Here is a 54,905-nt window from a genome sequence, read left to right as displayed (position 1 = left end):
ACGTTGTGCGCGCAACTTTCGATGCAATCAACTCATTGAAGAACGCTGAAGAAGTTGCTGAATTGCGTCAGGTCTCACTTGAGCACTTGGCAGATTAAGGAGGCAGAAAATGGCTGAACAAGTTAAGATTACTCTTGTAAAGAGTGCTGCCCACCGTTTGCCAAAGCAACGTGCGATTGTTAAGGCCCTTGGTTTGAACAAGGTGTCATCATCAGTCGTGTTGCCTGACAACGCAGCAACGCGTGGTGCAGTGTTTAAGATTGCTCACTTGGTTACTGTTGAAGTAGTTAAGTAAGCACATAAATAGATTGCTTTGAAGGAGGTACAACCTAATGAAGCTTAATGAACTCCAAGTTGCTGAAGGTTCACGCAAGGTCCGCAACCGTGTTGGACGTGGTGAGTCATCAGGAAACGGTAAGACTGCAGGACGTGGTCAAAAGGGTCAAAAGGCTCGTGGTAAGGTACGTTTGGGCTTTGAAGGTGGACAAATGCCTTTGTTCCGTCGTAAGCCAAAGCGTGGATTTACTAACATCAACCGCAAGGAATTCGCTGTTGTGAACCTTGATGTGTTGAACCAATTCGATAACGGAACTGAAGTTTCACCAGCATTGTTGGTCGAAGCTGGTATCGTTAAGAACGAATTGAGTGGCATTAAGATCTTGGCTAACGGTCAATTGGAAAAGTCATTGACTGTTAAGGCAAACAAGTTCTCAGCCGCTGCTGTTACGGCTATTGAAGCTGCCGGTGGTAAGACTGAGGTGATCTAATGCTGAAAACCGTGCTCAACTCACTTAAGGAAAAGGACATCCGTAAAAAGTTGTTCTTTACCTTAGGGATTCTGATTGTTTACCGATTGGGTGCCTACATTACTGTGCCGGGTATTAACACGGCAGCACTTACTGAGGTAGCAAATTCTGGGCTCGGCAGCATTTTGAATATGTTTAGCGGTGGTGGACTTACAAATTACTCATTGTTCGCAATGGGTGTTTCACCATACGTTACTGCTCAAATCGTGGTACAGCTCCTACAAATGGATATTGTGCCACGATTTGTTGAATGGTCGAAACAAGGTGAAGTTGGTCGACGTAAGTTGAACCAAGTGACCCGCTATTTGACTATTGTTCTAGCGTTTGTCCAATCAATTGGAATCACCGCTGGATTCAATCAACTGAGTCAAGTGAATTTGGTTAAGACACCAAATTTGGAGACGTACTTGTTGATCGGTTTCATCCTAACTGCAGGAACTATGTTTGCTGTTTGGTTGGGTGAGATGATCACTGAGCGCGGACTCGGTCAAGGTGTCTCAATGTTGATTTTTGCTGGTATCATTGCGCGTGTGCCAGCAGGTGTATACCAACTGTTCAAGGAACACGTCCTACAAGGTGACGACCCAGCGCGTGGGTGGGCATTCTTGGTTGGTATCTTGTTGATTTTCGTTTTGGTTATCGCGTTTGTTACGTGGTTCAACCAAGCGATTCGCAAGATTCCAATGCAATATACACGTCGTTCAACTGGTTCAGGTAACTCATCTTACCTACCGTTGAAGATTAATGTTGCGGGTGTTATTCCTGTTATCTTCGCTTCATCATTGTTGGTAACGCCACAAACGATCTTGCAAGCATTTGCAAGTAAGTTTGCGGACGCAGGTTGGTACAACACTTTGATGCAATACCTATCAATGCAGACAATGCAGGGTGGTATTGTTTACACATTGTTGATTATCTTGTTTACGTTCTTTTATGCATTCGTTCAGGTTAACCCTGAAAAGGTTGCGGAGAACTTGCAAAAGCAAGGTAGTTACATTGTGGGCGTCTGGCCAGGACGTGCCACTGAAAAGTGGTTGTCTGGTTTGCTGATGCGTTTGTCAGTTGTCGGCGCTTTGTTCCTAGGATTTGTCGCTTTGGCACCAATTCTAGCAACACACATCTTCGGGTTGGATAGTAACCTTGGAATGTCAGGAACATCAGTATTGATTGTCATTGGTGTGGCAATTGATCTGATTCGCCAACTTGAAGGATTGATGATGAAGCGGCAATATGTTGGATTTATTCAAGAAGGAGTCGAAGCAAAATGAGTTTGAATATCATGCTATTGGGCTTGCCAGGTGTTGGTAAGGGTACCCAAGCTGCGAAGATTGTTGAAGAGTACAACTTGCCGCACATCAGTACGGGCGACATGTTCCGTGCTGCCATGGCTAACGAGACTGAACTCGGTATGAAGGCAAAGTCATTCATGGATGCTGGTAACTTGGTCCCAGACGAAGTTACTAACGGTATCGTTGCTGAACGCTTGGCTGAAGAGGATACGAAGGTTGGATTCATCCTTGATGGATTCCCTCGTAACTTGGACCAAGCTAAGGCATTGGATGAGATGTTGGCAAAGGATGGTCGTTCATTGGACGGCGTTCTTTACTTCACTGCTGATGCTGATGTTTTGGTTGATCGTATGATGGCCCGTGGCCGTGCAGACGATACGCCTGAAGTGATTAAGAATCGCTTGGACGTTAACGGAAAGCTTACTGAGCCTATCGCTGAGTTTTATGCCGAAAAGGGCATTTTGCACAAGATCGATGGTGCTCGCGAGCTTGATGTAGTGTTCGCTGATGTAAAGACGTTACTTGATAATTTGAAGAACGCGTAATTATTCCGGGAAGCTTTCTTGTTAAATTGTAAGAGAGCATGTTATAATTACTTGTTACGTTCTCCAATGTCACAACTAAGGAGGCAGCAACGTGGCCAACGATGTTATTGAAATTTCTGGTGTGGTAAAGGAAACTTTGCCAAATGCCATGTTTACCGTTGAATTGGAAAACGGCGCCGCCATTCTAGCTCACGTGTCAGGGAAGATTCGTAAGAACTTTATCCGCATTTTGCCTGGTGATCGTGTGACGGTTGAAATGTCGCCATATGATTTGACTAAGGGACGTATTACGTACCGCTTTAAGTAGTCAACCATAAAAAATCCAAGGGAGGTAAATACCATGAAGGTTCGTCCATCTGTTAAGCCTATGTGCGATAACTGCAAGGTTATCAAGCGTAACGGTCGTGTGATGGTGATTTGCTCAGCAAACCCTAAGCACAAGCAACGCCAAGGTGCATAATTTGCATTTTGACACAAAAACTTTTTAAATCTTATATAGGAGGTAATCGTAATGGCTCGTATTGCTGGTGTTGATTTGCCTCGCGACAAGCGTGTCGTGATCGCATTGACATATGTATATGGAATCGGTAACGCAACTGCCAAGAAGGTGTTGGAAGAAGCTAAGGTTTCTGAAGACGTACGTGTTCGTGATTTGACGCCCGACCAAGAGGACGCCATCCGTGCCGTCGTAGACGGTATCAAGGTGGAAGGTGACTTGCGTCGCGAAATCTCATTGAACATTAAGGCATTGCAAGAAATTGCATCATACCGTGGTATCCGTCACCGTAAGGGCTTGCCTGTTCGTGGTCAAAACACGAAGAACAATGCCCGTACGCGTAAGGGCCCAGCTGTTGCAATTGCAGGTAAGAAGAAGTAATTCTTAATTTGTAAAGAAAGGAGATTACTTGATTATGGCAGGTCGTACTAATCGTAAGCGTCGTGTAAAGAAGAATATTGAGTCAGGTGTTGCACACATCCACGCAACGTTCAACAACACGATTGTGATGATCACGGACGTTCAAGGTAACGCCGTTGCTTGGTCATCAGCTGGTTCTCTTGGATTTAAGGGTAGCCGTAAGTCAACGCCATTTGCTGCGCAAATGGCTGCTGAGGCTGCTGCCAAGGGTGCTATGGAAAACGGCATGAAGACTGTTGAGGTCACTGTTAAGGGACCTGGTTCAGGTCGTGAAGCCGCTATCCGTGCGTTGGCCGCTGCTGGTTTGGAAGTTACGTCAATTAAGGACGTTACTCCTGTACCACACAACGGTTCACGTCCACCAAAGCGTCGTCGTGTCTAATTGCCAGTTGCAACTAGTTCACACAATGCTTTGAAAGGGGTAACAAACAGTATGCTTGAATTCGAAAACCCAAAGATTACGCTGGTTGAAGAGGATAGCAATTACGGTAAGTTTGTGGTTGAGCCGCTTGAACGTGGTTACGGAACTACTTTGGGTAACTCCCTACGCCGTGTATTGTTGTCTTCATTGCCTGGTGCGGCAATCAATTCAGTACAAATTGATGGCGTTTTGCATGAGTTTTCAACGGTCGAAGGTGTCGTTGAAGATGTAACGCAAATCATCTTGAACCTCAAGAAGGTTTCAATGCGCATCGATAGTGATGAAGCGAAGACGCTCGAAGTTAACGTAACCGGTCCCGCTACTGTGACGGCCGGCGACATCGCTGGAGATAGTGATGTAGAGATCTTGAACAAGGATCTTCACATTGCCACTGTTGCGGCTGGGGCTACGTTGCACATGACTTTGTCTGCAGAACGCGGACGTGGTTATGTGTCAGCGGACCAGAATAAGGAATTGCATGAAGAAATGCCAATTGGCGTTCTAGCAATTGATTCAATCTTTACCCCAATCGAACGCGTAAACTATCAAGTTGAGAACACTCGTGTGGGACAACGTGATGACTTTGACAAGTTGACTTTGGACATCTGGACTGATGGATCATTGACTGCTACTGAAGCTATTTCATTGGCAGCCCGTATCATGTCAGACCACTTGAACTCATTTGTTGAATTGTCAGAACGCGCGGTTAACACACAAGTGATGGTAGACAAGGAAGAAGTACCAACTAGCAAGCATGCCGACACTCCTATTGAAGAGTTGGACTTGTCAGTTCGTTCTTATAATTGTCTCAAAAGGGCCGGGATCAACTCTGTGCAAGAGTTGACGGAGCGTACAGAGACTCAAATGATGTCTGTACGAAACCTCGGTCGGAAATCACTTGACGAAATCCAGGAAAAGCTGGCAGTGCTCGGTTTAGGGTTCCGCAAGGAAGATTAGATTAAACGATAGAATTCCAAGTAAAGGAGGACATACTCATGGGATACCGCAAGTTGGGACGTACTAGCTCACAACGTAAGGCTATGTTGCGTGATTTGACGACTGCTTTGTTGATCAACGGTCGCATTCAAACGACAGAAGCCCGCGCTAAGGAAGTTCGTCGTACTGCAGAGAAGATGATTACGTTGGGTAAGCGTGGTGACTTGGCTTCACGCCGTAAGGCCGCTGCTTTCGTACGTAACGTTGTTGCAGACGTACAAACGACTGAAGATAACAAGGTTAAGGTAGAAACGGCTTTGCAACACTTGTTCAACGATGTTGCACCTCGCTTTGAGGGCCGTGCGGGTGGTTACACTCGTATCTTGAAGACGGTACAACGTCGTGGAGACGCTGCACCAATGGTTATCTTGGAATTGGTTGACTAATTTCATTGGTTAATTAATAAAACAATGAAATCTCTCATGTTACATGGTATAAACCGCTACGATGATGGCTTTAAGCCAAGTCTAGGTTGAATGGCACTTGTGTCGCACCAGTAATGTGTGAGGTTTTTTTGTATACTTTTGTCTTTAAGTCGGTCGGTCCGATTTAAAGGCTTTTTGTTTACCTTGGTGGTTGATGTGTCTATAATGTATGTAAACTTACTGATATTACAGGGGGATTATATTATGAACGCACACATGGATGATAGCATTTTAAATATGACGTTTCATTTGACGCCGGGGAGTCTAACGTCTGATAAAGTTTGGATCAAGGGACAGCGTTATCCATATCGTTGTTTTGATGGGTTGCAGATTGGGGATTCTGTGCGAGTTACCGGGGTTTCAGCGGGCACGGTGGCACTAGAGAAGTTGCAGCGTAACAACTAATATGGCTTATAATTTCGATGATCGTCTCAAGCAAGAAATCATTACCTTAACAGACGATAATTATACGGATGATATGCTAAAACTTAACGGTATTTATTATCAAGTTAACAATCCGTCTCAGTTTAAGATTGGTGATACTGTTATAATTGACGATGTAATAGGTAATAAGGTTATGTTGGTTGAAATGGGGGATAATGATGATCTTATTTAGTGTGTTAATTGTATTGTTGTTAATTATATTGGCGTTTGTTGTGTTTACTGGTATTCGCATCATTCCACAGAACATGGTGGGTATGGTTTCAGTGCTTGGTAAATATCAACGCCAAATTGCGCCTGGTTTGCACGTTGTGATGCCATTCATCACGCGTGTTGACCGTGTTGACTTGGCACAGGTACCCTTGCGCCTAAGCGAGCAAAGTGTCATCTCACGTGATAACGCTGAAGTTATTATTTCATTGTCATTGAACTATCACGTAACGGATCCATACAAGTTTACGTTTGAGAACGCGGACTCAGTAAAGTCGATGGTGCAACAATCACGTGCACATTTGCGAGGCATTATTGGTACGATGGATTTGAACGAAGTCTTGAATGGGACAGAGCGTATTAACGCAGCCCTAAGCAAGGAACTGGGTTCGATTACGGATGCTTATGGTGTAAATGTTGATCGTATTAATATTGATACCATTCAACCAACGCCTGAGATTCAAGAATCAATGAATAAGCAAATCAATGCCACGCGTGAACGTGAAGCTGCGATTGCGCGTGCCGAAGGTGAGGCACGTTCAATCGAGCTAACGACGAAGGCACAGAACGATGCCTTGGTTTCAACAGCTGAAGCTAATGCCAAGGCTGTACGTTTGGCGGCAGATGCTGAGGCATATCGTATCCAAAAGGCAAATGATATTTTGAGTACGGTTGATGCAAACTACTTGGTCGCTCAAAACATTGACGCCTTCAGAGACGTTGCTAAGAGCCCTGCTAACACGGTTATCGTACCGAATACAGCTATTGATGCCCTTGGTGAACTAAAGGTCGCTGGACAGCTTCTAAACACAAATCAAAAGTAAACGAAAAGGCAGCTCGGTTGAGCTGCCTTTTGTTATGCAATTTTCTTCTGGTAAACAACTCCGAGAATAATAAGTGCAATTGTTAAAATAAGAATGTTGGTAATACCACCCATGTTAAACAGGGCATGACCTGGTGCTAGGACTGAAAAGTCGTAGAAACCGTGTGCGAATGCGATGGGTAGTAGCGCCTTTGTCTTTAGATAGATGACCCCGAGGAAAATGCCTAATCCAAATGTAAATAGTACTTGGAATACTAGGGCAATTAAGTTGCCACCTGCAAGGCCATTTACCAAGTGGAATGCAGCGAAGATAAGAGCTGATACAACGATAAGTGCTGTATCACCAACCCCGGCTTTCTTGAAGGATGCAAACAAAGCGCCACGGAAGATGTATTCTTCGGTCAACCCAACCACCAAAGCGCCGATCAGATAAACTACGGCTGTGGTATTCCAGGTAATCCCTTGGGCGATCGTGCTGACAACCGCGTAGAGCAAGTATGGTAATAAGAGTAACCAAGCAAGTCCGGCTTTTGCACCCCACCAACCGATGGCGTAGTGGAAGAGGAGAATATTGAGTAGCGCTAGTGGCAGGAACCACCAGATATCGTTGATTTGTGTCCCAATCGTTGTGCCAAGGCTGCCAAATAAATTTGTCATGAGATTGCTTTTGTCGATGACAATGCCAATCACACCACTAATGAAGAAACCAATGACGAGCCAGATGAGCCACTTTAAAAATGCGATGAATTTCAAAATATGAGCCGCCTTTCTTTACGTATTTGACTTCACTTATTGTACATGGAGAATGGGGAATAACACACGAAAAAAGCCTGGCCTCAACGGATGAGACCAGGCTTAAATTAATTATCCGTGATGTGCACGCTTAGCGAAGAAGTCACCAACGAATTGGATCAACACGATAAGGAGCAAGATGATGATGGTTGCCAACCACATAACGTCGTTTTGGAAACGTTGGTAACCAGTCACGATAGCAGTTGTCCCAAGTCCACCGGCACCGATAGCACCAGCCATGGCTGTCAAACCAACCAAGCTAATCAACGTAACCGTTGAGACACGAATCAATTCTGAACGACCTTCGCGTAGGTAAACGTCAGTAATGATGTCCCAGTTTGTTGCACCAAATGAACGAGCGGCTTCAACCTTACCAGCATCAACCCCCAACAAAGCGACTTGCACTTGGCGAGCGTAGAATGGGAAGACACCCAATGACAATGGCACAAGGGCGGCCGTCGTACCGATTGTGGTACCAACGATTAATTGCGTCAAAGGTGAGAAGGCCACCACCATGATGATAAATGGAATGGCACGGCCGACAGAGACGACCTTATCCAAGATTTGGAATACGGTACGGTTCGGCGTAATACCGTTTTCAGTCGTTAGCACCAAACCAGTTCCGAAAGCAAGCCCAAGCAAGCCACCGAAGAAGGCTGAACCGATGGTCATGTAAATAGTTTGCCAGATGGCAATTCCCCAGCCGTAGTCACCACTCCAGCCAAGTTGATAAACATTTGGAAATGTCGTTTCAATCCAGTGAATCATTAGTTTTGTCCTCCCTTAGCAAGTTCGACAATCTTAACACCGTGATCAGCAAAGCTTGCCTTAGCTGTCGCACGTTGTGAATCAGTTCCCTTGAAGATAGCGATGGCCAAGCCAACCGGCGTCTTCGTCAAGATCTCCATGTTTGAGTACAACAAGTTTGTTGTGACACCGTAGTCGGCGTAAATCGTTGATAGCAATGGTTGTGCCGTATCAGCACCAACATAATCGATTTGCAAAAGCTCTTCATCAGCTGACAATGGTTGCTCAGCCAAAAGCTCATTAACCTTTTCAAGCGCTTCGTCACGGTTAGTGGCCGTGTTAATGAAGTCCTTCGTCAATTGCTTTTGTGGGTTCGTGAAGATTTCAAGCAATGAACCGCGTTCGATGATGGCACCATTTTCCATCACAGCAACCTTGTTAGCAGCTTCCTTAACGGCCTGCATTTCGTGCGTAATCAACACAATGGTCAAACCAAGTTCTTGGTTCAATTGCTTCAACAATGCCAAAATTTGGTTCGTTGTCTTAGGGTCCAAAGCTGATGTGGCCTCGTCAGAAATCAAAATTTCAGGGTCATTAGCCAAGGCACGCGCGATGGCAACACGTTGCTTTTGACCACCAGAAAGTTGAGAAGGGTAGTTCTCAGCGCGGTCAGCCAAGCCAACCAATTCAAGCAATTCATTAACCTTAGCAGCCTTCTCAGCCTTTGAAAGGTTAGAGTGCTTCAATGGTTGTGCAACGTTACCAAACACCGTCAATTCGCTCATCAAGTTGAAGTGTTGGAAGATCATGCCGATCTTCTTACGCTCATCACGTAATTGCGCAGGGCTCAACGTTGTCATTTCAGTACCGTTCACCAAAACAGAACCTGAAGTAGGGCGTTGCAACAAGTTAATCGTACGCACTAGCGTTGACTTACCGGCCCCAGAATAACCAACGATTCCGTAGATATCACCTTTTTCAATTGTGATAGATTCGTTTTGAACCGCCACAATTTCTCGATTCTTTTGCTTAAATGTCACGTTGACATCAGTTAGTTGAATAACAGCCATTAAAATCTCTCCTTATTAATATCGATATGTATCACCGCTCGTGAAAGCGGTGGGGGTGAAGTTGATTACTTCAATGTGATGTCCCAAGCTGGAATTTCAGCTTGTCCCCAAGTCTTCTTCAAGTAGTCCTTAGTAGCCTTTGTTTGGTAGGCCTTAACAACTTGCTTGTAAATCTTCTTGTTAGCGTTCTTCTTTGAAGCAGCGATGATGTTGATCCACTTCTTTGAGTCCTTGTTAACCGGCTCAACGTAGATTGCTGAGCTCAACTTCAACTTAGCTTGTTGTGCGTAGTTCGTGTTGATAACCGCACCATCAACTGACTTCAATGATGAAGGTGTTTGGTCAGCAGCCACTTCCTTGATGTCCAAGTCCAACTTGTTCGTCTTGATATCCTTGACCGTTGGCATATCAACGCCCTTCTTCAAGGTAATCAAACCAGCTGATTGCAACAACGTCAATGCACGCGCTTCGTTAGTTGCGTCGTTAGGAACGGCGATTGAATCACCCTTCTTGAACTTCTTCACTGACTTGTACTTTTCTGAGTACAAACGGATTGGCGTGATGAAAGTCTTACCAATTGCCTTAACTGAGTTCTTGTTTGACTTGTTCCAGTTTTCCAAGAAGTAGTAGTGTTGGAATGAGTTCAAGTCCAATGAACCATCAGCAACAGCCTTGTTAGGTTGGTTGTAGTCCGTGAAGACCTTTGTCTTAATCGTGATACCGTACTTCTTCTTAGCCGTCTTAGCAACTTCTTCCCAAACGCCCTTGTCAGACGTTCCGACGATACCAACCGTCACAGTCTTTGAATCAGCTGAAACAGCCGTAGCAGGCAAAACAACAGATGCAGTCAACGCTGCGGCAGCTACCGCAACACCAGTCTTAAATACCTTGTTCATAAATAAATCTCCCAAATAATTAAAGTTCATGTCCCATATCAATAATGTGTTAGTTCTAAACAGGTGAGTAGAAAAAGAAAAAACTCGTTTCCAAATGACCATTCAAATAAATTGATGATCAAATAGAAACGAGTCTTCGTGTTACCATTCTACTTCATCTGGAGCGTTGCCACTCCAGACCTTAACAACGAGCGGGCAGTGAGCGAGATGATGCTTTGCCGATTCGTGTGTCTTGTAACGTAGACCAATCCGTCGTTAGCTTACAGACTTGCTGCTCACCAACGCCAATCACAGGCCATTTTCAGATACAATCCACATAACAACTCACACCGAACGTTGTCTCTCTTTGATGCTTCAGGTAACTTACTTTCCTGCTCAACTTGTTTAAAACTTATAAAATGCTTGATTTGTATATTAACTGATTCTGAGAAACGTGTCAACAGGAAAAGTTACTTTGTTTCCAAACGGTCTTGGCGAACGAAGAACCAAACGAAGGCCAATAGGATTGGCGCACCGAATAGTGTGTAGTCACCAATCATCAAACCAAGGAAGTGGGCAATGATCGCTGCCCCTAAGAATGAGGCGATAACCAAACCAACGTTACGCGTCTTCACGAATTGTGACTTATCGTGATTCAAGAAGCCATTTGCCAATGTGGCACCGAACGTCTTCAAGTTACCAGTACTCAAAACCGTGGCGTAAGGCATACCACGCAACTTACTGAAGGTATCCGCTTGCATGGCCATGAAGATTGCCAAGACACTTAGCACAATCAATGAGTTCACGCGGGCTAGCTCAAGGAAGGCAACGAATAGAACGCCAAGCAACTCGATGAAGACTGAACGTTCTTCCCATTGCACTTCATTCTTGAATGAAGCCTTCTTGATGATTTGGTTCAAAACTGCGCCAACGAAGAAGGCGATGACTGGCCAGAAAAACAAACTAGCTGCATGCCACTTACCAGACGCAACGTTAATACCAAGTTGCAATAGGTTACCACTTTGGAAACTTGCAAAGCGGTTATCGTGAAAGGCGAAGGTATATGAGTCGATGTAACCGGCTGTACCGGCTAGCAACATACCTACACGGAGAGACTCCTTATAAGGAAACTTTTGTTCTGCCATGAACAAATTCACCAGCTTTCTACATATTAAAATTAAATAATTCCAAATAACAGTATACAACTTACTTTAGAGCAGTGCTAAAAAAGTGTGCTGGCGTTTAGGAAGCTGAATTGTGGTAAAATATAGGGCATATATACTTACGAAAGTTAGGGAGACGAACGTCATGACAATGGCATTTCCGGATGACAGTTTGGCATTGCACACAGATGCTTACCAACTATCAATGATGCAAACGTATTTTAAGAAGGGCATTCATGAACGCAAGGCCGTTTACGAAATGTACTTCCGCAAGATGCCTTTCAAAAATGGTTACGCGGTTTTCGCTGGACTAGAGCGTTTGGTTGAATACTTGAAGGGACTTCATTTTTCAGAAAGTGACATCGCGTACCTTCGTGAGACCGGTGAGTTCGACGAAGACTTCATGGACTACTTGAAGGATTGGCGTTTTAAGGCAACAGTTCGTGCACCGCGTGAAGGTGAAGTGGTCTTTAACAACGAGCCAATCTTGCAAGTTGAAGGAAGCGTTTTTGATGCACAATTGGTGGAAACGCCACTATTGAACATCGTTAACTACCAAACGTTGATTGCCACGAAGGCCTCACGTATCCGTTCAGTTGTCGGTGATCAAACGCTGATGGAATTCGGAACTCGTCGTGCCCAAGAAATGGATGCGGCCCTGTGGGGAACGCGTGCGGCTTATATCGGTGGGTTTAACGCAACGTCAAATGTGCGCGCCGGTAAGCTATTTGGTATTCCAATTTCTGGTACACACGCCCACAGTTTGGTGCAAGTTTACCGTAATGACTATGAAGCCTTTAAGGCATATGCCGAGACGCACAAGGATGTCGTATTCCTAGTTGATACGTACGATACATTGCGTTCTGGTGTGCCATCAGCAATCCGTGTTGCCAAGGAAATGGGCGACAAGATTAACTTTATCGGTGTCCGCATCGACTCAGGTGACTTGGCTTACGTTTCAAAGGGTGTCCGCAAGATGCTTGATGAAGCCGGTTTCCCAGATGCCAAGATTGTGGCATCAAATGATTTGGATGAAGAAACAATTACGAGTTTGAAGTTGCAAGGGGCTAAGATTGATACTTGGGGTATCGGTACGAAGTTGATTACGGCTTATGACCAACCAGCATTGGGTGGTGTTTATAAGGTTGTTTCAGTGGAGAATGAAAACGGTGAGATGGTGGATACCATTAAGATTTCAGGAACGGCTGAGAAGATTTCAAACCCTGGTAAGAAGCAAGTTTGGCGCATTACACGTAACTCTGACGGTAAGTCACAAGGTGATTATGTTGCCCTTTGGGATGAAGATCCACGTGAGTTGCCAGATGGTTTGTACATGTTCCATCCAAACTACCCATACTTGAATAAGACGGTTGTTGATTATACGGCCCGTCCAATCTTGCAAAATGTGTTTGTGGATGGTGAATTGGTCTATGATTTGCCAGCTTTGAATGATATTCGTGATTACACAGCTGAGCACATTGAATCACTATGGTCTGAGTACCGTCGTGATTTGAACCCACAAGAATACCCAGTCGACTTGTCACAAGCCGCTTGGGATCACAAGATGAATTTGATTAAGGAGCTCCGTGAATACGTCTCTGAAGTCGCAAAAGAATACGAAGAGAATTAGGAGCGTCATCATGCGTGATTTGCAAAAGAAGATTATTGATACGTTGGGTGTCCAAGCAACCATTGACCCTGAAACGGAATTCCGTCGTTCAGTGGACTTGTTGAAGGCTTACCTTAAGAAGACTGGGATGAAGACGTTGGTTTTGGGAATCTCAGGTGGTCAAGATTCAACGCTTGCTGGTAAGATGTCACAAACCGCAGCTGAAGAGTTGCGTGCTGAGACTGGGGATGCGGACTACAAGTTTGTGGCTATGCGTTTGCCATACAACGCCCAAGCTGATGAGCAAGATGCTTTGGATTCAATTGCTTGGCAACAAGCTGACCAAACGATTCGTGTAAACATCGAAGACTCTGTTCAAGGTGTGGTCAAGCAACTTGAAGCAGCCGGTGTGACGGTGTCAGACTTTAACAAGGGTAACATCAAGGCCCGTGAGCGTATGATTGCGCAATACGGTGTTGCTGGTGCGATGCACGGTGTTGTCGTAGGAACTGATCACGCTGCTGAAGCTTTGGCTGGTTTCTACACGAAGTTTGGTGACGGTGCGGCTGATATCACGCCATTGTACCGTTTGAACAAGCGCCAAGGCCGTCAAATCTTGGCTTACTTGGGTGCACCTGAACACTTGTACCAAAAGACGCCAACGGCTGATTTGGAAGAAGACCGTCCAGCGTTGCCTGACGAAGTGGCATTGGGTGTCACTTACGATGCAATTGATGACTATCTAGAAGGTAAGGATGTTGCCGAGAAGGATGCCATCCAAATCGAGAAGTTGTTTACGACAACTGAGCACAAGCGCCAATCACCAGTCACTGTTTTCGATGAGTGGTGGAAGTAAAACGTTATAAGAATTGAGACCTGTTTCCGGCTGGGAACAGGTCTTTTTTTGTAACGAAAATGTATTGTGTATATTTTGACAATCTCCAAAATGATAAAACCCTAATGTAACAGAACGTTAGGTTGTTGGTTACGAATGTATAGGAATAAAATTGCGTCTAAAAATGTGTATTTAAATTAATGAAACGGCGTCCTATAGTTATCTTTTAATCATTATTCACTATTAGTTAGGAATAAATATTCATTTGACGTTTGTATTTATTTTTCCGATAATAGACACAAGAAATAATGGGTAATGTTCGTATACTAACGAAATGTTACCAAAAAGGGGTATTGGAATGGGGTCTATTAAGTTATCAGACGCGTTTGTCGCCGAAACAATTGCGAACATTAAGCCACACTGGGGAACGTTGGGTTGGGTAACCTACAAGCGTACGTATGCACGTTGGAATGATGCGGCGGGCCGTACGGAAGAATGGCATGAGACAGTGAAGCGTGTAGTCGAAGGAAACATCAACTTGGATCCACGTTTGCAAGAAGGAACAGCATCAGTTGAGGATATTGATGCGCTACAAATCGAAGCCGAAGAATTGTTCCGTGCGATTTATTCATTGTCTGCAACACCATCTGGTCGTAACTTGTGGATTTCAGGTACGCCTTATCAAGAGGCGCACGGGGATGCGTTGAACAACTGCTGGTTTGTGGCAATGCGCCCACAAGCATACGGTGAGAGTCACATCGTGCCACCATATGCAGATAAGCAAGAAATCATGGCCTCAATGCCATTTGCTTTCTTGTTCGACCAATTGATGAAGGGTGGCGGTGTTGGTGTTTCTGTGACACAAAAGAACTTCGCGCAAATGCCGGCAGTTGCCCAAACAGTTGATGCAACTATCGTGATTAACCCTGAAGCTGATGCGTATGAAGAGGCTCGTATTGCTGGTGCTGATAACGCAACTGAAATTATGGTTGGGGATGCCGATGTTGTGACAGTGCCTGACACACGTGAAGGTTGGGTCTTGATGACGGCTGATTTGATTGATCGCCACTTCCGTCAAGATATGAAGCGCGCTGTGGTTTATGATATTTCAGCTATCCGTGCTAAGGGCGCTAAGATCAAGGGCTTCGGTGGTGTTGCTTCTGGTCCAGCACCATTGATTGAATTGATTCAAGATGTGAACGACTTGTTGAACGACACGTTGGGTGAGCACTTGTCATCGGTTGATTGCACGGACATCGCCAACTTGATTGGTAAGACAGTTGTTTCTGGTGGTGTGCGTCGTTCTGCAGAAATCGCGCTTGGGGATGCCGATGATGCAGCCTTCGTTGCGATGAAGCAAGACAAGGAAAAGCTCTACCACCACCGTTGGGCATCTAACAATTCTGTTTTCGTAACGGCTGATGACACAGCTCAATACGATGACATCGCCGCAGCCATTGCTGAAAATGGTGAGCCTGGGGTTGTAACTTGGACTTGTTGCGTAACTACGGCCGTTTGGCGGATGGTGAGTAACCAGGAATTGATGCCGATGTTGAAGGAACGAACCCATGTGGTGAAATTTCGTTGGCTAATGGTGAAGCCTGCAATTTGTTTGAGGTATTCCCGAACGTTGCGATGGAACAAGGATTTGATCCTGCTCGTATCGTTGCATTGGGAGCCCGCTTTGCAAAGCGTGTGACATTTAGCCCATATGATTGGGAGATTTCACGTCAAATCATTAACAAGAACCGTCGTATCGGGGTGTCTTTGTCAGGTATCCAAGATTGGGTTTTGACGTCATTCGGTGCCCCTGTTGTGACGGGCTGGGATGGTGATACACCAATCTACAACCAAGAGTTGATTAATGAAGTTGACCGTTTGTACCATGCGGTTAAGGAAGCTGATGCACAATACTCAGCAACGCTGCACTGCAACCCATCAGTGAAGTGCACAACGGTTAAGCCATCAGGTACGGTTTCAAAGTTGACGGGTGTTTCAGAAGGTATGCACTTTAACTACGCTGACCACTTGATTCAACGCATTCGTTTCCAAGATACGGATCCATTGTTGAAGGCGTTGCAAGCTGCTCGTTACCATATCGAGCCAGATGTATACTCAGAAAACACGATGGTTGTGGAGTTCCCAGTTAAGGCTGCTTCAGCTGATTATCCTGGCTTTAAGTCAGCAGGTGAAGTCAGTGTTGCCGAGCAATTGGCGAACCAAGCCTTCTTGCAAAAGTACTGGGCTGACAATTCAGTTAGCTGCACGATTACGTTCCAAGAGGATGAGAAGCCACTGTTGGCTAAGATGTTGCGCCAATACGCCCCACAAATTAAGTCAACGTCAATGTTGCCTTACTCAGGACACGGCTTTGCGCAAGCGCCAAAGGAGCCAATTTCAGCTGAAGATTATGCTGAACGTTCAGTATCAGTATTCGGTGATGTACAAGCGGTTTACGAAGCGCTACACAGTGAAGATAAGTTGATGGACTTGGTTGATTCAAGTGATTGTGAGACGGGTGCATGCCCAATTAAGTAACGCAGGAGCAGAGAGATGCGAGTGATTAATAAAGTTTTGATGTTGTTGATTGCGCTAGTTTTGATTATTGGTGCGACATTGTTCGGTATGCAGCATTGGCAAAGTCGAACAGATGCCCAAACAACGCAAGCAAAGACAGAACGTCATGTGACAATGGTTGTGAAGCATGATGATAAAGAGAAGACGTTCAAAGTGACGTTGAAAAAGGGTGAAACGCTTTTGGATTTGGCCCAAAACGAGAAGCGTGAGCCAAAGATGTCAGTGACGGCCGACGGGTTTATCACTGAAATTGATGGTCGTGCCCAAAATCAAGTGAAGAACCAATACTGGGTTTATACGGTAAATGGAAAGCAAACCAGTGAAGCGCCCGCTGATTTGAAGTTGCATTCCGGTGATCGTATTACCTTTGAGTTGAAGCAGTTCTAATGACAAAAACGCTACATTGGGTGGCGATGACAGGCGTGTTGACGGCCGTGATGGTTGTCGCGCGCCTGTTCGTGCATCCGTGGCCAAACGTGACCCCGTTCACTGCTTTGGTCATTCTTGTTGCTTGGTATTTTGGCTGGCGCATTGCCTTGCCAGCAACAAGTCTTGCCGTGATTTTAACGGGATTGTTGTTGGGGATGCACCCAGTCGTTGTGGTGCAAATAATTTTGTATGCCGGATTAGTCTTGATTACCAGCGGCAGTCGGCATATTGCTGATGAAAAAAGCATGGCGTTGATTGTTGGCTTAGTCTTTTGCTTAACTTACGGTTTTTGGACGACAATTTTGCAAGCACCATTCTTATTTGGTGGCTTTAATTGGCCGGCAATTTGGAGTTATTGGCTGGCCGGATTATCGTTTGATTTCGTTCATTGTGTGGCGACGTTTGTGTGCGTGATAGCGCTATTTCATCCGTTTTCTCGGATACTGATGATGTATCAAAAAATACCGCAAAAAACTTGACTTACTATGATAAAATAAGTGTGATGCATTAGGGGAATATGATAATTAAATTATTGCCTGTTCACCTAACTGTAAGCATATTGTTTAGGGATTTTTTGCCGTCATGTTACCATTGGCTTATACAAACTAAAAGGGGTAAATCACAATGATGAAGACGTTCAACACGATGAGCTTGCAAAAGGAAGATTTCAAGCCCATCAACGAGAAGACGATCAACATGTACGTTTGCGGACCTACTGTCTACAACTACATCCACATCGGTAACGCACGTTCTGCGATTGCGTTCGACACTATTCGTCGCTACTTCGAGTACCGCGGATACGAAGTTAACTATGTTTCTAACTTCACTGACGTTGATGACAAGATGATTGCTGCTGCTGCTGAACAAGGAATTACGGTTCCTGAATTGGCCGACAAGTACATCGATGCCTTCAACGAAGACACAGCACCATTGAACATCAAGCCTGCAACTGTTCGCCCTCGTGCAACTGAGCACATTCCTGAGATTATCGAGTTCGTTGAGGACTTGATCAAGAAGGGTTACGCTTACGAGTCTGAAGGTGACGTTTACTTCCGTGCTAAGAAGTTCAAGGGTTACGGTATTTTGGCTCACCAAGATTTGGCTGAGATGGAATCTAACGCTGCTGGTCGTTTGGATGACGGTGAATTGGCACGTAAGGAAGACCCAATGGACTTTGCTGTCTGGAAGGGTGAGAACGGCGATGGTGCCATTGCTTGGAACTCACCTTGGGGTAAGGGACGTCCTGGATGGCACATCGAGTGCTCAGTGATGTCAACGAAGTACTTGGGAAACCACTTGGACATCCACGGTGGTGGAATTGACTTGGCTTTCCCACACCACACGAACGAAATTGCACAAACTGAAGCTCACACTGGTGAGAAGTTCGTTGAGAAGTGGTTGCACAACGGATTCGTAACGGTTGGTGATGAAAACGAGAAGATGTCAAAGTCTTTGGGTAACTTCACGACTGTTCACGAATTGTTGCAACAAATCGATGATCCAATGGTTTTGCGTTTCTTCATGGCAACGACGCAATACCGTCGTCCAATTGCTTACTCACAAAAGAACATGGACTTGGCTGCCCGTAACTTGGAGCGTATCCGCACTGGTTACCGCAACTTGCAATTCCGTTTGGGATCAGCAGTTGACGGTTCAGATGCAGATATCGAAGCAAAGGCACAAGAAAAGGTTGATGCCTTTGTAGAGGCCATGGACGATGACTTCAACGCACAAAACGCTATGACGGCGGTTTATGAGTTGATTGAATTGGCAAACTTGTACTCACAAGCTGAAGAAGTTAAGGCTGACACGGTTAACTTTGTCTTGAAGCAAATCAAGGACTTGATGAACGTGTTTGGTGTTGACGGTTTGGAGCAAGCACCTTTGTTGGATGCAGATGTTGATGCATTGATCAAGGAACGTGATGCTGCCCGTGAGACGTCAAACTTTGCTCGTTCAGATGAAATTCGTGACGAGTTGGCTGCTCGTGGCATTATCCTAGAAGATACGCCACAAGGAACACGCTGGCGTCGTGCATAATTAATAGTTTTTGAAACAGTCACTTGGCTTATTGCTGGGTGGCTGTTTTTTGATGGTTGTTTTTCTAATCGATTTTTAATAAAACTATTGAACTTTTGCGTGGGTGGGGTTATTGTGTACGCATGCAGAGGGGGAATTTATTATGACGAAATTGGCGATTGTAACAGGTGCTGGTCAGGGAATTGGTGAAAGTATCGCCTTCCGATTGGCAAAAGATGGGTTTGCGATTGGTGTTGCAGACATCAATACCGTTACTGGAGAAGAAGTTGCCCACGCGCTGATTGAAGCTGGCTATCAGGCTAAGTTTTATCAGATTGATGTGGCGCACCGGGATGAGGTGTTCCAACTGGTTGACCAGGTAGTGTCTGACTTAGGTGAGTTGGCTGTGTATGTGAATAATGCCGGGATTGCAGTGATTGATTCGTTTGTTGATGCTGATCCGGTTGATGTTGAACGGATTCTTGATGTGAACCTAAAGGGCACTTACTGGGGGATTCAAACCGCGGCGACGCGCTTTAAGCAACAAGGACATGGTGGGCGTATTGTGAACGCTGCCTCGCTGGCTGGTGTGGAGGCATCAGCGTTACAAAGTGCCTATTCGGCATCAAAGTTTGGTATTCGTGGCTTAACGCAATCGGCTGCCAAGGAATTGGCGGCGGATCAAATTACAGTTAACGCCTACAACCCCGGCGTAGTACGCACACCGTTGCGGGATGCGATTGATGAGCGAACGGCGGCGATTAAGCAGGTGACGGTGCCTGAACAACAAGCAAACGTTTTAACTGAAATTGCCTTGGGGCGTGAAGCGACGCCGGCTGATGTTGCTGAAGTTGTCGCCTGGTTTGCGTCACCAGCAGCCGCTTATATTACAGGGCAATCTATCATGGTTGATGGCGGCATGGAGTTTCTCTAATTTATTTTTAATAAAACTATTGACGTTTTTTAATTTTAGTTTTAAGATACAAACATCGACTAGGAAGAGATAAGTACTTTTCAAGCGTCGCCCAGAGAGTTAATGGTTGGTGTGAATTAACGGACGCGCGAATTGGAAAATGGTCTTGGAGTCTTAATGACGTGAGCAAAGTGTTAGCGTCACTCGGGTGCGCCCGTTATCGCGCTTAGGTATCGTCGGCATACGACCGTACTGAAAGAGGATGGTTCCTATTTTTGAGGACCATTGAACCCGGGTGGTAACACGTGAAAAAGTCCCGTAGCTGTAGTGGCTACGGGACTTTTTTGTTTACGGATAGTTGAAGAAAGTGAGGAAGGAACGATGCAATATCTATGTGTCACCGCTCACCGATGTCTTTTTGTTGGTGAGGGGCTTGGTCAAAGTCGAATGTGATTTTTTGGAACTGGCAGTGGGCCAGACAAAATGACAGCTACGACAGATTAAGTTTTAAACAACAGGAGATTAGAAATTATGACAGTAGGAACTAAGGTACGTTATCACTTTGACCAGGTTGGATCATATCTACGTCCAGCAGCATTGAAGCAAGCTCGTGCAGATTACGCGGCCGGGACAATCGACCGTGAGACACTCATTCAAGTGCAACATGACGAAATTCATGATTTGGTGGTTCACCAACATGAAGTTGGATTGAAGGATGTCACGGATGGTGAATTTGCCCGTTCGTGGTGGCACCTCGACTTTTTGTGGGGACTCACCGGGGTTGACCGATACACGCAAGAAGATTCATACAAATTCCACGGTGAGAAAACGCGAACGGATAACGTGCAATTGACTGGCAAGATTGCCTTTAATCCAGACCATCCATTCTTTGCAGACTTCGCCTACCTGAAGTCAATTGCGCCAGAGGGGACTGAACCTAAGTCAACGATTCCAGCACCGACGCTTCTCTTCCGCGATGGTCGTTCAGACCGGGCCTTAGAGTTTTATGACACATGGGAAGATTACTTGGATGATTTGGCGCAAGCGTACCATGATACGTTGCAACGCTATTATGATTTGGGCAGTCGCTATGTCCAACTAGATGATACGACCTGGGCCTTCTTGATTAGTAAGTTGAACGAGTTCAAGAATGATCCGGCTGAGCGTGCTAAGTATGAAAAGATTGCGACGGACAGCGTTTATGTCATTAACAAGGCGTTGGATGGTTTGCCAGAAGATTTTAAAATCTCAACGCACATCTGCCGAGGTAACTTCAAGTCAACGTATCTCTTCGAAGGTGGTTATGCACCAGTAGCGAAGTACCTTGGGCAGTTGCACTATGACACCTACTTCTTGGAATATGATGATGCCCGCTCAGGTGACTTTGAGCCCTTGCCTGAAATTTGGCAAGGTCGTGAAGATGTCACGATTGTGTTGGGCTTGGTGACAAGCAAGTCACCTAAGCTTGAGTCAACCGAGGCGATTAAGAATCGCATTGCTGACGCAGCTAAACTAATTCCGCTTGAAAACTTAGCGCTATCGACGCAATGTGGCTTTGCTTCCACGGAAGAGGGAAATGCGTTGACGGAACAAGAAGAATGGACAAAGTTATCATTCATCAAGCACATTGCGGATGAAGTTTGGGGGTAGGCGAAATGGTTAAGAGATTGGGAATTGTGATTGCTGGGGTTGTCCTGACTGGGACGTTGTTAGCGACAACGACGTCAATTCAGGCGGCGACGGTTAAAAAGGTGACGGTTGGATCGGTCACTGGAGATGCTGAAATTTGGCGTCATATTGCCGACTCATCGGCAGCGAAAAAGGCGCATGTGCAAATTAAGGTGAAAGAATTTACAGATGGGGGAACCTTAAATAAGGCGACGGCTTCGGGTGAAGTCGATGTGAATGCCTTTCAGTCCTATGACTATTTCCATGCGTTCAATAAGCAGACCGATACGGAGAAGCTAGCTGCGCTCGGCACAACTTATATTGAGCCGATGGGTGTGTACTCAAAGGATTATCACAAAGTAAGCGACATTCCGGATGGTAGCACAATTGCGATTGCGCGTGATAACGCCAATGCAGCTCGTGGTCTGCGCTTGCTTGCTAACGCTGGTTTGATTAAGTTGAAGGCAAACTTCTCAGCCTTGTCAGGGGTGGCTGATATTGCTGACAATCCACATCATTTTAAGTTCAAGGAAATTGATGACACAACTGGGGTGTCACTGGTTAAGCAAGATGACTCAGTGGCAGCGGTGCTAATTTCAAATTCAGTTTCACAAGCCGGTGGTTTGAATGTTTTGAAGGATTCAATTTATCATGAGTCAATTAACTCAGGCACGATTGGTAACATCAACATTTTGGCAACGCGTGAATCACAAGCCAATAACAAGACGTACAAGAAGCTTGTGGCACTATATCGTGACCCAGCAGTACAAAAGTGGATTAAGAATCAATACCACGGCACAAAGGTTGAAGTAAAGAAGCCTGTATCTTATTTGGAGGGAAAATAACATGGCAGAAGTTGAAAGTTTTACACTTGATCACACAAAAGTTAAAGCACCATATGTGCGTTTAATTGAAGAGCAAGCTGGCCCAGCTGGTGGTGCGATTGCAAATTACGATTTGCGCTTGGTGCAACCGAATGAAACGTCGATTGAGACGGCCGGTATTCACACGTTGGAGCACCTATTTGCGAGCCTGGTTCGCGATGAATTGGATGGCATTATTGATATTTCACCATTCGGATGTCGTACGGGCTTTCATGTTATTAGTTGGCAAACGTATACGCCAACACAACTTGCGGAAACATTCACCCGCGTGTTGCGCAAGATTCGTGATGAGATTACTTGGGATGATGTGCCCGCAACAACGATTCGTGAGTGCGGTAATTTCAAGGATCACAGCCTTCACTCGGCTAAGGCGTGGGCGGCGATTATCTTGGAACAAGGATTGTCAGATGATCCATTTGTTCGTCACGTTGTAGAAGCATAATAAGTAAAACCAGGTCATTGACCTGGTTTTTCTGTTATTATAGTAAGCATGAATGAGAAGATTAATTATGAGCAATTGAATGGCTTGGATTTGGCTTATTATGGGGATGCGGTGTATGAAGTGTACATTCGTCAACATTTGCTAGCTAAAGGGATTACTAAGCCAGCCCGTTTGCAACGTGAATCAAAGAATTATGTGTCAGCTAAGGCGCACGCTGCTTTGTTTGCGTTGATGGAAACGGATGACCTATTGACTGAAGAAGAGATGGCCTACTTTAAGCGTGGGCGTAATGCAAATTCACATACGAAGGCAAAGAATACGGACGTGGTAACGTACCGTATTTCAACTGGATTTGAGGCGCTAATTGGCTACTTGGCAGCGAGTGACCAACAAGCCCGTTTGGATGAAATTATTGCCTGGGTTTATGAACAAGTAGAAAGTGGACGAACGAGAGCAAATGGCACAACAAAGTAATAACCGAAACAAGCGCGATCGTGGTGGTAAGCCAGAGCGCAATAATAATCGTCGCGGAGCAGACCGCCGCTTTAACGACCGTGACCGTCAACCACGTGCAAAGCGTGCAGAACGACCAGAATCAGACCAAGAGGATATTGCAGCGCAAACTGAATTCGTGTTTGGTCACCACGCTTCTGTTGAAGCGTTGAAGGGTGAAACGGAAATCAACAAGGTTTGGCTACAAACTGGTTTGACAGACAAAATCCGTAATGAAGTCATGACGCTTGCTAAGAAGCGTGGCTTGGTCATCCAAGATGCGCCTAAGGCTAAGCTTGATGAATTGACAGATGGTCAAAATCACCAAGGTGTCGTGTTATCAATTGCTGCATATGCATATGCAACGATTGATGATTTGTTTGCCAAGGCGGCTGAAAAGGATGAAGCACCATTCTTCTTGGTGTTGGATTCAATTGAAGATCCTCACAACTTGGGATCAATCTTGCGAACGGCGGATGCGGCTGGTGTACACGGTATTATCATTCCAAAGCGTCGTGCGGTGCAATTGACATCAGTTGTTGCTAAGACGTCTACAGGAGCAATTGAGCACGTGCCAGTTGCGCGTGTTACTAACTTGGTTCAAACGGTTGAACAATTGAAGGAACGCGGTTTGTGGGTCTTTGGAACGGACATGGATGGTAAGGATTACCGTCGCTGGGACGCTGCTGGGCCAACTGCACTTATCATCGGTAATGAAGGCAAGGGTATTTCACCATTGTTGAAGAAGACGGTTGATGAGACGTTGACGATTCCAATGGTTGGTCACGTCCAAAGTTTGAATGCTTCAGTGGCAGCTAGTTTGCTTATCTATCAAGCATTTAATAGCCGCAACCCACTATAGAATAAATGTTACGCACAAAGGTACTGTCTCAATGAAGTGAGAGAGTACCTTTTTTGCATAATCGTGGCATAGCCTCTGGCTTGTGGCATTGTATGGAATAAGACAACCTACGAGGAGGGCCTGAATGATGGTGAAGTGTGTGCCGGACAATATAGAAGACATCATGAAAGACGCACGGGATGGGGATGCGGTCGCATTGACCACACTCAGTAGTCAGTTAAATGGTTTGATTTGGCGCGAATATGCACGTCAAGATTCACGAATAAAGTCGAGCGACTGGTATTCAGAAGCCCAGTATGTGTTATATCGTGCCTTGGCGTCGCTAAGATTCTTTACCTGGCCGACGTTAGTGAGTTATTACGAAAAGGCACTGCGACACCATGCCCAGCAAATTTGGCGACTTGAGTATCGCGTCGACGCATCATTTGAGACCGTTGCAATGGAAGATGAGAAGCGCGCGAATGGCGGGCGACTGGAAGAGAACACGGTGATATATTACGAAGAAAAGCAGCACATTAAAACGTCACTGCAAGCGGTATTGTCAAACTTGACGCCAAAAGAACGGCAATTTTTGAAGTTATGGATATCGGGATACAAGGTCGAGGAGTGCGCTGAAATATTGCATCGTTCAAAATCGTGGGGGTATTTAATGCGTCGCCAGATCCAGATTAAACTTTCCGTTGAGTTGTATGATGACTGAGATTGGCGATTGTGGTATAGTTAACAATAGATTAAATGAGAAAATAGATAGAGCGGAGACACATTATGGCAGCAAAGAAAGTCGCTTTAGCGTGCAGTGTCTGCGGATCACGAAACTATATGGTAACGAAGAAGCCAAATCGTCTTGAGCGTCTTGAAGTTATGAAGTTTTGCAAGTTCTGCGGACAACACACAATGCACCGCGAGACGATGTAAGCACCAGGTCGGCTAAACCGTTCTGGATACAGGAGTACATGACATGAAGTTTTTGGCTAGTGTTGTTGCGGAAATGAAGAAGGTTACTTGGCCTACTTTGAGTGAAAACGTCCGTGACACTTCAATTGTTTTGATGACTGGTTTGTTTTTCGCCGTTTTGTTCGGTGGCGCTGACTGGGTATTTGAGCAAGGGGTTACTTGGTTGTCTAAGTAAGCCGGTTGCGATATAATAAAAATATCGAAACGCAGATAATAAAACCCTCAGTCATGAGGGTTTTTAATTTACAAAAATTACAGGTATAACCTGAGGAGGCAATCATGGCAGTTGAGTCATACGATAAGCAATGGTACGTTTTGCACACATACGCTGGTTACGAGAACAAGGTTAAGGCCAACTTGGAATCACGTATCGAAACGATGGGGATGACTGACTACATCTTCCGCGTTATCGTGCCTGAACAAGAAGTTGAAGTTGAGAAGGACGGCGAGACGAAGATCATCAAGGAAAATGATTTCCCAGGTTATGCCTTGGTTGAGATGATTATGACTGACGAAGCTTGGTATGTTGTCCGTAACACACCAGGTGTTACTGGTTTCTTGGGTTCTCACGGTGGTGGTTCAAAGCCAGTTTCATTGTTGCCTGATGAAGTTGACGACATGTTGCAACGTATGAACATCGTTGAGCGTAAGGTAACTGAGCTTAACGTTGAAGTTGGTGAGACGGTTAAGATCGTTGCTGGTTCATTTGCAGGTATGCAAGGTGAAGTAACGGCTATCGATAACGACAAGCAAGAAGTAACGGTTTTGGTTGACTTCTTGGGTCGCGAAACACCAACTGAAATCTCATTTAACGATGTTCAACCATTGATTTAATGGGAAACAACGAAAATTAAGAATATTTAGTGAACGCCTGACTTGTCAAAAGTCAGGCGTTTTGTTATTATAATCTGGTATGTGTGGCAACACGCATATGTGGGAGGCGTAAATCGAAACGCGCCATTACACCACAAACACGAAGGAGGAAACAATCGTGGCTAAGAAAGTTTCAAGCATTGTTAAGTTGCAGATTCCGGCCGGTAAGGCTACCCCTGCACCTCCAGTTGGACCTGCTTTGGGTCAAGCTGGTGTTAACATCATGGGATTCGCAAAGGAGTTTAACGCTCGCACTGCCGACCAAGGTGGTTTGTTGATCCCAGTAGTTATTACTGTATATGAAGATCGTTCATTCGAATTCATCACTAAGACGCCTCCAGCAGCAGTTTTGTTGAAGAAGGCAGCCGGTGTTGAAAAGGGTTCTGGTGAGCCTAACACGAAGAAGGTCGCTACGGTTACTGCAGCACAAGTACGTGAAATTGCAGAAACTAAGATGCAAGATCTAAACGCGGCTGACGTTGATGCAGCTGTTCGCATGATCGAAGGTACTGCTCGTTCAATGGGCTTCACTGTTGAAGGCTAATTAACGGGTTCCGTACGGATCGCGTAGGAAACTAAGCATGATCAAGCGGGAGGTCAATGACCGTTTGACCGCATTTGCAAGGAGGAATAGCTACCATGGCTAAGAAGTATGGTAAGAAGTATTTGGCAGCCGCTGAAAAGATCGACAGTGCTAAGTTGTACACTGTTGAAGAAGCTGCCCAATTGGTAAAGGACATCGACTTTGCCAAGTTTGATGCAACTGTTGAAATCGCGTTCAACTTGAACGTTGATACTCGTCAAGCTGACCAACAATTGCGTGGTGCCGTTGTTTTGCCTAACGGTACTGGTAAGGACCAAACTGTTGTGGTCTTTGCTCAAGGTGATAAGGCTAAGGAAGCTGAAGAAGCTGGTGCTGACGTAGTTGGTGCTGCTGACTTGGTTCAACGCATTTCTGACGGTTGGTTGGACTTTGACGTTGCCATTGCTACGCCTGACATGATGGCCCAAGTTGGTCGTGTTGGACGTGCATTGGGTCCTAAGGGATTGATGCCTAACCCTAAGACGGGAACTGTTACGTTTGACGTAGCTAAGGCCGTTACTGACGCTAAGTCAGGTAAGGTTACTTACCGTACTGACCGTGACGGAAACGTTGCTGTACCAGTTGGTAAGGTATCATTTGACGCCGACAAGCTTGCTGGAAACATCAAGTCATTGTCAGACGTTATCTTGAAGGCTCGTCCTGCCGCTGTTAAGGGTGCATACGTAAAGCACGTATCAATCGCTTCAACGTTCGGACCTGCTGTTAACATCGATATCGCTTCTTTGTAATTTAGAATTTTTCTAGATCAAAGTTAGCTTTTCATGTTGACACTTCCTCGACTACCTGATAAAGTAGTTCGAGTAATAAATCGATTCTACCTAAGACGCAGGTGTCGTAAGACTTAATAACCCGCCGAGGAAGTGAAAAACGCGTAAGCGACTTTTGACCCCCGGTGCAGTATGTACTGGGGGTCTTTTGGTACGAATCAAAATCTTAACAGGAGGAACATTACCATGAGTGAAGCAACTATTGCTTTGAAGGCACAACAAGTTGAAGAAGTTGCTGACAAGTTTAAGTCAGCCGCATCTGCAGTTGTTGTTGACGTGCGTGGGTTGACGGTTGAACAAGCCAACAACTTGCGTTCAGAATTGCGTTCAGAAGGCGTTGAGTTGAAGGTTATCAAGAACAAGATCTTGACGCGTGCTGCTGAAGCCGCTGAATTGACTGACTTGAACGACTTGTTTGTCGGACCATCAGCCGTTGCATTCTCTAACGAGGACGCAATCGCTCCTTCACGCATTTTGAAGAAGTTTGCTGATAACATCGAAGCCTTGGAAATCAAGGGTGGTGTTGTTGACGGTCAAGTTGCATCTGTTGAAGATATCAACAAGTACGCAGCTTTGCCAGACCGCGACGGTTTGTTGTCAATGTTGTTGTCAACGTTGCAAGCACCTGTTCGCAACTTTGCATACGCAGTTAAGGCTGTGTCAGACGCAAAGGAAGAAGCTGCTGAAGCCTAAGCATCCGCTTGGCATTATGCAGGTTTACCCGGGCATTGCCCAAACAAATAAAATCGCCGCATAGGCAAATAAACGAGGAGATTAATTATCATGGCATTTGATAAGGATTCAATCATCGCTTCATTGAAGGAAGCTACGATTTTGGACTTGGCTGACTTGGTTTCAGCTATTGAAGAAGAGTTTGGTGTTTCAGCTGCTGCCCCTGTTGCAGTTGCTGGTGCAGCTGGTGGTGCCGAAGCAGCCAAGACTGAATTTGACGTTGAGTTGACTTCAGCTGGTTCAGCTAAGGTTCAAGTTATCAAGGCAGTTCGCGAAGCAACTGGTTTGGGCTTGAAGGAAGCTAAGGACTTGGTAGACAACGCTCCTTCAGCTATCAAGGAAGGCGTTTCAGAAGACGAAGCTAACGAATTGAAGGCTAAGTTGGAAGAAGCTGGTGCCGTTGTTACTGTTAAGTAATTAACGCCCTTCTTTAAAAAAGACGTGATACTTCGGTATCACGTCTTTTTTTGCGCTGCTAAAAGTTTAGATTAAGTCTGACGGTCTAAACTTATAGTCACCAGCTTTGATATAGAGAGAAGGAATAATTATGGATCGGTCAGACAAAAGGCGAAACCAGCGCAGACGTAAAATCTGGTTGTCGCTTTTGGTGGCTGCTATCGTGATGAGTGGGTCGTTGATTGGTATGACAATGGATGGTCATTCGATGTCTGTGAGTGGCGTTATTAAACGCGTGACAACGGCCATTGGGGTGGTTGGGAAGAAGGCTACCTCGAGCGAAGCAAGTGACTTAAAAGCGAAATGGGCGACTGACACGCAGTCTGCAAACGCAGATGCGACAATCGCTATCTATGATAAGCAAACGGGCGTGACAGCCTCTTATACAACATCTGGACGCAGCCAGTTTAAAACTGCCAGTGTTGTTAAGGTGGCTGTGTTATCGAATTTGATAGCACAACACACTAACAATCAGACGAACATGACGATTAATGAAAAAACGTTAGCGACAGCGATGATTGAAGATAGTGATAACGATGCGACAACCGCACTGTTAGAATATGAAGGCGGATTTAAAGCGCCGGATAAGTTGTTCAACAAATTAGGTATGACAAATTCTAAGATGGATGAGTCTGCGTGGGGATATAGTTTAACCACGGCAACTGATCAAGTGACATTATTGCGCAACGTTTTTTATGACAGTTCAGTTTTGCCAGATGCGGGTCGTTCATATATCGCTAATCTAATGAGTAACGTCTCTTCAGATCAGAACTGGGGTGTGAGTGCCGGTGCTGGTAGTGATGCGACAGTGGCATTAAAGAATGGCTGGTTGGAAGATTCCAACGGTTGGATTATTAATTCAATCGGGCACGTTAAATCAGACAGTAGCGACTATGTTATTGCAGTCTTAACGAGTGGTAATTCCAGTGAGCAGTCGGGCATTAATTTGGTACAAAAGTTGGCGACAACTACCTATGATTATCTGAATAACTAGTCGAACGGCCCTGCATAAGCAGGGCCGTTTTTTGCTTTGTTCAGGGTGTTGATAGTTAACTTTTTATCATGACAAAATATTGTTGTTCTATTACTAAAAATTTTCAATCGCAGTAAAACTATTGTCTTGTTCCGATTAATCGGATAGTCTTGTGAAGTTGATGAGATGCAAACTCATCTAAACAACATTGAATGAGGAGGGAACAAGATGTTGCATATTGATAACTTAACGGTGGCCTACACAGCAACCCCAGTTTTTCAAAATTTGTCTGTGGCGTTTAGCCCAGGCAAGATTACAGGGATTATTGGACCGAACGGAGCTGGTAAGTCAACTTTAATTAAGGGAGCGCTTGGATTAGTTCGACGTACAGGGGGCGCGACGATTGATGGTCGGCCAATTAAGATGGCCCGTCGCAAAGTCGCATACGTCGAGCAACGAGCGGCGTTGGATTTAACGTTTCCGATCAGCGTTTTTGAGGTGGTCTTAACGGGTACGTATGGCAAGTTAGGATTATTCAAAAGCCCTGGGCAGAAAGAACGTGAATTAGTTGATGAGGCCTTAGCGCAAGTTCATTTGACTGAATTCAAAAATCGACAAATTGGAGAATTGTCGGGTGGTCAATTGCAACGTGTGTTCGTGGCACGCGCAATTGTGCAACAAGCAGAAGTTGTGATTTTAGATGAGCCGTTTGTTGGTATCGACATGAAATCCGAAGAGGATATCATGCGGGTGCTGAAGAAATGGCGCGATGACGGCAAGACAATTATTGTGGTGCACCACGATTTAAATAAGGTGGGGAAGTACTTTGATGAATTGCTGATTATGAATCACGGGGTGATTGCACATGGACCGGTTGCTGAAGTTTATAACCAAGCTAACGTCCAACAAGCATTTTCAGCAGATTTGGGTGCCATTTTATTTAATAAATCTGAGGGGGCGTAGCGGATGGCCAGCATTGGAGAGTTTTTAGCAGCATTGGGGCATTATAACTTTTTACAGAGCGCTTTGTTAGCGTCAGTGATGGTTGGAGTCATGTCGGGGATTATCGGGAGTTTTATTATTTTACGCGGGATGTCATTGATGGGTGATGCCATTTCGCACAGTGTGCTACCAGGAGTTGCAGTTGCCTACATGTTAGGTATTAATCTGATGGTTGGTGCAGCAGCGTTTGGGGTGATTGCGGCATTGTTGATTGGGGCTGTAGCAGCGAATAGTAAGTTGAAGAATGATACCGCAATCGGGATTGTGTTCTCGGCATTTTTCGCACTTGGGTTCATCTTAATTTCAATGGCTGAGTCATCAACCAACTTGCATCACATTCTGTTTGGAAACGTGCTGGCGGTGTCTGATCGTGACTTGATGTCAACGGTGGCGGTACTAGTACTGGTCGTTTTGTTCGTTGTTATTTTTTACAAAGAATTGTTGATTACATCGTTTGATGAAACGTTTGCGAAGACGTACGGGTTGCAAACGGCGTATCTGCATTATGGGTTGATGTTGGTGCTGACGCTGGTTACTGTGTCGGCGTTGCAAACGGTTGGGATTATCTTGATTGTTGCGATGTTAATCACGCCAGCTGCGACGGCGTTCTTGTGGACTAATCGTTTGCAATGGATGCTGGTCATTGCGGCATCAGTTGGTGCTGTCGCGTCAGTTATTGGTTTGTACCTGTCATACACAATGAATTGGGCATCTGGTCCAGCGATTGTTTTGATGGCTGCAATTATGTTTTTAGTATCGTTTGTCGTGTCACCGAAACAAGGATTTTTAACTAAGTGGGGGAAGCAAAGTGTTTAAGAAGATTGCGATTACCGTAGGTGCATTAGGAGTTGTTGCTGGGGGATTAGCTTGGTTCGTCTCACAACGTGACAGTCAAAAGGCTGAAGCAAGTGGTGAGTTGCGTATCGTTACAACAAATTCAATTTTGGAAGATATGGTCGAACAAGTTGGTGGTGATGATGTAAAGGTCTACAGCATTGTTAAGCGTGGCACTGACCCGCACGAATACGAACCTAAGACGGCTGATATTACAGCCACAACTGAAGCTAATGTTATTTTCCACAATGGTTTGAATCTAGAAACAGGTGGTAATGGCTGGTTTACGAAGCTGACGGAAACGGCTAACAAGCGTGATGGTAAAGAAGTATTTGCGGCATCAAAGCTAGTACAACCAATGTATCTAACTGCTGCCGGCAAGGAACAGGAAACTGATCCACACGCATGGTTGGATTTGAGTAATGGTATCAAGTACGTTCAAACGATTACAGCTGTTCTTAAGGAAAAGGATCCTGAACACGCAGCTGAATTTGAAAAGCGCTCAGCTGCCTATCAAAAGAAGTTGTTGGCGTTGCATGAAGAAGCACAACGTAAGTTTGGGGACGTACCAGAGAACAAGCGCTTACTAGTAACTTCTGAAGGAGCTTTCAAGTATTTCTCAAAGGCTTACGGTATTAAGCCAGCGTTTATCTGGGAAATCAACACTGAGTCACAGGGAACACCTGAGCAAATGAAGCAAGTGTTGGCAAAGATTAACGAGTCTGATGTAAAGTCACTATTCGTTGAAAGTTCTGTTTCACCTAAGTCGATGGAGAAGGTTTCTAAGGAAACTGGTTTGCCAATCTACGAGAAGATTTATACGGATTCTTTGGCTAAGAAGGGAACGCAAGGTGACACTTACTACGACATGGTTAAGTGGAATATCGATAAGATTCACGCTGGTATGATGGTTGAATAATTAAAAACAAAGACGTGTCCCGTGCTAGGGGACACGTCTTTGTGCCTTAAAGAAGCTATTAAAAGTCTTATATTTCGCACAAATAGTTGAGCATAAATGCACGAATAACAAGGGTTCCATTGGTATAATGTCTGTAAAAGGCCTGGTATAGGGGAATTTTTATTTACAAAAAAATAGTGAATTCGTTTACAAATCCACTTTGCGGGTCTAAAATTATTTGAGGATTTATTTTTTAATTACATTTTTTGTGGGATACTGAGGAGATTTTTTCATATGGCTAATAAAAACATCGTCGTAGTTGGTGCCGGTTATTCTGGTGTATTTACTGCGCGCAAGTTGGCTAAGCGATTGAAGGGCACGGATTACCAAATTGTTTTGGTAGATCGCCACTCATTCTTTACGTACATGACGGAGTTGCATGAAGTTGCAACGAAGCGTGTTGAGCCAAAGCACATCCAATTTGATTTGCGTACATTGTTCGTACGCCAACCAAACGTTAAGATTGTGACTGCCACAGTTGATACGATTGATAAGGAAGCAAAGATTGTTAAGACTTCTGAAGGAGACATTCCTTACGAGAAGTTGGTCTTGGCAACTGGTGGTACGACTAATACATTTGGTACGCCAGGTGTTGAGGAGTACGGCTACACGTTGTGGTCATTTGAAGAAGCTGTTCGCCTTCGTTCACACATCGAAGAAGTTATTCGCGAAGGTGCTATGGAGTTGGATCCAGCCAAGCGCGAAGCTAAGTTGCGTATTGCGGTTGTTGGTTCAGGATTTACTGGTGTCGAATTGGCCGGTGAATTGATTGAACAACGTCGTGAGCTTGCCGAAGCTAACAACTTGGATGAATCAGAAATTAAGATTGACGTGATTGAAGCTGCGCCAACAATTTTGAACATGTTGACGAACCGTAAGCTTGCTGACAAGGGTGAGCAATACATGATCAAGCACGGTGTTAACATGCGTAAGTCTGCCGGTGTTGTTGAAGTGAAGGAACACGCTGCCGTTCTGAAGGACGGTACGGAAATTCCTACTGAAACGTTGGTTTGGACGGCCGGTGTTAAGGCTAAGGAGCAAGGTTCAAAGTGGGGCTTGGAACAAGGCCCTGCTGGTCGCTTTATGGCCGATGACTACTCACGTGCTAAGGGTGAAGAAGACATTTATGTTGTTGGTGACGTGGCAGCCTACCAAGAGCCTGCTCGTACAATTCCTGACAACCCACGTTCAGGTTGGACGCCACAAACGGTTGAAGGTGGAGAGTCTGCTGCTAACACAGCTGTTCCTAACATCATCTTCGATTTGTTGGGTAAGGGATCACGTAAGGCCTTCAAGGGTCACTACCAAGGTTACGCTGTTTCAATCGGTGCGCACTACACGGTTGGAATTGCTGAGCAACTTGGTAGCGTAAAGCTTGGTAAGAATGGTTTGCCATTGTCTGGCTTCTTTGCCAACATGTTCAAGCACATCATTAACTTGTACTTCTTTGCGCAAATTACGAGTGGTTACCACATCTTCCACTACTTGATGGACGAGTTCTTCCGTACGCCAAATGGTCGTACGCCATTCTATGGTTGGACGTCACGTATGGGTAACGTTTTGTGGACTGTGCCACTACGTATTGTTGTTGGTATCTTGTGGATTTCTGCAGGTGCATCAGTTTCAGGAACAATTGGTATGATTGCCACGGTTGTTGGTTGGTTGATTGCCTTTGGTCTTTTGACGTCAATTGCCGGTTTCGTTGCCTTTGTATTGGGATTGGTATTGATTTTTGCTGGTTCAGCTACAACGTCAATGGTTTTGTTGACGTTCGCTTCATTGGCCGTTATGAACGGTTCAGGTCGCACGTTCGGTTTGGACTACTGGGTAACGCCATTCTTGGAGAAGACGCTTGGACGTAGCTTGTACGGTAAGCACGAGTCACGTTACAACGACTTGAAGAAGTAATAAATGAAAAGGGAGCACGATGATTAAGTTCATCGTGCTCCCTTTTACATATGCTGTGAAGCGTAGAAGGCTGAGATAATGCCATGGGCGACGCTAACGTTAATTGAGCGTACGCTACCATATTGTGGAATGTAAATCATGGCATCAGCCGCGTCGATTAAATCATCCGCTAAGCCAAGTTTTTCTTCCCCAAATAGGAAGGCGGACTTAGCCGGGAATTGTACGTCATACACTGATTGTGGGTTGTAGCCAGGTGTATTATCGACGGCGTAAATCGTATAGCCATCAGCATGTAAGTTATCGAATAACCCCTGATAATCAGTCACGCGATGGTGTTCGATGTGTTCATAGTTTTGGGTACCCAGTGACCCGCGACGATCCCATTTCTTGATGCCTTCCGTAGAATCAGGAATCGCAGGGTTTTCGGGGTTTAGGAAAATAATCTTGCGCATACCAAACGCATTACTGTTACGTACGGCAGAAGCTTTGTTGAAATCATGGCTTAGGTTTTGCATGATGGTAATCATGTCGCCACGACGCTCGTCTAGGGCGGCTTTTATTTCGTCATCCGATTGACCTTTGAAAAAGTCCGTGACGTTACGGTAGTCGGCTGAGCGACTTAAATCGATGTCTGACATATGTAAATCCTCTCAAAACTATTGTACCCGACAAATTGCACCAAACGCCACAAAACATAGGTCGAGTTTGGTATTATGGTAAGTAGCAAAAAATAAGTAAGGGGGGCGTGAACATGACGCCAATTATCGAGTTGTCGCATGTGACGTACTCATATCCAAATAGTGAGACACCAGCCTTGAATGATCTCTCATTAACGATCAATCAAGGTGAGTGGATTGCGATTATTGGACATAATGGGTCGGGTAAGTCGACCTTAGCGAAACTATTGAATTATTTGTTGGCGCCAACGGCAGGTGAGATTACGATTGCCGGCACGCCAGTTAACGAAGATAACATGTGGGCCATTCGTGACTTAGTGGGGATGGTCTTTCAAAATCCGGATAACCAATTTGTCGGCGCAACGGTAGCTGACGATGTGGCCTTTGGGATGGAAAATCGTGGTATTCCACGTGAAGAAATGGTGCCTCGCGTTACAGAAGCACTTGAAAAGGTTGGCATGGCTAAGTTCGCAGATCGCGAACCTGCCCGCCTTTCTGGCGGTCAAAAGCAACGTGTGGCAATTGCATCTGTGCTTGCCATTCAACCACAAATCTTAATCCTGGACGAAGCAACGGCCATGCTTGATCCCAAGGGACGTCGTGAAATGATTGCGTTGGTGCATGATTTGAAGCGTCAACTTGGTGACACGTTGACGGTCATCTCAATCACGCACGACATCGAAGAGGCAGCGAGTGCTGACCGCGTTATCGTGATTAACGATGGTGATTTGATGCAAACAGGTACGCCAGAAGACGTTTTTGCCAACGCTGAAAAGTTGCGCGAATTCGGTTTGGCAGTGCCTTTCGCAGAACAACTAAAGGAAAAGTTGCGTGAACGTGGGATTGATGTTCCCGACTCATACTTAACGACTGAAGGGATGGTGGATTGGCTATGGCAATCAATTTCAACCAAGTAGGTTTTACGTATCAATTGAACACGCCATTCGCGACGCCAGGTTTGCATGATGTTAACTTCACCATGCCAGAAGGAAAGTTCACGGCAGTAATTGGGCACACTGGTTCAGGTAAGTCGACTATGGTGCAGCACCTAGACGGGTTGGTAATCCCAACGGCTGGCGAAATTACGATTGGTGAACAACGGATTGTGCCAACAACGAAGCCAAAAGAGCTGAACCAAATGCGTGCTCACGTGGGACTTGTTTTCCAATTCCCTGAAGCACAATTATTTGAACAGACGGTCTTGAAGGACGTGATGTTTGGTCCAAAGAATTTTGGTAAGTCGGAAGCCGAAGCGAAAGAAGCTGCCCAACGTGCCTTGCGCACGGTGGGGATGGCTGAACGATTTGATGAGCGTTCACCTTTTGAGTTGTCTGGTGGTCAAATGCGCCGTGTCGCGATTGCCGGCGTTTTGGCAATGGAACCGGATTTGTTGATTCTTGATGAGCCCACGGCTGGACTAGATCCTGCTGGGCAAGAAGAATTAATGACACTGTTTGCACGCTTGCAAAAGGAACGCGACATGACGGTCGTGTTGATTACGCACCAAATGGAATATGTTGCGCAATATGCCGATCACGTGGTTATTTTCGAAGGCGGTACCGTTGTGAAAGAAGGGACGCCAGCCGAAGTCTTTGCGGATGTGGCGTGGCTCCATGAAAAGCAACTTGATGTGCCAATCGCCAAGCAGTTTGCGGATCAACTTGCCGATAAGGGCTTGCAACTTGAAAATGTCTTAGATATCGACCAATTGGCGGATCAATTGGCTGCAAAATTAGGAGGGGAAGCGCATGTTTAATAACCTCTTGATTGGACGTTATATGCCCGGTGAGTCATGGATTCACCGTTTGGATGCGCGCACAAAACTAGTGCTCAGCATCGCCTTTATTTTTGTGATTTTCTTTGCCAATAATGTGGCTGGTTATGTGGTTGCCGGAATCTTTACGTTGATGGCCATTACCTTAACTGGCTTGGGTGTTGGTGTCTTCTTACGTGGCGTACGACCATTATTGTTTTTGATGTTTATCACAACACTTTTGCAATTATTCTTTGTCCAAACAGGTCACGTACTTTGGCACTGGTGGATTATCACGATTACCACGGATGGTGTGATTAACAGTATCGAAGTGTTCGTACGCTTCGTCTTGATTATCATGTTTTCAACCATTTTGACACTAACAACCCAGCCACTAGCAGTTGCGGACGCAATGGAGAATTTGCTGGCGCCTTTGAAAAAGGTAGGCTTCCCCGTTGCTGAGTTGGCCTTGATGTTGTCAATTGCGTTGCGCTTTGTGCCAACACTAATGGATGAAGCCGAGACGATTATGAATGCGCAACGTGCACGTGGTGTTGAATTCAACGAAGGAAACATCGTTAGTCGCATTAAGGCGTTTGTACCATTGCTTATTCCATTGTTCATTAACGCGATTAAGCGTGCAATTGAGCTTGGGGATGCTATGGAAGCCCGTGGTTACCGTGGTGGTGATCACCGCACGAAGTACCGTGTTTTGACTTGGGGCAAGCAAGATACGGTTGCAGTCATTGGATTTATCGTATTTGCCGTTGTCTTAATTGCAACGCGCTGGATTTAGAAAGAAGAGAAGAGATGCCACGATACAAAGCAACAATTTCGTATGATGGCACAGAATTTTATGGTTGGCAGGTTCAGCCTGGCAAGCGAACTGTGCAACTAGAGATGGAAAAAGTCGTTAATAAGATGGCCAAGGATCCAACAGAACACATTCGAGTGCAGGGATCGGGTCGTACTGATGCGCGCGTTCACGCAATGGGACAAGTCGTGCACTTCGATTTGCCATTTGATATTCCGAACGAGGCAGTACGTAAAGGACTTTCAACGATGTTACCTTACGACATCGGTATTAAGTCAGTTGAAAAGGTGGATGAGTCTTTCCACGCGCAGTTCAGCGCTCACAATAAGACGTATCTATACCGTCTTTCAACGACTGAATTCATCGATCCGTTTAAGCGTAACTACACCGGTCACTGGCACCGCCGTATCGATACGAGTTTGATGCAGCAAGCCATCGGCGATTACGTTGGTGAACACGATTGGTTGAGTTTTGTCGCCTCAGGTTTCCAACAAAAAACGACGGTCCGCACGGTTTACTCAGCTAAGATGTGGGAGAAGCCAGAAGACGATGAAATTTGGTTTGAGTTCTCAGGTAATGGATTCTTGTACAATCAAATTCGTATCATGGTCGGTGTGTTGTTGGAGATTGGAAATGGTTCACGACCAGTCGACGATATTCAACGTTTATTTGCGGTGAAGGATCGTCAACAAGCCCGATTCACGGCTCCAGCTCAGGGTCTTTACTTGATGTCGGTTGATTATTAATTAGATTGGCCGAAAACTAACGAAATTACTAAATCCGAGGGCTATTGCCGTTGACGTTTGGTCAGAAAAAAGGTAAGATAAATCTCGGTATTGTTTACCACACCGCAATGGGAATGTCCTGGTACGACTTTTTTAATTATTGGTAAAGTAAACAAACAGAATATTGGAGGAATTTTCCATGCGTACAACTTATATGGCAAAGCCAGGTGAGATCGATCGCAAGTGGTATGTCATCGATGCAACTGATATTGCATTGGGACGTTTGTCAACTGTCGTAGCATCAATCTTGCGTGGTAAGAACAAGCCTACTTTCACGCCTAACGTCGACACTGGTGATAACGTTATCGTTATCAACGCCGAAAAGGTCGCTTTGACGGGTAAGAAGGCTACGGACAAGATTTACTACCACCACTCAAACCACCCAGGTGGTTTGAAGGAGCGTCAAGCTGGTGACTTGCGAGAGAAGAACCCACAACGTTTGATCGAGCTTTCAGTTCACGGCATGTTGCCAAAGGGTACTCTTGGTCGCCAACAAGGTTTGAAGTTGCACGTGTTTGCTGGTTCAGAGCACACACACGCAGCACAAAACCCTGAAGTGTTGGATATCACTAACCTTATTTAATTTAACGAAAGGAGAATAGTTAATTATGGCTCAAGTACAATACTACGGAACTGGCCGTCGTAAGAACTCTGTTGCCCGCGTACGTTTGGTACCTGGTAACGGTGCAATCACGATCAACGGTCGTTCAGCTGAACAATACATTCCTTTCGCTAACTTGCGTGAGGTTATGGTACAACCATTCAACGTTACTGAAACTCTAGGAAACTACGATGTTTTGGTTAACGTAAACGGTGGTGGTTTCTCAGGTCAATCTGGTGCTATCCGTCACGGTATCTCACGTGCTTTGTTGCAAGTGGATCCTGACTTCCGTGCAGCTTTGAAGAAGGCTGGATTGTTGACTCGTGACGCTCGTATGAAGGAGCGTAAGAAGCCAGGTTTGAAGAAGGCCCGTAAGGCTTCACAATTCTCAAAGCGTTAATCTTTCGATTTTCACTTTCTGGATTGGAAACGAATCCAAAAACAAAAAACGCGTTTGCAATTTCGATTGCGAACGCGTTTTTTTGTTGGTTTCTTTACGATTAGCATGAAAATATGAAAAGTCTGAAATATAAGACTTATTATTTGAAGGATAAATTGTGAAGGAATATACTAACTGTGTCAGATGGAGATAAGGGAGTTTCCACCTTGATGATCAAAACTATTCGTTTTTAGATTGTTGGAGGGGTTTAACAATGACGACTATGACAGCAGCATTCCAAGGATTTTGGAAGCACATCTTTGACTTCAAGGGTCGCACAACGCGTAAGGATTATTTCTTGAATGTGTTGTGGCAGGCCGTTTGGCTTGGAATGATTGCTTTGCTTTTGGCACTATTCAGCAACAACTTATTGGTACATCTTTCAGCAAGTGTTGATAACACAGGTATCGTTGCTGTTGGCGTATTGTTCTTTGTATCAGTACTTGCCATTGCAGTACCATCACTTTCATTGATGGTCCGACGTTTCAACGACATCGGCCTTAATTACTGGGGCTGGAAGATTCTTGTTATTGTACTTGGGTTGTCGCTTATGCCATTCGGTAGCGGTGTAACTTGGGTTCACTTCGCTGTGAGTGCAGTTATCTTCGTTCTAGCTTTGGTTGGAACGGATGGCTTGAAGAACGTGCCGATTATAGGCGGTCGAATTAAGTAAAACCAATGACGTATGAAGATTGGCTTCGCTGAGAAGCCAATCTTTTTTTGTGGTGAGGTGGTGTTATCATCTGAAATGCGGTAAAGTGGTTGCTTTACGTGAGGTGTTTTTGAGATGACTAAATATTATAAAATTGCGATTGCGTTGGCTGTTTCGACCTTCGCGATTGGCACCACTGAATTTGTGCCGGTAGGAATGCTGACAGATATTGCCAAGGATATGCATGTCTCGACAGGGATGATTGGCTTACTTGTGACCGGGTATGCAATTGCACAAGCGGTCGGTGCGCCAATTGCAACAAGTTTTGTTGGTCGGGTAGCTCGTCGTCGCTTGTTTACGTGGTTGATGTTTGCGTTTGCGGTATTGAATGTCGCTTCCGCGGTAGCCCCTTCGTATGGGCTTTTGTTGGTGACCCGCGCATTGACCGCTGTGGTGCACGGTGTGTTCTTCGCGACAGCGTCGGTATATCTGACGAACATGGCACCACTAGATAAGAAGGGTGAAGCGGCCTCGTGGTTATTTGGTGGCCTGACTGTTGCGACGGTCTTCGGTGTACCATTTGGCACCTACTTAGGTGATGTCGTCGGTTGGCGCGCAACGTTTGCGGTAGTCGGCATCATTGGATTGATCGGTTGGTTGGGTGTCTTAATCCAAGTGCCCAAGTCGGCAGCGCCTTCAGTTACGGACAACCAATTGTTAGGAATTATTACTGTTATTCGACAGCCGCGCATTTCCCTAACCCTCTTGATGGCAACGCTTGGATTCGGGGCAACCTTTGTGTTGTACACGTACATCCGACCTTATCTCCAACAAGTAACTGGCATTTCAACGACTAGTGTTGTGTGGGTGCTAGTACTGTATGGTGTCTTTGTCACAATAGGAAATGTGATTGGTGGTCGACTAGCGAACCGCCAGTCGCTAAATGTACTAATGGGTGTGTTCTTAGCGCAAGCAGTTGTGCAGGGAATCCAGTTGGTAGTATTACCGAAGGCTGGTTGGTATTTGATGGGTGTCGCACTACTTGGGTTAGTGGCATTCATGGGTAATGCATCGTTGCAAAGTCGCATTATCATAACGACAACTGAGCTGGCACCAGCGCATACTGATGTTGCTTCAGCGCTCAATGTATCAGCGTTAAACTTCGGTATTGCTGGTGGTTCATTTGTGGGTAACATGGTGATGTCCCATGTTGGCTTACAAACACTACCGATTGTTGGTGCGGTGATTGGTCTGTTGGCAATCGGGGTTGCGCAACTTCTTAAACGTTATTAATGACGATAGCCGTTCGAGTCAGATGATTCGAACGGCTTTTTTTGTCCAAAATTTCTGGCAACGTTTAACGTCATGTTAAAAATCGGTTTTTGTTCAACAACTCACATTCCCGTAAACTTAGATTATGTAGGATTTAATCTATGGGAATGCGAAGGTAAGGAACAATCGAACGAATAAAACATGCTGTTTTGATTAGTGGGGTATTGCTTGGGGGCATTGTGGGGATGACGACAAGTAACGTGCCAGTTCACGCGGAGGCAACACTAACAAGCACAGCAACTGAAGATGTCGCAAGTTGGGTGCCTGATGCAGCTTTGCGCGTGGCGTTACAAGCTGCCTTGGGGAAGGGGACACCATTGACGAAGGATAACGTTGCGACAATTACGCAACTCAATCTGACGTATGATGGCATCACTAATTTGTCAGGACTTGAGTTTGCGACGAACTTGCGGGCGCTTGATTTAACAGGTAACACGATCACAGATATTACACCGTTACAACATTTACACAATCTGACTGACGTTAGCTTGCGCATGAACAAGGCGAGTGTAATGCCAGATTTGACGCCACTTGCAGGGACACCGGTTAAGTCACTGAATTTAGTTGCAGACGACTATGGGACGCAACCGGATAAGCTGGCGGGGCTCGCCCAATTAACGTCGCTTGAAGAATTAGAAATGCAGAACAATGATCTGACAACGGTGCCACCGGTGACTGATTTGCCTAAACTAAGTTATTTGGGAATTGCTGGTAATAAGTTAACGTCAGTCCAAGGATTGGCGGGGATGCATCAACTGACTGCTTTGAAGGTTGGTTCAAATCAGCTAACCGATTACACACCGATTGCATCGCTCACAAACTTAACAACGTTGTCGATTGGGAATAATCGTAGCAATGATATTTCGATGTTGCGCTCACTAGTTAACTTACAAGAAGCGACATTTTCGCAGATGGGGTTAACGAATAATGCGGTGCAGGTATTTTCGTACATGCCCAAGTTGGTGACGTTATCAATCGATTTTAATGATCAAATTTCTGACCTAACGCCGTTGGCTGGTTTACGCCAACTGCAAAGTTTGAACTTTAGCAAGGACCAAGTCAGTGATTTAACACCGCTTAAGCAATTAACGAATTTGACTGACCTAAGCTTTTCAAATGCGCAAGTTGCTAATTTGGCACCGCTGGCTGGTTTAACAAAGCTGACGTCATTGAATCTATTACGTAATCACGTATCAGATTTGAGTCCATTGCAAAATTTGCAGGGACTATCTTATCTGAATGCGAAGTACCAGTCGGTCACTAACGCAGCCATTGGGTTGAAGAGTGGTGAAACGACAGCAACGGTGCCATTGTCAGTCAAAGACACGTCGGGTAATGGCATTGCCTTGCAACAAGATGGGGCACCGCTTAAAACGGTAAACGGTCAGGTGACGCTGCAAGGCGTTAAGCCAGATAGTTCCGCCTTTTTGTCTTGGGACAACAAAAGTGCCAGTGGAATTAACAGTCGCTTTAGTGGGACAGTGGAGCAACCTTTCACGGTTAAAACAGAGGTGGCACAACCGAGTCGTTTGCCAGTCACGTTGGCCGTGTTGAAAGGGGATGGCAGTAACCTAACCTCTGTGGCAAGTAACTACATCAAGTCGGCTGCAACGTTTGAACCTGACGAAGATGGCACAGGCACGTTAACGATTACGGCTAAAGTACCGGCTAATTATGGCCCTAACAGCATTACGTTCACGAGTGGTCGTCAATTATCAGCGAACTTGGTGGGATCTGAATATATCATGACCTATGCGTTCGATTTAACGGCTGAACAGGTTGCTAAGCCATTGTTTATCGAAAACATGCACGTTGATTTCCGCACTGGCAGTTTCGTCTATGATAATTGGTATGATGTGACCTTCCGCTTAGAAGGTATGCCAGGCGCCGCGCCACTACCATCAGTGAACGAGACAACTGAGCAGGATACAACAGTAGCAATGTTGACTGAAGGTGTCATGCGACCAGAAACACCACAGAAGCAAATCAAAGCACAAGTGATTAAAACGGCGCCTGTAGCAACGCCGCAGTTTGCCAAAACGGAAAAGCTGGTTAAGCAAACGCCGATTGTCGCAGCTGGTGTTGTACCAATACAGAAGCCAGCTGTAATGACGAAATCTGAGGAGAAGCCAGCTGCACGAGTTGTGCCAGATAAGCCAGATGATAAGACGCCAACGGTTGTCACGAAATCACAGCCAGCACCAACTGGCGCCGAACCACAAACGTCAACGGAAATGATTATCGTCGCAGCCGTGGGTAGCATTGTGATTGGATTGATTCTTGGTTGGGCTGGTATTGATTGGTGGGGGAAGCGTCATTAATAACATGACGGTATTGCATGAAATTTAACATGGCATTGAAATATATAATTTGACTTTGCCTAAATCAAAAGACTAAAATGAACCTAAGAAAGCGCTTACAAGAATGTGCGTATGGGGGTTTATAAAGATGTCAGATAAGAAGATTTCTGCAGGATTAGCAGCATTGAAGGTCATGGAAGGCTGGGGGATTGATACCATGTACGGTATTCCTTCTGGTACGCTAAGTGGTTTGATGAATGCGATGGGAAATCCAGAAAACAAGGTGAAGTTTATCCAAGTTAAGCACGAAGAAATTGGTGCGATGGCTGCCGTTATGCAATATAAGTTCGGGGGAAACATTGCCGTAACTGTTGGGTCAGGTGGACCGGGTGCCACACACTTGATTAACGGATTGTACGATGCGTATATGGATCACATCCCCGTGCTAGCGATTTTGGGATCAAAGCCAGTGCGTGAATTGAACATGGATTCATTCCAAGAATTGAACCAAAATCCAATGTACGATCACATTGCGGTCTACAACCGTCGTGTCGCTACAGCTGAGCAATTGCCACACTTGGTGGACGATGCAATTCGTACCGCCATTTCAAAGCGTGGTGTTGCGGTGCTTGAAGTGCCAGCTGACTTTGGCTTTGCTGAGTTGGATGCTGAGTCAATCTACTCAACACCTTTGTACTCTTCAGGAACGAAGTACAAGCGCTACAAGCCAGTAGCACCAGAGGCTGAAGAAATTGATGAGGCTGTTGCTATTTTGAAGGCTTCGGAGCGTCCGGTTATCTATGCTGGTTTCGGAACCCAAGGTCACGGTGACTTGGTGGAAGAGTTGTCACGCAAGATTAAGGCACCGGTGATTACGACCGGAAAGAACTTCGACAACTTCAATTGGGACTTTGAAGCATTGACTGGTTCAGCGTTCCGTGTTGGTTGGAAGCCAGCCAATGAAGCTGTTTTGGAGGCCGATACGGTATTGTTCATCGGAACAAACTTCCCATTCTCAGAAGTTGAGGGAACGTTCCGTAACGTGAAGAAGTTCATTCAAATCGATGCGAACCCAGACATGCTTGGTAAGCGTCACGAAACGGATGTCGCCATCTTGGCTGATGCGGGTGAATCATTGAAGGCGTTGTTGGCAAAGGTTGAACCAGTAGCGGATACACCATGGTGGCAAGCAAACATCAAGAACGTTCAAAACTGGCGCGACTACATGAACAAGTTGGAGCAAAAGACAGAAGGACCGTTGCAAGCCTACCAAGTCTACAATGCCATCAACAAGCTAGCTGATGAAGATGCCATCTTCTCAACTGATGTCGGTGACGTGACACAATTGTCAACGCGTCACTTGCACATGAACCCTAAGCAAATGTGGCGTACATCCCCATTGTTCGCAACAATGGGAATCGCTTTGCCGGGTGGTATCGGTGCCAAGAATATTTACCCAGATCGTCAAGTTTGGAACATTATCGGTGATGGTGCGTTCTCAATGACGTATCCTGATGTTGTCACGAGTGTGCGTTACGACATGCCAATGATCAACGTTATCTTTACGAACACGGAGTACGGTTTCATCAAGAACAAGTATGAAGACACCAACGAGTACAACTTCGGGGTCGACTTTACCGATGTTGATTACGCCAAGGTTGGTGAAGCGCAAGGTGCCGTTGGTTTGACCGTTAACCGTATTGAAGATATTGACCGTGTGATGCAAGAAGCGGTTGATTACTACAAGCAAGGTCGCGTTGTCGTTGTGGATGCGAAGATTACCAAGGACCGTCCAATTCCAGTTGAAACGTTGAAGCTTGATACAAACTTGTACAGCGAAGACGTGGTCAAGGAATACAAGGAAAAGTACGAAGCTGAAGCGCTTGTGCCATTCCGTGAGTTCCTTGAAGGTGAAGGTTTGAAGTCAATCTACATCAAGGAAGATAATGCTAATAAGTTTAGTTTCTAAACTCAGTTAAGATGAATCGGTACTACAATTGATGTAGTACCGATTTTTTTGGAGGTGACGGTGTGGATTTAAAACAAGAGATTATGGCTGATCCGCGTAATGCTGCGTTTACAGCGCGCGGTCTTGAGCCGATTTATATGATTGCGCCAACCGTTAAAATATTGATTATTAGCCAGGCGCCGGGTGCGGTTGTTGAGCAAACAGGGATTTCGTTTAACGACAAAAGTGGTGATCGGTTGCGTGAGTGGATGGGCATCGACCGTAAAACCTTCTACGAGTCAGGGGTAATCGGAGTGCTGCCGATGGATTTTTATTTCCCGGGCAAGGGAAAGAGTGGCGATTTGCCACCGCGAAAATTTGTGGCAGGTGAGTGGCATCAACGACTACTTGATACGATGCCGGATGTCGAACTGATTTTGCTGGTTGGTAAATATGCCCAACAGCATTATTTGCCAATCAAAGCGAGTGAATCGTTAACCAGCGTGGTGCATCGCTTTGCGGATTTTGGCCCGCGGTATTTGCCGTTGGCGCACCCATCTCCACTCAACAACATCTGGCTTGCCAAGAACCCGTGGTTTGAAACGGAAGTTGTACCAGCACTACAAAAGCGTGTCGCAGATATCTTGAATAACTAAAAATACGCCGACCTGTTTAAAACCAGGTCGGCGTATTTGTTATTCAAATTCTTCGTATTCGTTTGGATCTTGACCATCAATACGACCGTCAGGCTTGTTCAACCCGTTGATCGCAGCGATTTCATCAGTGGTCAACGCAAAATCAAACACGGCGGCGTTTTCGCGTTGGTGCACTGGGTTCGTTGAACGTAGAATTGGCACGATGCCACGGTCGATATGCCAACGGGTGATGATTTGACTTGGTGTCTTACCATACTTGTTAGCGATATCAATCACGACTTGTTCACGCATTGACGCACTACCACGGCCAAGTGGGCTCCAAGCCTCAACCAAAATACCACGCTTCTCGTTTTCAAGTAGGTTTTGCTCTTGTACCCAGTAAGGGTGGATTTCGATTTGGTTAACCGCTGGCGTCACGCCAGTTTCGGCAATAATGCGGTCAAGGTGCTCTGGTTCAAAATTGGATACACCGATTGAGCGAATCAAACCAAGCTTTTGTGCCGTGACCAAGGCTTGCCAAGCTTCGACGTACTTATCACGCTTAGGCAAAGGCCAGTGAATGATGAACAAGTCGAAGTAATCAAGCCCCATACGTGCCAATGATTCTTGCACCGCCATCAAAGCATCTTCGTAGCCGTGGTACTTACCAGGCAACTTTGAGGTGATGAAAAATTCAGAACGGGGAATACCTGAACGACGAATTGCTTCGCCGACGATACCTTCGTTGTCATAGTTAGTTGCAGAATCAATCAAGCGGTAACCGCTTTGAATAGCTGCCAAGCTTTGTTGCATCCCCTCGCCACCGCGGATTTGGTAAGTCCCAAGTCCGAGCACGGGTAGTGGATGACCATCGTTTAATGTGAGTGTTGGAATGTTTAATGTCATATGCAATAGTCCCTCCTATGACATTAACTTTCGCACGGATTAAACCCAAATGCAAACGTTTTCATAAAATGAGGGTGATTTGTTGCATGAATGCGTAGCGATTCGGTATATTGAACCTGCAAATAACTATTTTTTAGGGGAGTAATAGTATGGCAAATCAACCATGGTGGTTGGACGAAGTTGTTTATCAAGTCTATCCACGTTCATTTCAAGATTCAAATCACGACGGGATTGGTGATATCCGCGGCATTATTTCACGATTAGATTATATTCGTGATTTGGGGTCACAATGATTTGGGTCTCACCAGTTTACAGGCGCTGATGTCAAGATTATGGACAGGTTTTTTCGGCACCGAGAGGTGCCGGACTCCGAAAAATTTTCAAAACCCGGATTTCAGCCTAAAATGGCGTGATTTCTGGGTGTTTTTGTAGGCGGAACAGGGCTCAGCCCTTCCGTCGAGAGAAAACGAGTGGTATAGATTGTGAACCGGCCGGATTTCACAAGTTGTAGCGTGCGGTAAATAAGCCTTCACAAGGCGAATTTTTGAAATTCACAAGTGACGGCTTATAAACTGTGTCGTACCGGCTGGTGCCGATAATCGAGATTAAGTAAACCAGACATTGGTCTAGGCGGCCCGAAGCCAATCAGTGCGTGAGTTGATGCGACTGTTGTTGTACCAGTTCACATACCACTCGACAGACACCCGGACATCATCAATGGTCCTGTACTCTTCGTGATAAATCATTTCGCGCTTGATGAGCGAATGGAAGCTCTCGATACGAGCGTTATCGTAAGGATGCCCCTTACGGGAGTAAGAGTGATTTATTCCAGAGTTTTGTAATGTTCCTTCGAACAGGCTAGAAGTGTATTGGCTTCCCATGTCGCTGTGAATCATCTTTGGCTTACCGTTGGCTCTTAGAGCCTTAACTACGACGGATGTTGCGAATTCCTTGGTCATCTCTGGACTTAGTCCGTATGAGACTACGCGACGCTTTTCTGGGTCATAGACGGTTGCCAGATAAACCCACTCACGATTCATCAACTGGATGTATGTAATGTCAGTTGCCAGAACGCCACTCAAATTATCCAACTTCTTCATGAGGTTGGGCTTTTGAGGTGTGTCAGTGGTTGTTGTTGGCTTCTTGTATGACTTCTTGACCATGCGAGATTTGAGATTGAGCTCATTCATGAGTTCCCAAACCAAACGATCGCCAACATCAGTCTTCAAAATGAAGCGCAAGAACGCTGCGATACGACGGTAGCCATAGATGCCACGATTGGTGTTATAAACGGCTTTAATTGCCGTTTTCAGAGCATTACGCCGTGTTTCTCGTTGGCTAGGTTGCCAGTTTTTCCATTGATAATACGTGCTTCGAGCAATGTTCAAAGCCGATAAAACGCTTGTTATGCGGTGTCCCATTGCGAGTGACCGGTCAATGATTTCCAGTCCTAACTCGCGATTTTGCGTTAATTGTACTTCGAAAGCAACACCGCGGCTCGTTTTAAAATCTCAAGTTCTTCGCGAAGTTTGGCGTTTTCCTTTTGTAATGCGTTTACATCAGCTTGCGTCCATTTTTCGCCGTCCACTTCGTGGACTGTGTACAATTTGACCCAGTTACGGATTGAATCGGCCGAAGGCCCGTATTCAGCGGCTAGTTCAGTGTAAGAACGCCCTTGGTTGTGCATCTCGACAAGAGATTGCTTAAATTCTGGTGAATATCGAATCATATAAAAAATGCTCCTCTGCTATTAGTTTACAGGGCAGAGAAAAATCTGTCCGTAAATCTAGCATAAGAGCAACAAGTCACCGATGGTCGACATGGGGTATGACATCTCTGACTACCAAGATATTGATCCGCAGTTTGGTTCGATGGCCGATTTCAAAGAATTATTGGCCGAGGCTAACAAGCGCGGTATGAAAATTATCATGGACCTCGTCGTGAATCACACGTCGGATGAACACGAGTGGTTCCAAGCGGCATTGGCGGACAAGCAGAGTCCGTACCGTGATTACTACATTTTCAAGACGACGACTGATGGGGAAGTGCCAAACAATTGGCGTAGTCTGTTTGGTGGGTCAACGTGGACGGAAGTGCCTGGCGAACCTGGCACGTACTACTTCCATAGTTTTGCGCCGGAGCAACCTGATTTGAATTGGGAAAATCCAGCCATGCGTCGTGACATTTACGACATGATTAATTGGTGGCTGGAGATGGGCGTTGCTGGTTTCCGTATCGATGCAATTACCCACTTGAAGAAAGATTTGGATTGGGCAAGTTTGCCAAGCGATGGTCCAGACGGGTTGGTGTCGGTGCTTAAGAAGGTGCAAAACCGACCAGGTATCGATGACTTTTTGAGTGAGCTGAAGGCCGAAACCTTTGCGAAGCATGATGCAGTCACGATTGGTGAGGCGTATGGTGTACCGGATGAAGATTTGAACAAGTACATCGGGCCGGATGGCTACTTCTCAATGATTTTTGATTTCTCATATATGAACATTGAAGTTGAAAACACGGATGAGTGGTACCGTGGTCGATCAGAGTGGACGACTAGTGACTTGCGTGAGCGCATGTTTAATTCACAGAAGCAGGTGCATGACATTGAAGGATATTTGGGCAATGTTTTGGAAAACCACGATCAACCACGTGTCTTGTCAAAGTTGATTTCGAACGCAGCTTATCGCACGGAAACGGCAGCAAAGACGCTGGCGACAATGTACTACTTCTTGCCAGGGGTGCCCGTGATTTATCAAGGGCAAGAACTGGGGATGAAGAATTTTAATCGTGAGAGTATTGATGACTTTAATGATGTGTCATCAATTAACAATTACGAGATGGCATTGCAAGGTGGCTTAACTGAAGCCGAGGCCCTAGACGTGATTAACAAGAAGTCGCGTGATAATGGTCGTGTACCGATGCAATGGACGCCAGACGAATTCGGTGGTTTCTCTGACCAAGTACCTTGGTTGGCAATGGGGGATGACCGAGATGGTGTTGATGTCCAAACAGAATTAGCCAACCCAGAGTCAGTGCTCCATTATTACCAAGCGTTGGGGCAACTGCGTCAAAACCCGCTTTGGCGTGACTTGATTGTGTCAGGTGAGTTCTACCCATTATCGGGGATGCCAGCCGACGTGATTGCGTACCAACGTCGTTTGGGTGGTCGCTTATTGACGGTTGTCATCAACTTGAGTGAGAAGCCAAATCGTGTATCGCTCACGCAACCGGGCGAAGTGCTTTGCCAAGCAGGTGAGGTGACGCAACGTGGTCATCGTTTCCAGCTGCAACCCTATACGGCGATCGTACTTGGTGTTAAGTAAATAGTTTCCAAAAGGCGTCCATGTTCGGACGCCTTTTCTTGTATACTGGTAATACGACAGATAGATATTGAGGGGTTATGATTATGAATCGTTTCGTGCTACTAATTATTGAATTATTGCCAATTATGTTGGCGTCACAATTGGCCTTTACTGAGTTTGGTCAAACTGTGGGGGTATTGATTGGGTTGGTTGTCTTTGCGGTGGTGTGGATTACGTTGGTCCAAGCGGTAGCGCCATATTTCAAAAAGGCTAAGAAGTAGGCAGTCTGATGGTAGATATTCAACTGACAAGTGAATTTTCGACCCCAGCTGACGATCTTTTACGCCAACATTTATTAATTACAGGGGCGACTGGTAGCGGTAAGTCAACAAGTGCCGTGACCATTTTGCATGGCCTATTAACCGCAAATCAATCAACGATTATTATTGATCCGACTGGTGAATACACAACGCTACCAAACGCGGTTGTTGCGAAGCTAGGTCGGAATGCGTTTATTGATTATGAGCGTTTGACAGGTGCTGAGTTAGCTGGCTTTTTTGGTGCGACTGAGTCTGAAGAAGTCGAAAAAGTGGCGGATGCTTGGCAAAGTTTGAAATTGCAGATGAACGTTGTGAAGCAGTCAGGTATCTATGGCAAAGTGGGACGTGAGTGGGCTGTGCATGAGCAATTGCTCAGCAAACTATACCACTATCCGCAACCGGCTGATATGACGCTTTTGCCTGCGCAATTACAACAAGAATTTGCGGTGCCGGTTGATGACTTTGACCTAATTGGCCAAGAAATTGACCACGAAGCATTTCGTAAGTTGCTACCGATTGTGCGACGCATGACGCGCTTAGTAGCGGATTCACGTTTCCAAAAACTGATGAATTTGCCACAACGGGACCGCGACGGTTCGGTAGCGATGCGAACTGATGTCATGTACTTAATGCAGTTATTCAGTACGCAACGTAGTTCACATAAGTTTTTGGTGATTGATGTTTCCGACTACGCTGATGATTTAGGTTTGGGTAAGGTTATTGTGTCATTATTGATGACAGCGCTTTTGCGTCTAAATCAAACGTTACCCAAAACATTGCCAGTAACGGTGTTGATTGACGAAGCGCATCGTTATTTGAGTGAGGCGGATTTGGCGAGCGATGGTATTTTCCGTGTTGCACGTGAGGGACGTAAGGCCGGCCTTTATTTGATGCTGACGACGCAAAGCCCTTTGGATTTGCCGGCACAATTATTAGGTCAGTTTGGTAATTATTTGATTCATCGATTGAATACGATGAGTGATGTGGCAAATTTGCCAAGCCTAGTTCCAATTGCAAAGCGGATTGCCGAGCAAGGCGTAGGTGAAGCTATTTTGAGCGGGATTAATTATGTGCCAGCGCATGAATTGCATGTCATGATGATTCCTGAGATGCAACACCGCACCGCCTCACCAAGGTTTTTCTAGAGAGGACTATGTAGATGTGGCATAAGAGATTTGCAACGGGTGTTAGCTTGGTTGCAGCGGTGATATTTGTTGACTTCACAGTGGGTGTGATGCAACATGCGGGCTGGGTGACAGCATATGATAACAGTGGGGTGGCATTGATTCGTCACTTTAGCGCAACGAAGACGGCGTTCTTTAAGGCGGTTACGTTCTTCGCGCAACCAGCGACTGGTGTTGTGTTGACAGCAATTGCGGTGATTATTGTCGCGGTACGTCGTCGTTGGCGCATTGCAGCGTACATCGCAACGAGTGTCATTGGATCAACGATCTTAATGAAAATTATCAAGACAATCGTGCAACGCCCACGTCCAACGGTTGACCGACTTATTCCTGAAAGTGGCTTTTCATTTCCGTCAGGACATTCAGTTAATGCGGTGGCGTTCTACGGTGCGTTGTTAGTATTGGCCTTTTTCTACTTGCGTCGCCGCTGGCTAAAAGCAATCGTGATGCTAGTACTGGCAGCTGAGATTGTCTTGTTACCAATTAGTCGCGTTTATCTTGGCGTACACTACCCAAGTGACGTGACGGCTGGCTTGTTGCTTGGCTTAGTGGTGATGTTGACCGCTACGACGTTTGTGTTGCAACCGAAAAAATTGAAGTAAACAGAAAACTCGCTCCTGAACGCATGCTGTTCAGAAGCGAGTTTTTAAATGCTATTTTTTTGGTGGTGCTGGAATGAACGTGTCCAAGGCTGACCAGAAGGAAACCAAAGAGAACACAATCAAGAAGTGCCACAACACGGTTTGAAGCGCGTTGCCGTAAGTGTTTGTGTACGTGTTGATTGGACGCTGTACGACAATCAAGGCAATCAATTCTTCGACCCCGATAATGAGGGCGGTCAACGCAATGGCCGCCGCGAGCACGGCACCAGTAAGCAAGATGAATGATGCGATGTGTTGGGCAATCCACTTAATTGACCAAGACTTTGCAACCGTATGATTCATGTTTGTTTCCCTCCATTTGAACTCAATACTACCATTATACGTGAATTCGGACAGATTTGAAAAGGAACCTTGTACCAAGTGGGCAAATATGACAAACTAAACGTATTGTATTGATGGGAGTATAGATATGACAAAAGACACACGAACAGTCGACTCAAAGATTATTTGGGCGATTGTTGGAACGGGGATTCTGGCGTTTACGGGTATTTTGACTGAAACGTCAATGAACGTCACGTTCCCAGATTTGATGAAACAATTTGATATCTCGCTGAGCGTTGTGCAATGGCTGACTACAGCTTACCTGCTCATGGTGTCATTGGTTATGATAACGTCAGCGTTTTTGAAGGCGAAATTCAATCCCCGCATGATCTTTATGATTGCAATTATTGCGTTTTTGATTGGGGATGTCGTAGCAATCTTGTCGCACTCATTTGCCTTGTTGCTAGTCGGACGTATCATCCAGGGAATTGGTACTGGTGTGATTACGCCATTGGTGTTCAACATTATTTTGGAGAACGTGCCGATGTCGCAAATTGGTAAGTACATGGGATTTGGGACGATGATTCTGTCTTTGGCACCTGCGTTCGGACCAATCTTTGGAGGGGTGGTAGCCTACTATCTTGGCTGGCGCGAAATTTTCTTGTTGGTCTTGCCGGTCGCGTTCTTGTCACTGGTGATTACGTATAAGACCATTCCAACGGCACATACGCGTAATGACACGTTTAAGTTTGATTATTTGAGCTTTGCCTTGCTGGCAGTGGCTTTCACAAGCTTCTTGTGGGCCTTGAGCCAACTAGAGCATGGTTCAGTCAATGCTATCATGTTTGGATTGTTCGTTGTGGCGGTGGCAGCCTTTGTTGGGTTCCTATACCGCTCAAAGCGTAGCAGCAAGCAATTCTTGAACCTTGGTATTTTTAAGGTGAAGGCCTTGCGCTTTGCAATGTTGGGATACGTGACGTACATGTTTACCAACTTGATGGTTAACTTTGCAGTGCCAACGTTTGTGCAATTGACGCTTGGCGCAAGTACGATGATTGCCGGTTTCGCTTTGATGCCAGGTTCGTTGGCTGGGGCGTTGTTGAATCCAATCTACGGTCGTCTTTACGACACCCGTGGGGCAAAGATGCCATTGTTGCTTGGAAACTTTTTGTTTGTTGTCGTCATGGCAGTTTGGTCAGCAATGACATTGAATGCAACCGTGATTTCAATGACGATTTTCTACTTGTTGATGACGCTGGGTCGTAACTTGGCCTTTGGAACATCAATGACAGCCGGCTTGGCACAATTGTCATTGCCAGAACGTGCAGATGGAAATGCCATCTTTAACACGGCGCAACAATTCGCAGGGGCAATCGGAACAACGATTGCGTCATTGTTGATGCGTGTGAATCCAGCTGATCATGCCAGTGTGGCGCACCAAACCGCAGTCGGTGCTCGCAACGTCTTCTTGTTCATGCTGGTTCTGGGAGTGTTGAACTTCGTCTGGTTCAAAATCTTCCTACGTAACGACAAGCCATATACAGAATAATTACTTATTTAAATTTAATAGATATTGAAAGGTGTTAGGTTATAACTAACACCTTTTTGACTTTCAATGTATAATGAAACTAACTAAAACTACATGAAGGAGGCCGCAAATATATGGCCAACGACTGGATTAACATTCACGGTGCGCGCGCTCACAATTTGAAAAATGTGGACGTGGCAATTCCCCGTGATAAATTTGTGGTAATGACCGGCTTGTCAGGATCAGGAAAAAGTTCGCTGGCTTTTGACACGTTGTATGCCGAAGGTCAACGTCGTTATGTTGAAAGTTTGTCTGCCTATGCCCGCCAATTTTTGGGGCAAATGGATAAGCCTGATGTTGATGCGATTGAAGGGTTGAGTCCTGCAATTTCAATCGACCAAAAGACGACATCAAAGAACCCGCGTTCAACGGTTGGTACAGTTACGGAAATTAACGATTACTACCGTTTGCTATTCGCCCGTGTGGGTCAACCGGATCC

Annotated in this window: 64 protein-coding genes, 2 pseudogenes and 2 other annotated features (2 of these 68 only partly in view); of the genes and pseudogenes, 56 read left to right on the top strand and 10 right to left on the bottom strand. The window is 45.5% G+C overall.

What is annotated here, in order from left to right; all coding sequences use genetic code 11:
• The 13 genes from rpsE to ACAW68_09440 form a co-directional block, all read left to right on the top strand.
• Positions 1 to 98 carry the final stretch of a 30S ribosomal protein S5 gene (rpsE, locus tag ACAW68_09500; GenBank protein XGA15685.1) on the top strand. The gene continues 406 nt to the left of window position 1, outside the view, so 98 of the gene's 504 nt are visible here — the last part of the coding sequence; the start codon falls outside the window, past its left edge; it ends in the stop codon at positions 96 to 98.
• An 11-nt stretch (positions 99 to 109) separates the two neighbouring features.
• Positions 110 to 295 carry a 50S ribosomal protein L30 gene (gene rpmD / locus ACAW68_09495; GenBank protein XGA15684.1) on the top strand — a complete coding sequence of 62 codons (186 nt, stop codon included), beginning with the start codon at positions 110 to 112 and terminating at the stop codon, positions 293 to 295.
• Between the two features lie 37 nt (positions 296 to 332).
• Positions 333 to 767: a 50S ribosomal protein L15 gene (gene rplO / locus ACAW68_09490; protein ID XGA15683.1), complete on the top strand. Its 435-nt coding sequence runs from the start codon at positions 333 to 335 to the stop codon at positions 765 to 767.
• On the top strand, positions 767 to 2,074 hold the full coding sequence (secY, locus tag ACAW68_09485) for a preprotein translocase subunit SecY (GenBank protein XGA15682.1): 1,308 nt from the start codon (positions 767 to 769) through the stop codon (positions 2,072 to 2,074). Before rplO ends, secY begins: the two co-directional genes overlap by 1 nt.
• Complete coding sequence (locus tag ACAW68_09480) at positions 2,071 to 2,640, top strand: adenylate kinase (protein ID XGA15681.1); 570 nt, start codon at positions 2,071 to 2,073, stop codon at positions 2,638 to 2,640. Before secY ends, ACAW68_09480 begins: the two co-directional genes overlap by 4 nt.
• A 91-nt stretch (positions 2,641 to 2,731) precedes the next feature.
• The gene (infA, locus tag ACAW68_09475; GenBank protein XGA15680.1) at positions 2,732 to 2,947 is read left to right on the top strand and encodes a translation initiation factor IF-1; all 216 of its coding nucleotides are present in this window, start codon (positions 2,732 to 2,734) and stop codon (positions 2,945 to 2,947) included.
• A 33-nt stretch (positions 2,948 to 2,980) separates the two neighbouring features.
• Positions 2,981 to 3,100: a 50S ribosomal protein L36 gene (gene rpmJ, locus ACAW68_09470; GenBank protein ID XGA15679.1), complete on the top strand. Its 120-nt coding sequence runs from the start codon at positions 2,981 to 2,983 to the stop codon at positions 3,098 to 3,100.
• Positions 3,101 to 3,151: 51 nt separating this feature from the next.
• A complete protein-coding gene (rpsM, locus tag ACAW68_09465; GenBank protein ID XGA15678.1) occupies positions 3,152 to 3,517 on the top strand; it encodes a 30S ribosomal protein S13 in 366 nt (121 codons plus the stop codon).
• Positions 3,518 to 3,551: 34 nt separating this feature from the next.
• Positions 3,552 to 3,938, top strand: coding sequence for a 30S ribosomal protein S11 (rpsK, locus tag ACAW68_09460; GenBank protein XGA15677.1), 387 nt, complete (start codon positions 3,552 to 3,554; stop codon positions 3,936 to 3,938).
• 51 nt (positions 3,939 to 3,989) lie between these two features.
• Positions 3,990 to 4,934, top strand: coding sequence for a DNA-directed RNA polymerase subunit alpha (locus tag ACAW68_09455; GenBank protein ID XGA15676.1), 945 nt, complete (start codon positions 3,990 to 3,992; stop codon positions 4,932 to 4,934).
• 38 nt (positions 4,935 to 4,972) lie between these two features.
• The gene (gene rplQ / locus ACAW68_09450) at positions 4,973 to 5,359 is read left to right on the top strand and encodes a 50S ribosomal protein L17 (GenBank protein XGA15675.1); all 387 of its coding nucleotides are present in this window, start codon (positions 4,973 to 4,975) and stop codon (positions 5,357 to 5,359) included.
• 243 nt (positions 5,360 to 5,602) lie between these two features.
• The gene (locus tag ACAW68_09445; protein XGA15674.1) at positions 5,603 to 5,803 is read left to right on the top strand and encodes a hypothetical protein; all 201 of its coding nucleotides are present in this window, start codon (positions 5,603 to 5,605) and stop codon (positions 5,801 to 5,803) included.
• Between the two features lie 194 nt (positions 5,804 to 5,997).
• Positions 5,998 to 6,873, top strand: a complete 876-nt coding sequence (locus ACAW68_09440) for an SPFH domain-containing protein (protein XGA15673.1) — start codon at positions 5,998 to 6,000, stop codon at positions 6,871 to 6,873.
• 32 nt (positions 6,874 to 6,905) lie between these two features.
• Here ACAW68_09440 and ACAW68_09435 read toward each other — a convergent pair whose 3' ends face one another.
• The 5 genes from ACAW68_09435 to ACAW68_09415 form a co-directional block, all read right to left on the bottom strand.
• Positions 6,906 to 7,625 (bottom strand): lysostaphin resistance A-like protein, encoded by a 720-nt coding sequence (locus ACAW68_09435; protein ID XGA15672.1) that lies wholly within the window; start codon positions 7,623 to 7,625, stop codon positions 6,906 to 6,908.
• 111 nt (positions 7,626 to 7,736) lie between these two features.
• Positions 7,737 to 8,432 (bottom strand): methionine ABC transporter permease, encoded by a 696-nt coding sequence (locus ACAW68_09430; protein XGA15671.1) that lies wholly within the window; start codon positions 8,430 to 8,432, stop codon positions 7,737 to 7,739.
• Entirely contained in the window at positions 8,432 to 9,481 is a 1,050-nt protein-coding gene (locus ACAW68_09425; GenBank protein ID XGA15670.1) for a methionine ABC transporter ATP-binding protein, read from the bottom strand. The genes ACAW68_09430 and ACAW68_09425 overlap by 1 nt, the downstream gene beginning before the upstream one ends.
• A gap of 65 nt (positions 9,482 to 9,546) precedes the next feature.
• Entirely contained in the window at positions 9,547 to 10,377 is an 831-nt protein-coding gene (locus tag ACAW68_09420; protein ID XGA15669.1) for a MetQ/NlpA family ABC transporter substrate-binding protein, read from the bottom strand.
• A gap of 121 nt (positions 10,378 to 10,498) precedes the next feature.
• Positions 10,499 to 10,765, bottom strand: a binding site (T-box leader).
• 61 nt (positions 10,766 to 10,826) lie between these two features.
• Complete coding sequence (locus ACAW68_09415; protein XGA15668.1) at positions 10,827 to 11,501, bottom strand: YoaK family protein; 675 nt, start codon at positions 11,499 to 11,501, stop codon at positions 10,827 to 10,829.
• Between the two features lie 163 nt (positions 11,502 to 11,664).
• On the opposite strand from ACAW68_09415, the gene ACAW68_09410 reads away from it, so the two are divergent.
• From ACAW68_09410 to ACAW68_09290, 25 genes and pseudogenes are all read left to right on the top strand, one after another.
• A complete protein-coding gene (locus tag ACAW68_09410; GenBank protein XGA15667.1) occupies positions 11,665 to 13,149 on the top strand; it encodes a nicotinate phosphoribosyltransferase in 1,485 nt (494 codons plus the stop codon).
• 10 nt (positions 13,150 to 13,159) lie between these two features.
• A complete protein-coding gene (gene nadE / locus ACAW68_09405) occupies positions 13,160 to 13,984 on the top strand; it encodes an ammonia-dependent NAD(+) synthetase (protein ID XGA15666.1) in 825 nt (274 codons plus the stop codon).
• 337 nt (positions 13,985 to 14,321) lie between these two features.
• Positions 14,322 to 16,501: pseudogene (nrdJ, locus tag ACAW68_09400) on the top strand (ribonucleoside-triphosphate reductase, adenosylcobalamin-dependent).
• 15 nt (positions 16,502 to 16,516) lie between these two features.
• Positions 16,517 to 16,927, top strand: a complete 411-nt coding sequence (locus ACAW68_09395; GenBank protein ID XGA15665.1) for a DUF4430 domain-containing protein — start codon at positions 16,517 to 16,519, stop codon at positions 16,925 to 16,927.
• Positions 16,927 to 17,448 (top strand): hypothetical protein, encoded by a 522-nt coding sequence (locus ACAW68_09390; GenBank protein XGA15664.1) that lies wholly within the window; start codon positions 16,927 to 16,929, stop codon positions 17,446 to 17,448. Before ACAW68_09395 ends, ACAW68_09390 begins: the two co-directional genes overlap by 1 nt.
• A gap of 145 nt (positions 17,449 to 17,593) precedes the next feature.
• On the top strand, positions 17,594 to 19,009 hold the full coding sequence (cysS, locus tag ACAW68_09385; protein XGA15663.1) for a cysteine--tRNA ligase: 1,416 nt from the start codon (positions 17,594 to 17,596) through the stop codon (positions 19,007 to 19,009).
• Positions 19,010 to 19,151: 142 nt separating this feature from the next.
• On the top strand, positions 19,152 to 19,922 hold the full coding sequence (locus ACAW68_09380) for an acetoin reductase (GenBank protein XGA15662.1): 771 nt from the start codon (positions 19,152 to 19,154) through the stop codon (positions 19,920 to 19,922).
• A 510-nt stretch (positions 19,923 to 20,432) separates the two neighbouring features.
• The gene (locus tag ACAW68_09375) at positions 20,433 to 21,551 is read left to right on the top strand and encodes a vitamin B12 independent methionine synthase (protein ID XGA15661.1); all 1,119 of its coding nucleotides are present in this window, start codon (positions 20,433 to 20,435) and stop codon (positions 21,549 to 21,551) included.
• Between the two features lie 5 nt (positions 21,552 to 21,556).
• Complete coding sequence (locus ACAW68_09370) at positions 21,557 to 22,414, top strand: MetQ/NlpA family ABC transporter substrate-binding protein (protein XGA15660.1); 858 nt, start codon at positions 21,557 to 21,559, stop codon at positions 22,412 to 22,414.
• 1 nt (position 22,415) lies between these two features.
• Complete coding sequence (locus tag ACAW68_09365) at positions 22,416 to 22,895, top strand: S-ribosylhomocysteine lyase (GenBank protein XGA15659.1); 480 nt, start codon at positions 22,416 to 22,418, stop codon at positions 22,893 to 22,895.
• Positions 22,896 to 22,943: 48 nt separating this feature from the next.
• Positions 22,944 to 23,369, top strand: coding sequence for a Mini-ribonuclease 3 (locus ACAW68_09360; GenBank protein XGA15658.1), 426 nt, complete (start codon positions 22,944 to 22,946; stop codon positions 23,367 to 23,369).
• Entirely contained in the window at positions 23,353 to 24,249 is an 897-nt protein-coding gene (rlmB, locus tag ACAW68_09355; GenBank protein ID XGA15657.1) for a 23S rRNA (guanosine(2251)-2'-O)-methyltransferase RlmB, read from the top strand. Before ACAW68_09360 ends, rlmB begins: the two co-directional genes overlap by 17 nt.
• Before the next feature lie 124 nt (positions 24,250 to 24,373).
• Positions 24,374 to 24,949, top strand: a complete 576-nt coding sequence (locus ACAW68_09350; GenBank protein XGA15656.1) for a hypothetical protein — start codon at positions 24,374 to 24,376, stop codon at positions 24,947 to 24,949.
• Between the two features lie 65 nt (positions 24,950 to 25,014).
• The gene (gene rpmG / locus ACAW68_09345) at positions 25,015 to 25,164 is read left to right on the top strand and encodes a 50S ribosomal protein L33 (GenBank protein XGA15655.1); all 150 of its coding nucleotides are present in this window, start codon (positions 25,015 to 25,017) and stop codon (positions 25,162 to 25,164) included.
• Positions 25,165 to 25,207: 43 nt separating this feature from the next.
• Positions 25,208 to 25,378, top strand: coding sequence for a preprotein translocase subunit SecE (secE, locus tag ACAW68_09340; protein ID XGA15654.1), 171 nt, complete (start codon positions 25,208 to 25,210; stop codon positions 25,376 to 25,378).
• Positions 25,379 to 25,482: 104 nt separating this feature from the next.
• Positions 25,483 to 26,037: a transcription termination/antitermination protein NusG gene (gene nusG / locus ACAW68_09335; protein ID XGA15653.1), complete on the top strand. Its 555-nt coding sequence runs from the start codon at positions 25,483 to 25,485 to the stop codon at positions 26,035 to 26,037.
• A 157-nt stretch (positions 26,038 to 26,194) separates the two neighbouring features.
• Complete coding sequence (rplK, locus tag ACAW68_09330) at positions 26,195 to 26,620, top strand: 50S ribosomal protein L11 (protein XGA15652.1); 426 nt, start codon at positions 26,195 to 26,197, stop codon at positions 26,618 to 26,620.
• Positions 26,621 to 26,715: 95 nt separating this feature from the next.
• Positions 26,716 to 27,408, top strand: a complete 693-nt coding sequence (rplA, locus tag ACAW68_09325; GenBank protein ID XGA15651.1) for a 50S ribosomal protein L1 — start codon at positions 26,716 to 26,718, stop codon at positions 27,406 to 27,408.
• Positions 27,409 to 27,479: 71 nt separating this feature from the next.
• Positions 27,480 to 27,606: a sequence feature (ribosomal protein L10 leader region), on the top strand.
• Positions 27,607 to 27,633: 27 nt separating this feature from the next.
• Positions 27,634 to 28,140: a 50S ribosomal protein L10 gene (gene rplJ / locus ACAW68_09320; protein ID XGA15650.1), complete on the top strand. Its 507-nt coding sequence runs from the start codon at positions 27,634 to 27,636 to the stop codon at positions 28,138 to 28,140.
• A gap of 90 nt (positions 28,141 to 28,230) precedes the next feature.
• Positions 28,231 to 28,596 (top strand): 50S ribosomal protein L7/L12, encoded by a 366-nt coding sequence (gene rplL / locus ACAW68_09315; protein XGA15649.1) that lies wholly within the window; start codon positions 28,231 to 28,233, stop codon positions 28,594 to 28,596.
• 205 nt (positions 28,597 to 28,801) lie between these two features.
• A complete protein-coding gene (locus ACAW68_09310; protein XGA17025.1) occupies positions 28,802 to 29,629 on the top strand; it encodes a serine hydrolase in 828 nt (275 codons plus the stop codon).
• 207 nt (positions 29,630 to 29,836) lie between these two features.
• Positions 29,837 to 30,571 (top strand): metal ABC transporter ATP-binding protein, encoded by a 735-nt coding sequence (locus ACAW68_09305; GenBank protein XGA15648.1) that lies wholly within the window; start codon positions 29,837 to 29,839, stop codon positions 30,569 to 30,571.
• 3 nt (positions 30,572 to 30,574) lie between these two features.
• Complete coding sequence (locus ACAW68_09300) at positions 30,575 to 31,426, top strand: metal ABC transporter permease (GenBank protein XGA15647.1); 852 nt, start codon at positions 30,575 to 30,577, stop codon at positions 31,424 to 31,426.
• Positions 31,419 to 32,363, top strand: coding sequence for a metal ABC transporter solute-binding protein, Zn/Mn family (locus ACAW68_09295; GenBank protein ID XGA15646.1), 945 nt, complete (start codon positions 31,419 to 31,421; stop codon positions 32,361 to 32,363). The genes ACAW68_09300 and ACAW68_09295 overlap by 8 nt, the downstream gene beginning before the upstream one ends.
• Positions 32,364 to 32,636: 273 nt before the next feature.
• Positions 32,637 to 34,310, top strand: a complete 1,674-nt coding sequence (locus ACAW68_09290) for an NAD(P)/FAD-dependent oxidoreductase (GenBank protein XGA15645.1) — start codon at positions 32,637 to 32,639, stop codon at positions 34,308 to 34,310.
• 44 nt (positions 34,311 to 34,354) lie between these two features.
• Here ACAW68_09290 and ACAW68_09285 read toward each other — a convergent pair whose 3' ends face one another.
• Positions 34,355 to 34,948, bottom strand: coding sequence for a TrmH family RNA methyltransferase (locus tag ACAW68_09285; GenBank protein XGA15644.1), 594 nt, complete (start codon positions 34,946 to 34,948; stop codon positions 34,355 to 34,357).
• A 113-nt stretch (positions 34,949 to 35,061) separates the two neighbouring features.
• Here ACAW68_09285 and ACAW68_09280 point away from each other — a divergent pair, with 113 nt between their 5' ends.
• From ACAW68_09280 to ACAW68_09230, 11 genes are all read left to right on the top strand, one after another.
• Positions 35,062 to 35,904, top strand: a complete 843-nt coding sequence (locus ACAW68_09280; GenBank protein ID XGA15643.1) for an energy-coupling factor ABC transporter ATP-binding protein — start codon at positions 35,062 to 35,064, stop codon at positions 35,902 to 35,904.
• Positions 35,880 to 36,743 (top strand): energy-coupling factor transporter ATPase, encoded by an 864-nt coding sequence (locus ACAW68_09275; GenBank protein XGA15642.1) that lies wholly within the window; start codon positions 35,880 to 35,882, stop codon positions 36,741 to 36,743. The genes ACAW68_09280 and ACAW68_09275 overlap by 25 nt, the downstream gene beginning before the upstream one ends.
• Positions 36,736 to 37,536 carry an energy-coupling factor transporter transmembrane protein EcfT gene (locus ACAW68_09270; GenBank protein ID XGA15641.1) on the top strand — a complete coding sequence of 267 codons (801 nt, stop codon included), beginning with the start codon at positions 36,736 to 36,738 and terminating at the stop codon, positions 37,534 to 37,536. Before ACAW68_09275 ends, ACAW68_09270 begins: the two co-directional genes overlap by 8 nt.
• 14 nt (positions 37,537 to 37,550) lie before the next feature.
• Entirely contained in the window at positions 37,551 to 38,300 is a 750-nt protein-coding gene (gene truA, locus ACAW68_09265; GenBank protein XGA15640.1) for a tRNA pseudouridine(38-40) synthase TruA, read from the top strand.
• A gap of 178 nt (positions 38,301 to 38,478) precedes the next feature.
• Positions 38,479 to 38,922: a 50S ribosomal protein L13 gene (gene rplM / locus ACAW68_09260; protein ID XGA15639.1), complete on the top strand. Its 444-nt coding sequence runs from the start codon at positions 38,479 to 38,481 to the stop codon at positions 38,920 to 38,922.
• Positions 38,923 to 38,947: 25 nt separating this feature from the next.
• A complete protein-coding gene (gene rpsI, locus ACAW68_09255; protein ID XGA15638.1) occupies positions 38,948 to 39,340 on the top strand; it encodes a 30S ribosomal protein S9 in 393 nt (130 codons plus the stop codon).
• A gap of 253 nt (positions 39,341 to 39,593) precedes the next feature.
• Positions 39,594 to 40,052 carry a DUF805 domain-containing protein gene (locus ACAW68_09250; protein ID XGA15637.1) on the top strand — a complete coding sequence of 153 codons (459 nt, stop codon included), beginning with the start codon at positions 39,594 to 39,596 and terminating at the stop codon, positions 40,050 to 40,052.
• Between the two features lie 114 nt (positions 40,053 to 40,166).
• Positions 40,167 to 41,324: an MFS transporter gene (locus tag ACAW68_09245; protein ID XGA15636.1), complete on the top strand. Its 1,158-nt coding sequence runs from the start codon at positions 40,167 to 40,169 to the stop codon at positions 41,322 to 41,324.
• A 224-nt stretch (positions 41,325 to 41,548) separates the two neighbouring features.
• Positions 41,549 to 43,684 (top strand): leucine-rich repeat domain-containing protein, encoded by a 2,136-nt coding sequence (locus tag ACAW68_09240; GenBank protein ID XGA15635.1) that lies wholly within the window; start codon positions 41,549 to 41,551, stop codon positions 43,682 to 43,684.
• Positions 43,685 to 43,811: 127 nt separating this feature from the next.
• A complete protein-coding gene (gene spxB / locus ACAW68_09235; GenBank protein XGA15634.1) occupies positions 43,812 to 45,632 on the top strand; it encodes a pyruvate oxidase in 1,821 nt (606 codons plus the stop codon).
• Positions 45,633 to 45,715: 83 nt separating this feature from the next.
• Positions 45,716 to 46,267, top strand: coding sequence for a uracil-DNA glycosylase family protein (locus tag ACAW68_09230; GenBank protein ID XGA17024.1), 552 nt, complete (start codon positions 45,716 to 45,718; stop codon positions 46,265 to 46,267).
• Between the two features lie 39 nt (positions 46,268 to 46,306).
• Here ACAW68_09230 and ACAW68_09225 read toward each other — a convergent pair whose 3' ends face one another.
• A complete protein-coding gene (locus ACAW68_09225) occupies positions 46,307 to 47,152 on the bottom strand; it encodes an aldo/keto reductase (protein XGA15633.1) in 846 nt (281 codons plus the stop codon).
• Between the two features lie 149 nt (positions 47,153 to 47,301).
• Here ACAW68_09225 and ACAW68_09220 point away from each other — a divergent pair.
• Positions 47,302 to 47,468 (top strand): annotated as a pseudogene (locus ACAW68_09220) (alpha-amylase family glycosyl hydrolase).
• Between the two features lie 310 nt (positions 47,469 to 47,778).
• Here ACAW68_09220 and ACAW68_09215 read toward each other — a convergent pair.
• Both ACAW68_09215 and ACAW68_09210 read right to left on the bottom strand, forming a co-directional pair.
• Entirely contained in the window at positions 47,779 to 48,594 is an 816-nt protein-coding gene (locus ACAW68_09215) for an IS3 family transposase (GenBank protein ID XGA17023.1), read from the bottom strand.
• Between the two features lie 26 nt (positions 48,595 to 48,620).
• Entirely contained in the window at positions 48,621 to 48,881 is a 261-nt protein-coding gene (locus ACAW68_09210) for a transposase (protein XGA15632.1), read from the bottom strand.
• Positions 48,882 to 48,963: 82 nt separating this feature from the next.
• Here ACAW68_09210 and ACAW68_09205 point away from each other — a divergent pair, with 82 nt between their 5' ends.
• From ACAW68_09205 to ACAW68_09190, 4 genes are all read left to right on the top strand, one after another.
• Positions 48,964 to 50,472 (top strand): alpha-glucosidase, encoded by a 1,509-nt coding sequence (locus ACAW68_09205; protein ID XGA15631.1) that lies wholly within the window; start codon positions 48,964 to 48,966, stop codon positions 50,470 to 50,472.
• Between the two features lie 83 nt (positions 50,473 to 50,555).
• Positions 50,556 to 50,732, top strand: a complete 177-nt coding sequence (locus tag ACAW68_09200) for a hypothetical protein (protein ID XGA15630.1) — start codon at positions 50,556 to 50,558, stop codon at positions 50,730 to 50,732.
• A gap of 8 nt (positions 50,733 to 50,740) precedes the next feature.
• The gene (locus tag ACAW68_09195; protein ID XGA15629.1) at positions 50,741 to 51,916 is read left to right on the top strand and encodes an ATP-binding protein; all 1,176 of its coding nucleotides are present in this window, start codon (positions 50,741 to 50,743) and stop codon (positions 51,914 to 51,916) included.
• A gap of 14 nt (positions 51,917 to 51,930) precedes the next feature.
• A complete protein-coding gene (locus ACAW68_09190) occupies positions 51,931 to 52,557 on the top strand; it encodes a phosphatase PAP2 family protein (protein XGA15628.1) in 627 nt (208 codons plus the stop codon).
• Between the two features lie 51 nt (positions 52,558 to 52,608).
• Here the strand turns inward: ACAW68_09190 and ACAW68_09185 are convergent, their stop codons facing one another.
• On the bottom strand, positions 52,609 to 52,899 hold the full coding sequence (locus tag ACAW68_09185) for a hypothetical protein (GenBank protein XGA15627.1): 291 nt from the start codon (positions 52,897 to 52,899) through the stop codon (positions 52,609 to 52,611).
• A 127-nt stretch (positions 52,900 to 53,026) separates the two neighbouring features.
• Between ACAW68_09185 and ACAW68_09180 the strand changes: the two genes are divergently transcribed.
• Together ACAW68_09180 and uvrA are read left to right on the top strand one after the other, a co-directional pair.
• Complete coding sequence (locus ACAW68_09180) at positions 53,027 to 54,427, top strand: MFS transporter (protein ID XGA15626.1); 1,401 nt, start codon at positions 53,027 to 53,029, stop codon at positions 54,425 to 54,427.
• Positions 54,428 to 54,540: 113 nt separating this feature from the next.
• Positions 54,541 to 54,905 carry the 5' end (the start) of an excinuclease ABC subunit UvrA gene (uvrA, locus tag ACAW68_09175; protein XGA15625.1) on the top strand. Its footprint extends 2,485 nt past the window's final position, so the window shows 365 of its 2,850 coding nt (coding positions 1-365); it begins with the start codon at positions 54,541 to 54,543; the stop codon falls past the right edge of the window.

The sequence above is a fragment of the Weissella confusa genome (assembly GCA_041871065.1).
Taxonomy (GTDB): Bacteria; Bacillota; Bacilli; order Lactobacillales; family Lactobacillaceae; genus Weissella; species Weissella confusa_A.
The sequence above is the reverse complement of the archived record's forward strand: the minus strand, read 5'-3'. Positions and strand labels throughout refer to the sequence as shown.

What these genes read in the sequence shown, in the direction of transcription:
- ACAW68_09240 (XGA15635.1), top strand. Translation starts at nt 41,549, where the DNA reads ATGACGACAAGTAACGTGCCAGTTCACGCGGAGGCAACACTAACAAGC.
- ACAW68_09305 (XGA15648.1), top strand. Translation starts at nt 29,837, where the DNA reads ATGTTGCATATTGATAACTTAACGGTGGCCTACACAGCAACCCCAGTT.
- ACAW68_09410 (XGA15667.1), top strand. Translation starts at nt 11,665, where the DNA reads ATGACAATGGCATTTCCGGATGACAGTTTGGCATTGCACACAGATGCT.
- rpsI (XGA15638.1), top strand. Translation starts at nt 38,948, where the DNA reads ATGGCTCAAGTACAATACTACGGAACTGGCCGTCGTAAGAACTCTGTT.
- rpmD (XGA15684.1), top strand. Translation starts at nt 110, where the DNA reads ATGGCTGAACAAGTTAAGATTACTCTTGTAAAGAGTGCTGCCCACCGT.
- ACAW68_09415 (XGA15668.1), bottom strand. Translation starts at nt 11,501, where the DNA reads ATGGCAGAACAAAAGTTTCCTTATAAGGAGTCTCTCCGTGTAGGTATG.
- ACAW68_09310 (XGA17025.1), top strand. Translation starts at nt 28,802, where the DNA reads ATGAGTGGGTCGTTGATTGGTATGACAATGGATGGTCATTCGATGTCT.
- ACAW68_09365 (XGA15659.1), top strand. Translation starts at nt 22,416, where the DNA reads ATGGCAGAAGTTGAAAGTTTTACACTTGATCACACAAAAGTTAAAGCA.
- rplA (XGA15651.1), top strand. Translation starts at nt 26,716, where the DNA reads ATGGCTAAGAAGTATGGTAAGAAGTATTTGGCAGCCGCTGAAAAGATC.
- ACAW68_09425 (XGA15670.1), bottom strand. Translation starts at nt 9,481, where the DNA reads ATGGCTGTTATTCAACTAACTGATGTCAACGTGACATTTAAGCAAAAG.
- ACAW68_09390 (XGA15664.1), top strand. Translation starts at nt 16,927, where the DNA reads ATGACAAAAACGCTACATTGGGTGGCGATGACAGGCGTGTTGACGGCC.
- ACAW68_09350 (XGA15656.1), top strand. Translation starts at nt 24,374, where the DNA reads ATGATGGTGAAGTGTGTGCCGGACAATATAGAAGACATCATGAAAGAC.
- truA (XGA15640.1), top strand. Translation starts at nt 37,551, where the DNA reads ATGCCACGATACAAAGCAACAATTTCGTATGATGGCACAGAATTTTAT.
- rplO (XGA15683.1), top strand. Translation starts at nt 333, where the DNA reads ATGAAGCTTAATGAACTCCAAGTTGCTGAAGGTTCACGCAAGGTCCGC.
- ACAW68_09430 (XGA15671.1), bottom strand. Translation starts at nt 8,432, where the DNA reads ATGATTCACTGGATTGAAACGACATTTCCAAATGTTTATCAACTTGGC.
- rpsK (XGA15677.1), top strand. Translation starts at nt 3,552, where the DNA reads ATGGCAGGTCGTACTAATCGTAAGCGTCGTGTAAAGAAGAATATTGAG.
- ACAW68_09180 (XGA15626.1), top strand. Translation starts at nt 53,027, where the DNA reads ATGACAAAAGACACACGAACAGTCGACTCAAAGATTATTTGGGCGATT.
- rpmG (XGA15655.1), top strand. Translation starts at nt 25,015, where the DNA reads ATGGCAGCAAAGAAAGTCGCTTTAGCGTGCAGTGTCTGCGGATCACGA.
- ACAW68_09480 (XGA15681.1), top strand. Translation starts at nt 2,071, where the DNA reads ATGAGTTTGAATATCATGCTATTGGGCTTGCCAGGTGTTGGTAAGGGT.
- rplL (XGA15649.1), top strand. Translation starts at nt 28,231, where the DNA reads ATGGCATTTGATAAGGATTCAATCATCGCTTCATTGAAGGAAGCTACG.
- ACAW68_09290 (XGA15645.1), top strand. Translation starts at nt 32,637, where the DNA reads ATGGCTAATAAAAACATCGTCGTAGTTGGTGCCGGTTATTCTGGTGTA.
- secE (XGA15654.1), top strand. Translation starts at nt 25,208, where the DNA reads ATGAAGTTTTTGGCTAGTGTTGTTGCGGAAATGAAGAAGGTTACTTGG.
- ACAW68_09395 (XGA15665.1), top strand. Translation starts at nt 16,517, where the DNA reads ATGCGAGTGATTAATAAAGTTTTGATGTTGTTGATTGCGCTAGTTTTG.
- rplQ (XGA15675.1), top strand. Translation starts at nt 4,973, where the DNA reads ATGGGATACCGCAAGTTGGGACGTACTAGCTCACAACGTAAGGCTATG.
- ACAW68_09280 (XGA15643.1), top strand. Translation starts at nt 35,062, where the DNA reads ATGACGCCAATTATCGAGTTGTCGCATGTGACGTACTCATATCCAAAT.
- ACAW68_09210 (XGA15632.1), bottom strand. Translation starts at nt 48,881, where the DNA reads ATGATTCGATATTCACCAGAATTTAAGCAATCTCTTGTCGAGATGCAC.
- rlmB (XGA15657.1), top strand. Translation starts at nt 23,353, where the DNA reads ATGGCACAACAAAGTAATAACCGAAACAAGCGCGATCGTGGTGGTAAG.
- nusG (XGA15653.1), top strand. Translation starts at nt 25,483, where the DNA reads ATGGCAGTTGAGTCATACGATAAGCAATGGTACGTTTTGCACACATAC.
- ACAW68_09380 (XGA15662.1), top strand. Translation starts at nt 19,152, where the DNA reads ATGACGAAATTGGCGATTGTAACAGGTGCTGGTCAGGGAATTGGTGAA.
- ACAW68_09205 (XGA15631.1), top strand. Translation starts at nt 48,964, where the DNA reads ATGGTCGACATGGGGTATGACATCTCTGACTACCAAGATATTGATCCG.
- ACAW68_09190 (XGA15628.1), top strand. Translation starts at nt 51,931, where the DNA reads ATGTGGCATAAGAGATTTGCAACGGGTGTTAGCTTGGTTGCAGCGGTG.
- secY (XGA15682.1), top strand. Translation starts at nt 767, where the DNA reads ATGCTGAAAACCGTGCTCAACTCACTTAAGGAAAAGGACATCCGTAAA.
- ACAW68_09440 (XGA15673.1), top strand. Translation starts at nt 5,998, where the DNA reads ATGATGATCTTATTTAGTGTGTTAATTGTATTGTTGTTAATTATATTG.
- ACAW68_09185 (XGA15627.1), bottom strand. Translation starts at nt 52,899, where the DNA reads ATGAATCATACGGTTGCAAAGTCTTGGTCAATTAAGTGGATTGCCCAA.
- ACAW68_09270 (XGA15641.1), top strand. Translation starts at nt 36,736, where the DNA reads ATGTTTAATAACCTCTTGATTGGACGTTATATGCCCGGTGAGTCATGG.
- ACAW68_09455 (XGA15676.1), top strand. Translation starts at nt 3,990, where the DNA reads ATGCTTGAATTCGAAAACCCAAAGATTACGCTGGTTGAAGAGGATAGC.
- ACAW68_09250 (XGA15637.1), top strand. Translation starts at nt 39,594, where the DNA reads ATGACGACTATGACAGCAGCATTCCAAGGATTTTGGAAGCACATCTTT.
- ACAW68_09300 (XGA15647.1), top strand. Translation starts at nt 30,575, where the DNA reads ATGGCCAGCATTGGAGAGTTTTTAGCAGCATTGGGGCATTATAACTTT.
- rplM (XGA15639.1), top strand. Translation starts at nt 38,479, where the DNA reads ATGCGTACAACTTATATGGCAAAGCCAGGTGAGATCGATCGCAAGTGG.
- cysS (XGA15663.1), top strand. Translation starts at nt 17,594, where the DNA reads ATGATGAAGACGTTCAACACGATGAGCTTGCAAAAGGAAGATTTCAAG.
- ACAW68_09225 (XGA15633.1), bottom strand. Translation starts at nt 47,152, where the DNA reads ATGACATTAAACATTCCAACACTCACATTAAACGATGGTCATCCACTA.
- ACAW68_09195 (XGA15629.1), top strand. Translation starts at nt 50,741, where the DNA reads ATGGTAGATATTCAACTGACAAGTGAATTTTCGACCCCAGCTGACGAT.
- ACAW68_09230 (XGA17024.1), top strand. Translation starts at nt 45,716, where the DNA reads ATGGCTGATCCGCGTAATGCTGCGTTTACAGCGCGCGGTCTTGAGCCG.
- ACAW68_09370 (XGA15660.1), top strand. Translation starts at nt 21,557, where the DNA reads ATGGTTAAGAGATTGGGAATTGTGATTGCTGGGGTTGTCCTGACTGGG.
- ACAW68_09200 (XGA15630.1), top strand. Translation starts at nt 50,556, where the DNA reads ATGAATCGTTTCGTGCTACTAATTATTGAATTATTGCCAATTATGTTG.
- rpmJ (XGA15679.1), top strand. Translation starts at nt 2,981, where the DNA reads ATGAAGGTTCGTCCATCTGTTAAGCCTATGTGCGATAACTGCAAGGTT.
- ACAW68_09375 (XGA15661.1), top strand. Translation starts at nt 20,433, where the DNA reads ATGACAGTAGGAACTAAGGTACGTTATCACTTTGACCAGGTTGGATCA.
- ACAW68_09285 (XGA15644.1), bottom strand. Translation starts at nt 34,948, where the DNA reads ATGTCAGACATCGATTTAAGTCGCTCAGCCGACTACCGTAACGTCACG.
- rplJ (XGA15650.1), top strand. Translation starts at nt 27,634, where the DNA reads ATGAGTGAAGCAACTATTGCTTTGAAGGCACAACAAGTTGAAGAAGTT.
- nadE (XGA15666.1), top strand. Translation starts at nt 13,160, where the DNA reads ATGCGTGATTTGCAAAAGAAGATTATTGATACGTTGGGTGTCCAAGCA.
- spxB (XGA15634.1), top strand. Translation starts at nt 43,812, where the DNA reads ATGTCAGATAAGAAGATTTCTGCAGGATTAGCAGCATTGAAGGTCATG.
- rpsM (XGA15678.1), top strand. Translation starts at nt 3,152, where the DNA reads ATGGCTCGTATTGCTGGTGTTGATTTGCCTCGCGACAAGCGTGTCGTG.
- ACAW68_09360 (XGA15658.1), top strand. Translation starts at nt 22,944, where the DNA reads ATGAATGAGAAGATTAATTATGAGCAATTGAATGGCTTGGATTTGGCT.
- ACAW68_09445 (XGA15674.1), top strand. Translation starts at nt 5,603, where the DNA reads ATGAACGCACACATGGATGATAGCATTTTAAATATGACGTTTCATTTG.
- ACAW68_09275 (XGA15642.1), top strand. Translation starts at nt 35,880, where the DNA reads ATGGCAATCAATTTCAACCAAGTAGGTTTTACGTATCAATTGAACACG.
- ACAW68_09245 (XGA15636.1), top strand. Translation starts at nt 40,167, where the DNA reads ATGACTAAATATTATAAAATTGCGATTGCGTTGGCTGTTTCGACCTTC.
- ACAW68_09420 (XGA15669.1), bottom strand. Translation starts at nt 10,377, where the DNA reads ATGAACAAGGTATTTAAGACTGGTGTTGCGGTAGCTGCCGCAGCGTTG.